We start from the raw sequence: 47227 nt of genomic DNA on the forward strand, positions 1-47227 counted from the left end.
CCTGGATGAGATCAACCACGGGTTCGACCTCATGCACCAAGGCAAATCCATCAGAGCCGTCGTCGAGTTCTAGGGGGAGCATGGAAATACTATCGGAAAACCGAAGCTTCGGCGGCAGCCAGAAAGTCTTCAAGCATCCTTCAAATACATGTGGGTGCGAAATGACCTTTGCCGCGTATCTTCCGCCGCAGGCAGAAGACGGGCCGGTACCTGTTCTGTGGTATCTTTCAGGTCTGACCTGCACTCATGAAAATGCCATGGTCAAGGGTGGTTTTCAGGAACATGCCGCGCGCCATGGGCTTGCGGTGATTTTCCCGGATACCTCCCCGCGTGGTGACAATGTAAGCGATGATGAAGCTTATGATTTGGGACAGGGGGCAGGTTTTTACGTTAACGCGACCCGCGATCCGTGGAAGCCGCATTTTCGGATGTACGACTATATCGTGAATGAACTTCGCAGCCTGGTGATCGAAAATCTGCCGGTTCAGGACCGACACGGTATCACGGGCCATTCGATGGGCGGGCATGGGGCGATGACCATCGCGATCCGCAACGCTGATCTGTTCCAATCTTTGTCCGCCTTTGCGCCGATCGCGCATCCGACCCAATCGGACTGGGGACGCAAGCAGCTTAGTGCCTATCTGGGGGATGACGAGTCGACCTGGGCCGAGCATGATGCAACGCTTTTGCTCGAAGAGCATGGCTGGAAAGGTGACCTCCTGGTGGATCAGGGGGCAAATGATCAATTCCTTGATCTTTTGAAACCGGAAGCGCTGGCAGACATGATGGCGCGCAGACGGCAGCCCGGACAGGTGCGCATGCAGAAGGGATACGACCACTCGTATTTTTTCGTAAACAGTTTTGCACGAGACCATGTGGAATGGCACTCTGCACGTCTGAACTGACGTAAATTGAGAAAGGTATATGATGTTGAATAAGGTACTTGCCGCAGGATGTCTGATCGCGCTTCCGATGATGGCCAGCGCGGATGGGCATATCACTGGCGACGCCGAAAAAGGTGAAAAGGTTTTTCGCAAGTGCAAGGCCTGCCATGCTGTTGGTGAAGGCGCTGAAAACAAGGTGGGACCGGCGCTGAATGGCGTTGTGGACCGTGCTATCGCATCGGGTGCCGACTTTAACTATTCGGATGTGCTGGTGGGTCTGGGGGCCGAGGGGAAAACCTGGACGCCTGAAGAACTGGCAGCGTTTCTTGAAAAGCCGCGCAACTATGCGAAAGGCACCAAGATGTCTTTTGCCGGTTTGCGCAAGGAAGACGACCGAATGAACGTAATCGCGTATCTGGCGACCTTCGCGGGTGAAGGATCGTAGACCAAGTTTTCCGACGGATCGGGAGGAGAGCCTGACCCCGGCGGGAAAGACCTGACGTAAAGCCCCGATGTGGGGCTGGATGTCACTACCGCGGCAATTCCGCCGCATACTAGGGAGGCACTTATAATGAAAAAGCTAATGCTTTTGACCTCCGGGATCGCCCTTTGCGCAGGGCTTGCCTACGCAAATGACGATCTCGTATCCCAGATGGCCGACTCAAAACAATGGGCGATCCAGACGGGTGATTACAAAAACCAGCGCTACTCTGAGCTCAATCAGATCAATGCGGAAAACGTGGGCGACCTGCAGGTGGCCTGGACATTTTCCACAGGCGTTCTGCGCGGCCATGAAGGGTCACCGCTGGTCGTCAATGATGTGATGTACGTGCATACGCCGTTTCCAAATATTGTCTACGCGCTTGATCTGAAGAACGAAGGCAAGATCATCTGGAAGTACGAGCCAAAGCAGGACCCGGATGTTATCCCGGTCATGTGCTGTGACACGGTAAACCGTGGTGTCGCTTATGCGGAAGGCAAGATCTTCCTGCATCAGGCTGATACGAAAATCGTGGCGCTGGACGCGGCTTCCGGAGATGTGATCTGGGAAGCCCAGAACGGCGATGCGGCGATCGGCGAGACCAATACAGCGACGGTTCTGCCGGTCAAGGACAAGATCATTGTCGGTATCTCTGGTGGTGAATTTGGTGTCCGTGGATCCGTCACGGCCTACAACATCAACACCGGCGAGCGGGAATGGCGCGCCTATTCCATGGGTCCGGACAGCGATATCCTGGTGAATCCTGAAACGACCACTCATCTGGGCACACCCGTTGGCGAAAATTCCGGTACGAACACCTGGGAAGGTGATCAATGGATGATCGGTGGCGGCACCACATGGGGCTGGTATTCGGCAGACATGGAAGAAAACCTTGTCTACTACGGCACGGGCAACCCTTCCACATGGAACCCTGCCCAGCGTCCGGGTGACAACCGTTGGTCCATGACCATCATGGCGCGCGACATCGATACCGGTGAAGCCAAGTGGTTCTACCAGATGACCCCGCACGATGAGTGGGATTATGACGGCATCAATGAAATGATCCTCACGGAGCAGGAAATTGATGGAGAGCAGCGCAAGCTTCTCACGCACTTTGACCGCAACGGTCTGGGTTACACAATGGATCGTGTCACCGGCGAACTTCTGGTCGCTGAGAAATTTGACCCGGTCGTGAACTGGACCACTGGCGTGGACATGGATCCTGCGTCCGACACCTATGGTCGCCCGGCGGTTGTGGCTCAGTACTCCACAGAGCAGAACGGCGAAGACGTGAACTCCACCGGCATCTGCCCGGCGGCTCTTGGGACCAAGGACCAGCAGCCAGCGGCCTATTCGCCGAAAACGGAAATGTTCTACGTGCCGACAAACCACGTCTGCATGGACTATGAACCGTTCCGCGTGTCCTACACGGCCGGTCAGCCATATGTAGGGGCGACGCTTGCGATGTATCCTGCGCCTGACAGCCACGGTGGTATGGGTAACTTCATTGCCTGGGATAACGTCGCTGGTGAAATCAAGTGGTCGATCCCAGAGAAGTTCTCTGTTTGGTCAGGCGCACTTGCAACTGCTGGCGATGTCGTCTTCTACGGCACGCTCGAAGGCCATCTGAAAGCCGTGCACTCCGAGACGGGTGAAGAGCTTTACCGCTTCAAGACACCATCCGGTATCATCGGTAACGTGATGACCTACGAATCCGACGGCAAACAGTATGTTGGCATCCTGTCGGGTGTTGGCGGCTGGGCTGGCATCGGCCTTGCGGCTGGTCTGACCAACCCCAACGACGGTCTGGGCGCTGTGGGCGGTTACGCTGCACTTAGCGACTATACGGCACTGGGCGGTCAACTGACCGTATTCGCTCTGCCAAACTGATCGGCGGTTGCTTTGAACACTGAGCGGCGCGGCCTGTTTTGGTCGCGCCGATCCAACAATGAACGGGTGAGATTGATGAAAACGACAGGAAGCATTATTGCTGCGTGCCTATGCGTGGGAATGCCCCTTCTGGCAACGGCGGATGAGGTGGACAACCTGACAGCCGCCTATTCCGAAGATGGCAAATACTATACCGAAGACGATGTGCCGACCTACAGCGTGGACGAAGACGGCACCGTCGACTGGCCAACATATTCCGGGTTCCGCAGATACCATTCGGAGTGCCATGTGTGCCATGGACCCGAAGGCGAAGGATCGACCTATGCCCCGGCCCTCAAGGTTTCGGCCATTGACATGGATTACTATGATTTCGTGGATGTTGTGACCAACGGTCGCAAGCGCGTAGGGGCTGCTGAAAACTCGGTGATGCCCGGTTTTGGCGAGAACCCCAATGTGATGTGTTATCTTGATGACATATATGTCTATCTCAAAGCGCGCGGTGCGGATGTGGTGCCACGGGGCCGTCCGGGCAAGAAACAGCCCAAGAACGAAATCATTCGCGAGGATGAAAATGCCTGTCTGGGCACATAAAACACGGCGCTACCTTGCGGCGTTACTCCTGAGTTTCTCCCTTGCGGGGTCTGTTGGGGCGCAAACCTCTGACCTGGTGTCAAACAGTGCTTTGCGTGTCTGTGCAGACCCCGCCAACTTTCCGATGTCGTCCGAAGACGAGACCGGTTTTGAGAACAAGCTGGCAGAATTCATTGGATCCAAACTGGAGCTTCCGGTCGAATACACGTGGTATCCGATGGCGACGGGGTTCATTCGGAACACGCTGAAAGCCAAGAAGTGCGATCTGGTCATTGGGTATGCCCAAGGCCATGAACTGGTTTTGAACACCAATCACTATTTTACATCCGTCTACACGTTGATCGTCCCTAAGGAGGGTGATCTGGCCGCTGCTCAATCCCTTTCGGACCCTGTGCTGAAAGGCAAGCGCATCGGGATCATCGCAGGAACGCCGCCCTCGGCGCATCTGGCGCGCAATGGTCTGATTGCGCGGGCGAAGGCGTATAATCTGGTTGTCGATCGCCGACATGAAAGCCCTGCCGTTGATATGCTTGACGATCTTGCTGCGGGTGACATTGATGCGGCCATTCTGTGGGGACCATTGGGGGCGCCGCTGGTGAAAACTGACTATCCTGATCTGAAGGTGGTGCCGCTGATCCGGGAAGAGCTTCCGCCCCGGCTGTTTTTCCGCATCACCATGGGGGTGCGGCAGGGAGAGAAGGTCTGGCAGCGCAAGCTGAACTCCCTGATCCGGCGCAATCAGGATGACATCAATGCGCTTCTGTCGGACGCAGGGGTGCCCCTTGCCAGCGATTTGGGTACCGAAATGCTGGAGATTTCTAATTGATCCGTCTTCTCGCAGCGGCGTTTGTGCTGCTGCCATTGAGCGTTCCTGCCCAGACGGTGCCGGAACCTGAAGAATACCGCATGGACCATTACCGCGATCCCGTGCCGGGGTCGTTGACCGGTGGGACGGTGATTGGACCAGAAGAGGCCCACGAACTATGGGTTGCAGGGACAGCCGGGTTTATCGACGTCTTGCCGCAACCTCCCAAACCAGCCAATCTGCCGGAAGGCACCATCTGGCGCGATAAACCGAGACATACCATTCCGGGAGCGATCTGGTTGCCCAACGTTGGCTACGGGGCGATTGCCGATGTGACCGCTGCCTATTTTCGCGAGGGGCTGGAAAAAGCGACGGGAGACGATATTGACCACCCGCTTGTTATCTTCTGTCTTGAAGATTGCTGGATGAGCTGGAACGCGGCCAAACGCGCGATTGAATGGGGATATACGTCGGTTTACTGGCTGCCCGAAGGCACTGATGGCTGGCAGCTCTGGGATTATCCGCTTGAGAAAGTCGAACCGGAAGCCGGACAGCCACAAGCCGGAAACTGAATTGCCGTTAAACCCGGTTGATCAGAACTCAGAACCCGGGAAGGGTCTTGTGTTTGGTCGCGACTGTACCGCTGGTATCGGTCATGGTGACATCCACGGTTTGTGTGCGACGTGGTACCGACAGACCCACGCGCGGATTTTCAGAGAGCGAGATTGAGCCTGTCATCTCCACAAAACCCGCACCATCCAGATCAATGTCCACGGTTTCGACATAGCGCATTGGAATGAAGAGCAGCGAAATCTGGTCCATCTGCATGCCGGAATGCGATGGATGCGAGATATCCAGGTCCATCCGGTTCAGACGTGAGGCCAAAGAGGTCAGTTTGCCGCTTGCAATGCCCGGTGTTACGTCAGCCACCTGAATATCCATTTGGCCCAGAGAGGCCAGCGCCAGTTCAGGATCGGTACCGGGGGGGGCCGCGCAGGCCCCCTGGCCGGATGTTTTCACCATTGCTTCGGAGACAAAGACGCGGCCATCGGTTGTTTCTGCCACCACATGCATCGGCGTCGGGCCGTTGATGCGCATTGTAATATCGAAGTAGAAACTAGGCTGTGGCCGGTCGAGCGCAAAGACGGCGGAGACAGGCATCGGATTTTCATCCAGTACCACCGTAACCTTGGCCACATTCGTGCCCGCTGGTGCAATGATCTGGGCGGCCAGATCGGTGCGCGCGTCCTCGTAGGTGCGATAGGGGGCATCGATTGCGATCACGTTTTGCCCGCTGAGCAGCGCACGTTCACCATAAAGCTGCGTTTTGATCGAGTCCCAGGCTTCTCCGGTGGCTAGTGCCGGCGAGGCACCAGCACAGGCAAAAGCGGCTGCCAGCAGGATGTGTCTCATGGTTCTCCTCCCAGAACAAACTCCCCGAAGGCGCGGGGGCCATCACAGGTTTCCAGAGTCTTTAACACAGAATGGCTCTCTGCGTCGACTATCGTCAAACTGTTGTCGAACCAGTTTGCCACGATGATTTGACGACCGTCAGAACTGGTATCAATGCCTTCGGGATAATCGCCCGTGTCGATTGTGTCGATCACAACCAAAGTCTTAAGATCAACTACGCTAAGAGTGTTTTCATATTGATTGGTGACAAAGGCGCGTTCATTTGCGAAGGCGATCCCGTAGGGACGTTCGCCGACGGGGACAGTCGCAATCACCTTACTGTCGCCGGGGTCGATGACTGACAGGTCGTTGCTCCCGACGTTGCCGACAAACAGCCGGCCGTCGGGGGCAAAACGCAGGCCAAACGGGCGGATACCAACAGGGACGGTGTGCAAAAGCTCAAGGGTTTCGGCGTCAAAAACGGCGACCTGATCCTCATCTCGCTCTGCGGCGGCGATGAAGTTTCCGTCGTCGGAGACAGCGAGACCGGCGGGGGCGGCACCGACGGTGAGTTCGCCTTGCAGGGCAAGAGTATCGGCTGCCAGTATCCAGATACGGGCGTTGTACCAATCCGAGACGAACAGGCGTTGCCGCGTAGCATCCAGCGCAACACCGATCGGTCCGCCATCAAGTTCAGTCATGGCAAGAACATCGCCGGTATTTGTCGCAAATCGGCGCAGGGTCTTGCTGTCGGGTGAAACCGTATAGGCGGATCCTTTGGTGAGCGCGATACCTGCAGGTTTACCCGGTACGGACCACTCCCTGACGGTCGCCCCCGAGGATAGATCATGCACAAAAAGCGCGTCGCCGTTCTGGCAAGTTACATAAGCCAGATCGCCAGCTGCGGCAGACCCGACAGCCAGCGAAAGGCCCAGAGCCAGTTTACGAACCCGGCGCACCAAGCTTTTCGACCAACGCGTCCAGACCGGCCTGATAGACGCCGGTGACCGCAGCAATCGCCGCGTCGTCATTCAACTCGGGCGGCGGATCGTTGTTTGGATAACCCCGGTAGAACGCACCGCGCCATTCGATCACCGCGCCGCCGCCGTCCCGGGGTTTGACTGTCAGATGCGACGAATAGTTGGTGACGGGCAGGACTTCTACCTTCACATCCGTGATCCGGTAGGAATAGCTCATATTGTCGGGGCTGTATTTGTAGAGGATTTCGGAAATCGTCGGCCCGTCAGCACCGCCCAGTGTCAAGACACGGGTGGCGTCGATGTCATTTCCATTCTCGCCCGTCGAAGAGAAAACAGCGGGGTGCCAGGACATGTCCTGAAAATTGCCCACGACCTCCCAGACCTCCGCAGGGTCCGCAGCAACCTCAGTCGTCAACGTGACCTTCTGCCGGGTGGGTCCATGTGCCAGGGCCAGCGCGGGTATTAACCCGATTGCCAGCCCTGTCAGTAAAAGTGAACGTCTTTTCATTTTTTCTCCCTTACAAAGAAACGGTTTTTCAGGATGTACCGCATGCCGCGATACCAGCTCTCGTCATTGTTGCCGCGAATCTCGACCACGCCACCTTTGACCAATTCGCCCGTGTCAGCGGCGCGCAATTGCAGGTTCATCGACAGGATCAGGTTGGAGGTCTTCTGCACTTCTCCTACCAGCGCAAAATCGGCCCCGAGCTTCGTCGCAATCCGGGTGTCGCACCCGTAGCATTTGGCCAGGTTCACATAGCGATCAATATCCTTGCGCACTGGGTCCAGTTCGAGCAGGACATAACCTTCTTGCTCAAACCGGTCCGCGACGATTTTTTCAACCGCTGCGAGGCGCTCAAGCTCCGCTGGATCCTGCCCGAGCTCGGTTGTTTGCAAAGATGTGTCCAACAAGGTCAGACCAAAAAATGCGACTTTCTCCTGTGCCTTACAGATAGCGGGCGCAAAGAGAAATATAAGCAAAAACAGGCGCATGGGTCCATTCTTAAAAAATAAGAATCGCGGTTCATCGTGTGGGTGTTAGGCTGCTCACCACAACCCGGCCAAAAGTATCGGTTCTATTTCCGAGCTTGACCGAGGATAAGATTTCGATCTGCAGTATAGCAGACGGGGGAGGATAAAGTGCCGAAATTTTCCGCGCTGCTGATGGCGGTGATCGCATTGGGTTCATTTGCTGGCTCTGCCTTCGCAATTGACGTCAAAGCGGCGGTTCTGCGCGTGGATTACCCTGTGTTGCTGCCCATCAGCCGGTATGATTTGCGACCGGATGATCTTGGGTTTGCGGGCGCAGCGCTTGCGGATGAAGACAACGGCACAACTGGCAGTTTTCTGGGTCATACTTACGAAACGGTGACACGGGCTGTGACGCCGGAAGACGCAGAGATGGCTTTGGGCGCCTTACTGGATCAGGGTATTCGCCTGATTGTGGTCCAGTCGAACGGGGATGATCTGGCCCGGTTAACGGATCAGGCGGCGGCGGCTGGCGCGCTGGTTTTCAACGCATCTGCGCCGGATATTGCCCTACGCGATGACCAATGTCGCGCGAACCTGCTGCATATCGCGCCCAGCAATGCGATGAATGCGGATGCGGTGGCGCAGTTCGCCGTCTGGAAAAAATGGGATGAGTGGTTCCTGATTTCCGGGTCCAATCCGGAAGATGTGGCGCTTGCCGAGGCTTTTCGGAAATCGGCGCGAAAATTTGGTGCCAAAATCACCGAAGACCGCGTTTTCGAGGATACGGGCGGGTCACGCCGAACCGATTCCGGTCATGTCCTGGTGCAGCGCCAATTGCCGATGTTCACGCAACAGGCGGACGATCATGATGTGGTGATTGCGGCGGACGGCACGGATTTTTTTGCGCGTTATCTGAGTTATCATCTCTGGACACCGCGCCCGGTCATGGGGTCGGGAGGCCTTGTGCCGACCACTTTCCATGGGGCGCATGAGGCTTGGGGGGCCACGCAGTATCAGACGCGTTTCGAAGAATTGACGGGCCGCTATGCAAAACCCGAAGATTATAACGTCTGGTTGGCACTGCGGGTGATCGGCGAGGCCGTGACACGTGCAAACACTGCAGAGCCGGACGGCGTGCGTGACTATGCCGTCTCTGATGCGTTTGAACTGGCCGCTTTCAAAGGCACCAAGGTGACATTTCGCAACTGGAATGGCCAATTGCGGCAACCAATCCTGCTCCATGACGGCAAGATCACGGTCAGTGTGAGCCCGCAGGAGGGGTTCCTGCATCAGACATCCTTGCTGGACACGATGGGGCTGGACCGCCCGGAATCCAGATGCACAGCGTTTAACTGAAGGAACAGCCATGAAATCTCTGTTGATGACAACGATGATCGGAGCGCTTTGCGCCGGGCCTGTTTTTGCGGGCAAGGCGTTCATCTCCAATGAGCGCGGCAACACGATCACTGTCGTGGACACGGACACCTGGGAAGTGGAGACGGAGTTTTTCGCGGGCAACCGCCCGCGGGGCATTACCGCAAGTCCGGATGGCAGCAAGATCTATGTCTGTGCGTCGGATGACAATCTGGTTCGCGTATTTGATGCGGTAACCTATGAAGAACTGCCAAGCCTGCCCTCTGGTCCTGATCCGGAACTCTTCATTCTGGAGCCATCGGGCAAGCGGCTCTACATCGCAAATGAGGATGACAATCTGGTCACGGTGACGGACACGGAAACCCGCACCGTTCTGGCCGAAGTGCCGGTGGGTGTGGAGCCCGAAGGCATGGGCATGAGCCCGGATGCGAAATTCGTGGTCAACACCTCCGAAACCACCAATATGGCGCATTTCATCTCCACCGAGGACTACAAGATCAAACATAACATCCTGGTGGATCAGCGCCCGCGTTATGCGCAGTACACGGCCGATGGGAAACGGTTGTTTGTGACGTCGGAAATTGGCGGAACGGTCACGGCGATGGACATCGCAGAGGACGGCACGCCGGAAGTCATCGGCAAGATCAGCTTTGAAGTGGCCGGTGTGCAGCCTGAGTGGTTGCAGCCCGTGGGGGCCAAGGTCACATCCGATGGCACGCGCCTGTTCGTAGCTCTTGGCCCGGCGAACCGGGTTGCTGTCGTTGATGCACAAAGCCTTGAAGTACTTGACTATATTCTGGTTGGGCAACGTGTCTGGCAACTCGATTTCACACCGGACGAGAAATACTTGCTGACGACCAACGGCAATTCCAATGACATCACGGTGATTGATGTCGCCAAGGAAAAGGCCATCCGCTCGATACAGGTGGGCCAACAGCCCTGGGGTGTGGTGACGATTGACTGAATTAGGGAGACGAAACAGATGAAAAAACTGATGTGTGCCGTCGTTGCAGGGGTTCTGGCCATGCCGGTCGGTGCCGCACCGTTGTGCGATGATCTGGGATTTGCCGGTCTGCTGGCCAAATGCAACCGCGGTGAGACCATCAAGCTGACGCTGGCGTCGGGTCAGGCGTTGGGCGAGGATGTTCAGTTGCAATCCGGGGCTTATTATAAGCTTGAGGTGACCGCAGATGGCTCGGCTGAACTTGCCATTGAAGGACCGGGTTTCTTCCGGGCGATCTGGATGAATGAAATCGTCATCAACAAGATCGAGATCCGACCCATGGCAATTGATTCAATCGAATTCGACAAGGCGGGGACAGCTGAACTGTCGTTCATCGCCATCAAACCGGGCAGGCATGTCATTCGCATTCCGGGATCAACCGGTGATGCGCAGTCCATTACCGTTTCTATCCAATAAACAAAGAGGTAAGTATCATGAAAACCTTCGTTCTTGTTGTCGCATCCACAGTCTTGGCCCTGCCTGCCTTTGCGGACGGGCATGTCGATGCCGAAACGGCTGCAAAAATTGAAGCCTATCTGGCGTCGGTCGAATGTCAGATGGACACCGATGACATAGAGGTCGAGGACGATGGCTATGATCTGGACGATGTGATCTGCAAAGGTGGGGATCAGTTCGACATCAAACTGGACAAGGATCTCAATGAAGTGAGCCGTCGCGCGGAATAACGCGCAGGTGCTCGGAAGGGATGACAGATGCGCATTTTGATCCGTCTTTTGGTTTTGGTTCTTGCATCCCTTGCACCTGCCACCGCATCGGATTTGCCGGTGCTTCGCGTTGCGGTGTTGAAAATCGGAACGGTGAATTGGGAGCTTGCGACGATCAAGGCCAATGGGTTTGACACCAAGCACGGGTTTGAGCTGGAAATAAGCCCCTATGCCGATAACGGTGCCACGCGCATTGCGGTCGAAGGGGGTGAGGCCGACATGGCGGTTGCCGACTGGATATGGGTGGCGCGTCAACGGGCAGCGGGCAAGGGATATGTGTTTATCCCCTATTCCAAAGCGGTGGGTGGCCTGGTCGTCCCGCAGACAAGCACGGCCGAGGATATTTCCGATCTGGCCGGGGGCAAAATCGGGATCGCGGGCGGCCCGCTCGACAAATCCTGGCTGATCCTGAGAGCCTACGCCCAGCAGGAATACGGCATGGATCTGAAGGCCGAGACCGAACAGGTCTTTGGAGCGCCACCGCTGATCTTTAAGTCTGCGCGCGGCGATGAATACGCCGGTGCGATCAATTTCTGGCACTTTCTGGCCAAGATGAAAGCCGCTGGCATGAAGGAGCTAGTTTCTGTCGAGCGGGCAGGCCAGGCGCTGGGTCTGGATACAAACACGCCCCTGCTGGGGTATTACGTGAAGGAAACGTTGCTCGCCCAATACCCTGATCTTGCTCAGTCCTTTTACAACGCTAGCCGCGAGGCCAAGGACTTTCTGTCAAATTCGGATGCTGCTTGGGAAGATGTCAGACCGCAAATGAACGCAAAAACTGACGCGCAGTTTGAGCAGCTCAAATCCGACTGGATTGCCGGCATTCCCGCGCGCGGTGGCGTGGACAGGGAAGCGGCGGGCAGGATGTTCGCTCTTATGGCCAAACTGGGAGGCGCTGATCTGGTTGGTGAGGCGACCACGCTCCCGGATGGTCTTTTCGCGGAATTAAAGTAGCCAGAAGAGGCCATGGACAGCCCGCGCCTCACACCATTTTTATCCATGGCCAGTTTGATCGGCCTCTGGATCGTGGCAGCGCTGCTGACGGATGATGCTCAGATTTTGCCAACGCCCTGGGATTTGCTACCCCGGTTCGGAGCCGAAATGTCATCCGGTGAGCTGTTCGAACATTTGGGGGCGACGCTGCTGCGCGTGCTTTGGGCCTTTGCGCTGGCCATGACACTGGGCACGGGTCTGGGGCTGATCATGGGACGATCAGAGCGGATCAATCGTTGGCTGGATCCGTGGCTGGTTGTTTTTCTCAACCTGCCGGCACTGGTCCTTATCGTCCTGTGTTATCTCTGGATTGGGCTGACCGAGGCGGCGGCGATCATCGCTGTGACGCTCAACAAGGTGCCCAATGTCGCCACCGTGGTGCGCGAAGGGGGGCGGGCGTTGAACACGAACCTTGACGCATTGGCTCAGGTGTACCGGTTGGGGTGGCGCACCCGTTTGCAGCATATCATTCTGCCGCAACTTGCGCCTTTCATAGCCGCTGCCGCGCGCAGCGGCGTGGCCGTTATCTGGAAAATCGTGCTGGTCGTGGAGTTCCTCGGGCGCTCTTCCGGGATCGGTTTTCAGATACACCTCTATTTTCAGCTTTTCGATGTGGCCATGGTGCTGGTTTACGCGTTTTCCTTTATCTGTGTGATGTTGCTGGCGGAATGGTTTTTGTTGCAGCCTTGGGAAAGGCGCGTGACGCGCTGGCGAAAAGCGTGATCACTGTTTCCATTGACAGCAAGCGGTTCGGCGCATCGCCTGTACTTGGCGCATTGGCGTTCTCAATCGCTGCTGGCGAAACCGTGGCACTTGTCGGTCCGTCCGGCGTCGGTAAAACCACTCTGCTGCGCATCATCGCCGGAATCGATTCCGATTTTGAAGGTCAGATAGTAAGACCGCAAACGATGGCGATTGTCTTTCAGGAACCGACCCTGCTGCCCTGGCGCAGTGTTCTGGCAAACCTCACGCTGATCCATAAAGGCCTCACGCACTCCGAAGCGGTACATATGCTAGACGATGTCGGGCTGTCGGGCAAAGAGCAGCTTTTCCCCGGCCAGCTATCCCTAGGTCAACAAAGACGTCTCTCGCTTGCGCGTGCTTTCGCAGGACGTCCAGAGCTATTGATCATGGATGAACCATTTGTGTCTTTGGACCGGGAGACCGCAGAAACCATGCTGACGCTGACGGAAAACCTTATTGCGAGGCACCGCCCGGCCACGCTTTTTGTGACCCATTCATCAGATGAGGCGAACCGCCTGGCAAACAGAACCCTGGTGATGAAACCTCTGCCTACAGGCGCTGTATTGACCCCGTCCGATGCTTGATAGTACGCCGGAGACGGCCCTAATCTACTGTTTCAGCGAGTTTTTTGGGTTGGCTGCGATAAACGAGTGGTGCGTCGGTTTGAGCGGCATGGGTATTGGCCTGCGCCTGTAGGGCTCCGTGATGCGGAGACTTGACGCAAACAGGGTCGGTCGCTGATGCATCCCCCAGAATTGCCATGGCCTGACAACGACACCCTCCAAAATCGAGCGTTTTGCGTTCGCAAGTTTTGCAGGGATCAGCCATCCACTCGGTGCCACGATAGGCATTGAATGCAGCCCCTTCGTACCAGATTTCAGCGAGAGGTTTGTCCTGCACGCGTTCGAATTCAAGATGGGTAATGGTTTGTGCGGCGTGACACGGCAGGACCAAACCATCTGGCGCAACATTCAAGCCAGAGGTCCCCCATCCCCCCATGCATTTTTTCGGATAGTCATCGTGATAGTCGGCGGGCACATAGTCAACGACCAAGGTTCCTTTGAGCGCCTTGCGGGCCTCGACGACAATCCTTGTGGCCTCGGCCGCCTGTTCACGGGTTGGCATGAAGGCATCGCGGTTTTTCAACGCCCAGCCATGGAACTGAACCGTCGCGACTTCGATGCGTCTGGCCCCCATTTCCACCGCCATTTCCAGCGCGCGCGGCAACTGATGCAGGTTTCGCCGATGCAAAACCGCATTCAGGGTCAGCGGAAATCCAATCTTCCCGATCCATTCCGCAACTTGCATCTTGCGTTGGAAGCCCCCTTTGTAGCCGCCAATCTCGTCTGCCATTTCCGGGTTTGTTCCCTGGAGCGACAATTGCACATGGTCGAGCCCGGCGGCATCCAGTGCGGCAAGCCGCTTTTCAGTAAGACCAATCCCCGAGGTGATCAGGTTGGTGTAGAGCCCCGCGTCGCGCGCCGCTTTGACAAGCGTTTCCAGATCACGGCGAGATGCGGGTTCGCCGCCTGAAAGGTGCAACTGCAACACACCAAGCTCGGCCGCTTCGCGAAACACGCGCGCCCATGTTTCGGTGTCTAGTTCCTGATCGAGACGTGCCATTTCCACTGGATTGGAGCAATAGGGGCAAGACAGCGGACAACGGTGCGTCAATTCGGCCAGCATGGCGATGGGGGGCGGAGCCGTCATGCCTTCACGTCCAGAAACCGGCGATTGCGCAGCGCATCGAGAAACCCCGCGCTGTCTTGTGCAATTTGATCGACCGGCGCATTGAACTTTTCCGCCAGCAACTGGGTTATATCACCAAAGCTTCGGGTACCATCGACCACGTTCAGGATCGCATGGCCGATCCCGTCCAATGTAACCGCGCGTTCCGGTGCCAATAGCACCCATGTGTCGCGCACAGCGTCGAAGTGCAAGCGCACGCCGCGAGGTAATGCGGGAACATCTCCGTTTTCCATCACGATGCCCTCCTCAAGGTCACGCCGGTACCGGGGTGCCAGGCGCCCGGGGGGATACGCGCAGGTTCGACATAGGCACCCCAAAGGGCGTCCAGCTGTGACCAGAGCACATCGGTCTTGAAGATGAGAGCGGCGGCAGCGGCATCCTGTTTCTCAGCCGAATCCGCATGATCAAGAACCCAGGCGAGACCAAAGGCAACGTCTTTGGGGGCCTCCTTGAGACGGTTTTTGAAATAGGAGAGCGAGCTGTCATCCGCGAAATCGTAATTTTTCAAGAGCCCCTGAATGCGGTTGGCATGTATCTTGGGGGCGAAAAGCTCGGTGAGGGAGGCCGCGACCGCTTCCAGAAGAGATTTTTCGCGTACGAACCGGACGTAAGCGTCGACCGCAAATTTCGTGCCGGGCAGCACACCTTTGCACGAGGCCACATAATCGGGATCCAGCCCGACCGCTTCTGCGAGGCGCAACCATCGTCGAATGCCGCCTTCGTTGCCCTCGGTTCCGTCGTGATCTTCGATCCGGCTGCGCCACTGACGACGCAGGGCGGGATCTTCCACGCGGGACATGAACGCCGCGTCCTTCATCGGAATGGAATGCTGGTAGTAGTAGCGGTTGATCACCCAGGCCCGCACCTGATCCGGCGTGCATGCTCCGCCATGCAAACGGTCGTGGAAGGGGTGCAGATCATGATAACGTTCTGCCCCGATCTGTCTCAGCCTGTGTTCAAATGCATCGCGGTCCTGGGTCATGTGGTGATCTCCATTCCGTCTTGTCCGATGATCCACCCGGCTGCTTCGGCTTGCGCTTTTTCGGCTGACCCCGGTCGCAGCACCGGATTGGTGTTATTCATATGAACGTAGATTTTGCGCGCAATGTCCATGCCGACGAAAGCCTCAATCGACCCATCCGGACCACTCATTGACATATGCCCCATACGTTTCCCGGTCTTTTTGCCCAATCCTGCAAGCACCATCTCATCATCTTGCCAGAGGGTTCCGTCGAAAAAGACCATATCAGCGCCCTCAAGCCGACCGCGCAAATCGTCGTTCAACACCGCGCAGCCGGGGATATAGTAGGCTTGCGTTTGCCCCGCCTGCAATGCGACGCCAACGGTCTGATCTCCGAGCAGGTCGGTCTGCACGGTTTCTCCTTCCAGATAGAGCGGCACCTTGCCCGGTACCGCGAAAAGCGTGGCCGTCAAATCCGCCGCAAGCTCGAACGGCGTATCCAACGCGATGGTGCTGCGTTTCACAACATCCGCATTCAGGGCATCGAACATGGGATTGTCTGACAAAACGTCGTGAATGCCTGCTGTCGCAAAAAGGGTGAACGGCTGCATTTCGCGGAGTGTGAGCAATCCGGCGACGTGATCAATATCGCCATTGGTAACCAGAACGGATGCCAAGGGAAGTTCGCGCAAATCTGTAGGGTGCAGTGCGGGCGTGTCGGCGAGTTGCAGGCGAATGTCCGGCGAAGCGTTCAGAATTGCCCATGAACGACCGTTCGCGCTGACGGCCAGCGATGATTGCGTCTGCGAGGGAATAAGCCCGCTACGGGCAAGATTGCAGTTCTCACAACCGCAATTCCATTGGGGCAGGCCACCACCGGCGGCAGCCCCAAGAATTTGAGCGCGGAAAGACATTTGCACCCTCCGCGCGCAAGAATTTTAGAGCAGGTCTTCGCGCTCGTCTTCGCGGTCAGGGCCATACATGTTGATTTCCATACCGCATTCGATTTCACGGATGACAGGTTTTGTCCAAGCCATAGTTGTCTCCTTTCAGCTGAGGCAGTCTTGCCTTGCAGCAAAGATTGCCAGAGCTGTGCACCCGGCGCGACTCTTATTTTTTAAGAAATGCCTAGACTTTGGTCTGTATCACTCGTCTCGCAATTCCGGAATTTGCCCGTTCAGACAAAACCCTTCATTTCTTAACGTTTTGATTTCAAATCCAAAATCATACTGGTTCAGCTTCTTTCGTAAGTACCCGATGTAGACATCGACCACATTTTCGTTACCGGACCCTTCGACCGCCCAGAGCGCGTCAAATATCGTTTTTCGCGCCAGGGGTGTCTCTGGGTGTTGCACAAGGAGCGCCAACAGTGAAAATTCGCGGTCGGTCAGAGCGATGGATTTTTCGTCAAGTTGCAAGGTCTTCGTTTTTGTCGACATATGCGCGGGAGGCGGATTTTGTGCCAGCGCCCGATGCTCCTGAACCCGCAGGCGGGCTACAAGCTCATCAAAGTGGAAGGGTTTGACGATGTAGTCATCCGCGCCCGCCTCTAAACCTGCCGCGCGGTGTTCAACGTCTGACAATGCGGATAACATCACAATTGGCATTTTGACCCCGGCGGCACGGGCTTTGCGCACAAGATCAATGCCACTATCCGCGCCCAGCATGACGTCCACAATGGCGCCCGCGTATTCTTCCGTGCTCAGATAGTGTAGCGCCCGATCAGCCCGGTTCTCGGTTTGCGCGTCATATCCGTTGAGGGCAAGGCCGCGAGCCAGCGCGGAGGTAATTTGCGGATCGTCGTCAATAATCAAAAGGCGCGGGTTCATGGGCTTATGACTCCACCAATCTTGGCAGACATACACGGACTTCTGTGCCCGGTGCTTCTGCCAGAGCGCATCTGCGGGGGACGGGGCTGATCACCGAAATCTGTCCCTTATGCTCCTCGACAACCCAACGGGCGAGGGCGAGCCCGACGCCAAATCCTTGTGTTGTCCCGGGATGCGCCCCTTGGCTGAAGCGGTCAAAGAGCCCGGCCTGCTCATCCGGTTCTATGCCCGGCCCATTGTCGATCACGCTGATCGCCAGATGATCCGCCTCTTGTTCGCCAGCCAGTTTGATCTTTCGTCCAAGTCGCGCATGGCGGATCGCATTGCGGATCAAACTCACCAGCACCTGCCTGATCCAGTTCTGATCACAATTCAGCGTGGATTTCGGGCAGCGCGATACTTCCAACTCCATGCCAGCATTGTCGATCTCTGCCTCGATTTCCGCGACGACGCCGTCGATCAATTGCCTAAATTCGATCTCTTGCAGATCAAGCTTTAGTTGCCCGCTGTCCGATTGCGCGATCCGCAAAAGATCATCGATGCGTCGGTTCAGCCGCGCAGCGCGAGTTTCAATGGTGTCAAAGGCCGTTGCCGCTTCGGGCGAGGCCTTGCGCCCGATCTGAGCTTCCATGAGAATGACCGTCAATGGCGTGCGTAGCTCATGACTGACATCTGCAAAGAGGCGGCGACGGTTTTCGTCGATCTCTTCCAGCTTTGCGTTGGCCGCGCGCAAATCCCGGGTTTGGCTTTCTATGGTCTGTGTCAGTTGAGCCCACTCCTGTTGGAGGCGCGTTTGCCGATCGGACAACGCGGCGGCCATGTTGTTGGTTTCCTCTGCCAGCCGCCCGATTTCATCCATGCGGGTCACCGGTAACTTCACAGTAAAGTCTTCTTTACGTATCCGGTTTGCGGCGGCGCGCAGCTGATCAAGCCGGGCAAACTGAGGCCGCACAAGGCCGAAATAGAAGCCGGCAACCAGAAAAACCGCCAACCCTGCGATGACCAGTGCCAGAAGCACCAATTTTTTTCGCAGGTCTTCAATGCCGGTCAGGATGCCATTTCGAAACAGGATTTCGGTGTTTACAGCCTGGCTGAGCAAAGGGTCAAAACTGGCTGCGAAACTGTCGATGTAGGCTCTGAGGGAGGCCGCGTCATCAGATTCCGCCCGCAACCCATCGACCGTGTTGGCAAGCATTGCCTGCATGCGCGCAAGACCAAGTGACTGGGTGCCATAGCGTGATTGAGCATCCAACCCCAAAGAGCGCGCAGCGGCAACGGCAGCTTCAGTATCTTCATGTAAGACTTTAAAAGTGTCAGACAGTTGATTGGTTATAGAAGAAATTCTATCCCGGCGCACCTCCGTAGGTTGATTTGTTTGAACCATTTCGGTCGAAACAACAAGGAACGTCGCAGCTTGTTGGGATAACGTGGCATATCGTGCCATGCGGTTTTCCGACGCCAGCGCCGTATCCAACCGGTCCGCCACCGCGTTCAGACCGAGATAGAGTATAAGCGCTGTCATAAACGTCCCTGCGCCGAGAACGGCAGCGCCCGCGCCAAGACGTGTTTTCAACGACAAGGAGGGGGATGCTGGAGGCGTCATGACCCGGCTCCGGCAGGTCGCGCATAGCGGATCGTTAATCTGAGGTTTACCGACTTTAGTCTATGTTTGAGCCGCAAACGTTCAAAAACAGGCAAAACAGGACGGGCAGAACCATGATCGAGCTTCTTTTTATTGCATGCATGACGACAGCACCTGATGAATGTCAGGAACGCAGTCTCATGTTTACCGATGTCACCCCCATGCAATGCATGATGGGTGCGCAACCCGAGTTGGCGAAATGGGTAACGAGCCACCCGAACCAGCAGATAAAGAGCTGGCGCTGCAAAGCGATTTCCTTTGCGGAGAGAGACGCCTAAACGGGTCATCACGTTTTCCGCTGCATGAGGCCGCGCGCGGGGTCATAGCCCCACATGGCCGCGAGGCCAAAGAAAATCGTCCAGCCAAGAACCCACCCCAACGCGGGCAGGTTCAGCTGGAGATAGAGCGAAAAGCGGATGAATTCGACCACGTGCGTGAAAGGGTTGACCGCACAAATATCGCGCAATAGCGGTGAGCTTTCTGCCATCTTCCAAAGCGGATAGAGGGCCGATGACATGAAAAACATCGGGAAGATGACAAAGTTCATCACACCGGCGAAGTTTTCTAGCTGCCGGATGAAACTCGACATGACAAGCCCAAGTGCGCCCAGCATCATCCCGCCAAAGATCAGGCTTGGCAGAACGGTGCCGTACCCCCAGGGCGGCATGGTGATCTCGAACAGGGCGGCAATCGCGAGAAACGTGTAGACCTGCAGGATTGAAATTGCGGTGGAGCCAAACAAGCGGCAAAAGAGCAGCCACCAGCGAGGAAACGGGCTGGTAAGCAGCAGCCGCATTGATCCCATTTCACGATCATAGACAAGGCTCAACGAGCTTTGCATCCCATTGAAAAGCAACACCATGGCGCAAAGGCCCGGCACGATATAGGTCTCGTAGGTGATGTAGGTTTGATAGGGCGGGATGATCGACAAACCCAGAGCTGCGCGAAATCCGGCGGCGAAAATCAACAGCCAGACGAGGGGGCGGACAAGGGCCGCGAGAAACCTTTCTCGCTGATGAACGAAGCGCAGGAATTCGCGGCCGACAATCGCACGGGCGACACCCCAGAACCCGGTCATGCTGCCTTCTCCGTTTGTGAGAGAAACCAGTCCTTAAGAGGGGTGTCGCCCCTGATTTCCCCGCAAGGGCCGGTAGCCAGAATCTCGCCCTGATGCAGCACAAGAAGTTGGTCATTGTCTCGCACTTCATCGGTCAGGTGCGTGGTCCAGAGCACACAAAGGCCCTGATCCGCCAGATGATGGACATGCTCTGTGATTGCCGCGCGCGCAGCGGCGTCCAGACCAACAGTGGGCTCGTCGAGCAGCAGCACTTCGGGGTCGTGCAGGAGGGCGCGCGCCAATTCCATCCGCCGACGGTGGCCGCCATTTAGTGCGCCTGCTTTTTCATCAGCTCGCTCGCGCATCTCAAGGCGATCAAGTGCCTTGTCTATGCGACCGGGTACCTCTGTTCTTGCCAATCCGTGGAGAGCGGCAAAGTAGGACAGGTTTTGCCGAACCGACAGGCTGAGATCAACGGTTGGCTGCTGGAAAACCACGCCGAGTTTACCCAAGGCCTTGCGCGGGCTGATGCGCAGGTCCTCGCCCGCGATCGAGATTTCGCCTCTTGGCGGGACCAGCAGCCGGGTCAGCAAGGCAACCAAAGTCGATTTACCAGCGCCATTTGGGCCCAACAACGCGCAGAATGTCCCCGGTGCGATGTCCATCGATACATTATTCAGCGCCAGTTTGGCGCCATAGTTGAAGCTTAGCCCCGTTACGGACAATCCACCCGCCATACATGCGTCCTTTGAAAAGCCTTGCCGCGAGGTTGCCTGCAAACGACGCCAGCGACAAGCGGCAGCATGCTGGCCTCATCCTAAAGTCTTAGGATATGAAGGGCCACGCTCACGAAGTTTTCATTGCGCGAAAGTGGCGCGATGGCGTAGCGTCGGGCGACTTCGCAGGACTGATCAGATGCTTTATGCAAGACGTGATATGCTGATGTCCGGCAGTGCGACTCTCATTGGTTTGGGTTTGCCTTTGCCGTCACTGGGGCAGGAAATAGACGCGCAGGACGCGATCCACGCTTTTGCAAATGGCGCTGATATTGTGCCGGGCGAGGTTACGCTGATGCTGCCCGACGTGGCCGAGGATGGTTTCAAAGTCCCGATTGAAGTTGCGGCCGAAGGGGCAGAGGCGTTGCTGATCATCGCGCCGAAAAATCCCGTTCCACCTTTGGCTATGGTGCAGTTCGGTACTCTGGCGGCAGACCGTCGCTTCTCAACCCGCGTTCGTCTGGCCCGCAGCCAGGAGATCATGGCGCTGGCACGCATGCCCGGCGGTGCCATCCTTCGGGCGTCGCGTCAGGTTGAGGTCATCGTTGGCGGGTGCGGTGCGTGATGGAATGAAGGAATAACCATGGCCAACGGGGTCAAATCTCGCGTGAAACTGCCCGCGACCGCGAAGGTGGGGGAGGTGATCACGATCAAGACGCTGATCACCCATCAAATGGAGAGCGGCCAGAGGGTGGATGCTCTTGGGCAAACCATTCCCCGGTCGATCATTCACCGTTTCACATGCAGTTTTGAGGGTGAAACAGTTGTCGATGTTGAAACGGGACCCGGCATTTCAAACAATCCATTCTTTGAATTTTCGGTGTGCGTACCAAGATCTGGTGTCTTTTCTTTCGCTTGGCATGACGACGATGGGTCCATCTACACGGCCAGCAGGGAAATTGCGGTGACATGATGTTTTTCGCGGCTTCGGGCCGTGCGGCCCATCTGGCGCTTGCGACCATTGTCTGTGTTGCGGGAACGGCGTCTGGGCAAAACGATCCGGAAGACGACGTTGACGCTGGGGATGTGGAATATGGCGCGTATCTGGCGACGGAATGTGTGGCTTGCCATACACAAAATTCAGGGGCTACCGAGATTCCATCAATTACCGGGCGGAGGCCTGAAGATTTCATCGGTTTGCTTGAGGAATACCGATCAGGCACGCGCGTCAACCCGGTCATGCAGACCATAACGGCGCGCCTTGGCCGCGAGGAGATGAGGGCGCTGGCCGCATATTTCAAGGGCGCTGATTGAGGCACCCATCGGGGAGGGAACAGATGACACTGAGCAGACGGAAATTAATCGGCGCAGGTGCTGCGGCACTTGCGGCCCCGCATGTTCTGGCTGACGGGCATGGGAAACCCAGGGTTGTCGTGATCGGCGGCGGCGCCGGAGGGGCCACCGCAGCGCGCTATATCGCGCAAGACAGCAAAGGTGCCGTTGACGTCACATTGGTTGAACCTTCGCGCGTCTACTTCAGTTGTTTCTTTTCCAACCTTTATCTCGGCGGTTTCAAGGAAATTGAAGATATCGGCCACAGCTACGGGTCATTGGCTGCCCGGCACGGCATCAATGTGATCCACGACTGGGCGATAGATGTGAACCCGGACACCAGAGCTGTCACTCTCGCGGGGGGAGCCATACTGCCCTATGATAAACTCATCCTCAGCCCTGGCATTGATTACGTGGATGGCGCGGTGCCAGGATGGGATATTTCTGCGCAAAACCGGATGCCTCATGCCTACAAGGCCGGGTCGCAGACCGAGCTCCTGCGGGCTCAGGTCATGGCAATGCCTCCGGGCGGGACCTTTGCAATGGTTGCGCCTCCCAATCCATATCGTTGTCCACCGGGACCCTATGAACGGGTGTCGATGGTGGCGCATGTGCTGAAATCCCATAATCCCACGGCCAAGATCATCGTGGCCGACCCCAAACCCAAATTCTCGAAGATGGCACTCTTCGAGGAAGGCTGGGCGGTGCACTACCCCGGAATGATCGACTGGATCGGCGAAGATTTCGGCGGCGGTACGGTTTCAGTTGATCCCGAAAACATGGAGCTGACGATCGACGGTGAAACTACGTCGGTGGACGTTTGCAATGTCATTCCAGCGATGAAGGCGGGCCGAATTGCCGAGATGGCAGGCGCGACGGAAGGCAACTGGGCACCCGTCAATGCAGCGGACATGTCTTCCAAGTCCAACGCTGACATTTATGTTCTGGGGGATGCCAGCCAACAGGGCGATATGCCGAAGTCCGGGTTCTCGGCAAACTCGCAAGCGAAGGTGTGCGCAAATGCCGTGCGTGGTGCCTTGACCGGATCAAAGGTTTTCCCGGCGCGTTACACAAACACCTGCTGGTCTTTGATTGCCGAAAATGACGGCGTCAAGGTGGGCGCGACCTATGAAGCAACGCCTGAGAAGATCGCGCGCGTTGACGGTTTCATCTCGCAACCGGGCGAGACGGCCGATTTGCGCAGGCAGACCTATGAAGAATCTGAGGCCTGGTACAGCAGTATTACGCAAGACATGTTCAGCTGAGATGAGCGCGGAACCAGGTCGTGACGCTTGCGTGAAGGGATGTTCCCGAAAGGTTGCGTTTCGGATGTTTTACATGCCGGATACCAATTAAGATCAAGACTTTAAGCCGTTCCACGGTAGGTGCATGCGCCCGCACCGATTTAGCGATTTGTTAACCAAAGATCAAATGACGTAGCTGGATGAGGGTGCTAGGGTACCACCATAAGGAGAACCCAATGGCTCGAATTTTGTCGTCCGAACGCGGTGTGCAGCCCTCAGATGCTGCAAGTGCCAAGAGCGCTTCGGCCGCCGAACCGCGCGACTGGACCAGAGAGCCTTCGGCGAATTCCGCATTGGCGACCTTGCAGCAGAGAGCAGATCAAAGTGCTGTTGTGAGTCAGTTGGCCCAATGGTCAGGCAGAGAAGCTATTCAGAAAAAACCACAGGAGGATGCGGGCGGCGGCAGCGGTCTGCCGGATCAGCTGCGTGGCGGGATCGAGGCTTTGTCGGGCGTGGATATGAGCGGTGTTCAGGTGCACTACAATTCCGCTGAACCCACCAAAGTTGGTGCCCATGCCTACGCGCAGGGCAGCGCAATTCATCTTGGCCCCGGGCAGGAAAAACACTTGCCCCATGAAGCCTGGCACGTTGTTCAGCAGGCGCAGGGTCGCGTCAAGCCGACCCGGCAACTCAAGGCGACGGGTGTGCAGATCAATGATGACGCAGGCCTCGAAAAAGAAGCGGATGAAATGGGCGCCAAGGCGATGTCTGCGCCTGCACAGGCCAAGGCAATTTCCGGGCGCGCGGGCATGATGGGCAGTGCCGCATCCTCAGGCACCGCTTATCAACGACGCGCGCATGAAACGACCTTTTGGTCGCCCACACGCGGCTTATTCCAGTTGTTGTCTGCCGGACGTGGAAAGCAACCCTTTGCCGGACAGCAGTTACCTGTTCAACGGGCGCTGGACGGCATGGGCATCAGTTCAATGTCAAATGCGGCCTACGCCAACTGGCAGACCACCTTGCAGTGCAAACAGGCACCCCATGGGGCGGTCTCGATCGGAGACCGCACGTTGGTGACGCAATACAAGGCTGCGGGCGATATCCTGCAGCTCTTTCAGTGGCCCAAGTTGTCGAGCAAGACACTTGACCGGGTCAAAGGCGGTCTTGTCGCATTGGAAGGTGCGTTGACATTTGGCGTGGCTCTTGCGGCAGGTGTGTTGTCAGGTGGTGTGGGGGCAGTTCCGGCGATCATGGGGATGATCGTTGGTGGCGTCAAATTCGCGCGTGGCGTTTTGATGGCCATCGAAGTCAAACCTGAGAACAAGGGAACCAAGGCGAAAGTCGTCGATGTGCTACGGGGTCTGGAAGCGGCGGGTGCGCTGGTTGGGGCCGCCCATATAGAGGGCTTCAAACAGCTGCCGCTGATTGTCTTTGGTATCGCCAAGTCGTTGCGGTCATTGGCGACCTTCCTCGCGAATTGCATGGGAGAGGAAACGAATTGGCCGCTGTTGCGCAAAGGGCTGATGATGTTCGCCACTGCGGCCCATGCGGTTGAAGCCTTTGCCCTGATGATCTCGGGCATGGATGCAAGCTCACTGTCAGAGTTCCTGGGCGCTGGCGCGAGCGCTGTGGTTGGTGGGTCGAAAGCTTTCCGGACGGGCATTCAGGCCGGGGAGGCCGCTGATGCCCCCAGCTCCAAAGCGCCCAACAATCAGGCTGATGCCCAGCCTGAGGCGGTGGTTGTGCCAACGCCGGAAACATTGGGGCCGTCAACTGAATCGACCGCCGAGCCCACGGGGACAGACTGAGAAAAATGCCACTGGACCACGTGCAGCGCCTGGCCGGATGTTCTCTCCATGACGGCCCGGAAAAGGCTTGCCCCTGCGTAAATTTCTACCATAGGGTGAGATTGATTTTGAGGCATTGCCACTGCGCATGGCCTGTCGGAAAGGGAATTGCGTGAACGATCTGGCCCATCTGGGACGCCTTCTGATGGCGTCGTTTCTCGCAGTTTTCACCATATTGGTATCCTCAGCCGGCGCTTGCGAAGCGCCTGATGGGGACCATGATCTTGTGGTCGCGATCCGCTCCGCAGAACCCTTCACATTCTCGGGCCCGGATGGCCTGCCACGTGGCTTTGCCGTAGACCTTTGGCATTCTGTCTCGACTGACATAGATCGAACGACCGCCTTCGTCGTTTGTGGCAGTATCGATGAGCAGGAAGCTGGTCTGCGCGGCGGCACGATCGATGTCGTGATTTCACCGCTGACGATCACGGCAGACCGGATGCGGCGCTATGATTTCAGCCAGCAGTATTTATCATCAGGGCTGACGCTTGCTGTTGCGCAATCGGGTGCCATTGATTTCGAGGTGGCGATCGAAACGATTGTCGATACTATTTTTCAACCCACCGTCGCCCGCGCCATCATATTGTTTTTACTTCTTAATCTTATCACGGCTTTCCTGCTTCGGGCGTTGATGCGCAGCGTGCCAGCGGGGCTGAACGAAGGGGAGACCGCAGGACCCATTCGGACCTGGTTGGCCTATTCGCTTGAGGCCGTCGCGCGGACTTCGGGTCTGAAGGGGTTCGGTGACAGCTTCGCGACATTGATGGGCAAGATATTCGAAATGGTGATGGCTGTTGTTGGCACGGCGCTTTCCGCAATGATCCTCGGCGTGATTACATCTGCTTTTGTCGGGGCCATCGGTGAGAGTCCTCCGGTTGCCTCTCATGCGCTGCCAACGATGAAAATCGCGACGTTGCGGTGCTCGACCGCTCAGGAATTTCTGCGTGAGCAATATGTTGATGCCTCAGATAGGATGGATGCGACAAATGAAAAAAAAGCCCTTCTCGATAAGCGCTCAGATTGGCTTGAATGCAACGCGTCAGACGACCATTCAAAGAGCATCTTTACCATGGACGATGACGGGATGGCGGGCGGCGTGGTTCTGACGCGGAGCTGGGATCAGGCCGTAGAACAGCTCTATACGGGTCAGGTTGATGCGGTGCTGGGCGATTGGATCGCGCTGTCCTATCTGTCCCGGCGGTCGCCCTATGATGGTAACGTCACCGTTCAGGGGAGTGTCTACCGCAATGAACCCTATGGCTGGGCCATTTCGCGTGCCAATGAGAGTGATTATCTAAGGCGGGCAATAGATAGTGCGTTGATCGTCCGGATGCGTGACACTGAATGGCGCAAGCGGATTGAAAACACGCTGGGATCGGGGGCGATTGCGCCGAACTGATGGGACACCACCGCGAAATTCCTAAACCGGAGCCACCTGATCTGACGACCCGGTCGTATCTGCTCTATTTCCGATCCGGGCACTATGATCGCCGGTATCCCAACCCGAACATCTCGACGTGGCGCAGGATGCTGGAGTTGCTGCCCGAGCAGGGACATGTGGTGGATTTTGGATGTGGAAACGGCCGGTATCTGCTGCGCCTCAAAGATCATGTGGGTCAGGCAGCCGGGTTTGACATCAATCCTGTAGCGCTGGAAATGCTCTCCGCAAGAGCCAAAGAGTTGGCTTGGCCCGAGCTGTCGGTATTGGGGCCAGACCCGGCCGATCTTGGAACCTACACGGAAACACACGGGCAGGCTGATCTTGTCCTGTGCCTCTTTGGTGTTCTGGCGCATATCGAGGCTCGATCGGATCGGATCATCGCTTTGCGCCAGATGCGTCGCCTGCTGAAACCAAACGAAGGACGCCTGCTCATTTCGGTGCCAAACAAGGCCCGACGGTTCCTTGCAGAACAGCGCGTGGCTGGCGCCAATGCAGCGGGTTTGATCCGCTATACGCGGGATATGAACGGCACCAAGGTCACGCTGCCCTATCAGCTGTTTGATCCGGCACGTTTGACAGCGGAACTGGCAGAGGCAGGTTTTCAGATCGCGAAAATCCGGGCGGAGAGTGTCCTGCCGGAAAGCCTGCTGACAACATATGCGCCGCTGCGCTGGCTTGACAGTCTTTTGACCCGGATGTGCCCGGCGTCGCTGGGATACGGTTTGATCGCTGTGGCTGTGCCATGATCCGACTGCTGGTGTGCTTTTTCCTGTGCGTTTTCTGCCTGTTCTCACCGGCTTTGGCGCAGCGCGACAGATCCGCTGTGGTGCTGCCGGAACAACCGGACGGGCGACTTGCGCATATTCTGCGGCGCGGGACCCTGATCGTGGGGGTCAAGACAGACTACCCCCCGTGGGGCACGCTCGATGCTCAGGGTAACATCATCGGTCTTGAGCCGGATCTGGCGCGGGCATTGGCAGATCGCATGGGCGTGGGATTGGAGCTTGTTGCTGTCACAGCGTCAAACCGGCTGTCGCGCGTCAATCAAGGTGTGGTCGATGTCGTCATTGCGACCATGGGCGACACGGTAACGCGGCGCGCTCAGGCAGGCTTGCTGGAGCCTAGCTATTACTCAAGCGGTGTGGTGGCCTATGGTCCGATCAATCGCGACTATCAGACTTGGGAAGAACTGCGCGACCTGCCTGTATGCATGACCCAGGGCTCTTACTACAACCGTACGCTTGAAGAGACCTATGGTGTAGACGGAAAGTATTTTCCTGCCAACCGGGAGGCCAAGATGGCGCTTTCCTTCGGACGCTGCGTGGGCTGGGCGTTTGATGATACGGCGTTGGTGCAAAGGGTTCTGGCCAATCCTGAAACCAACTACAGCGTTATGGAGGATCGCATCCTTGTCACACCCTGGGCCATCGCCGTGGCCAGCGCAGAGCGTGACACCAGTTGGGGCCGATTTGTCTCCGCCATGATCGGGGAATGGCATGCGACCGGGTATATCCTGGACTTGGAGCGGAAATGGAACATCGGGGAAAGCGCCTACCTTCAGCTATTGAATGCGGCGTGGGCCCAAACCGGACCTGACGGAAAACCGTCGTTTTGCGATGCCAGTCAAGGCACCCTGCCTGCCGAATGTCTGGGCGCACCGCCTTTTCCGCAGATCGCAGAAAAAGAACCACCTCCGGCTTGGATGGATACCCTGCGCAGCAAAACAGGCGTGGATCTGAGGGTATTTCATGATGCTTACAGCCGCGGGCGCCTGATCCGTGGCCTTGGCCTGACACTTGCGCTTTCCGCTGTCGCGATTGTTGGTGCGCTGGCTGTCGGGTTGAGTTTGGGGGTGATGGATGCGGCCCTGAACAGGCGTGGATTTTGGGGCCAGCTGTTGTTGTTGCCTCAGAAGGTTCTGGTGACGATTGCGCGGATGACGCCTCCTATTTTGCAAATGTACATCGTCTTTTTCGGACTGGGGGGTGTGCTGGCGCAATCCTCGCTCATCACGCCGGGTGCCTTCGCTACAGCGGCCGTCATCCTGTCGCTCTACGCGGGGTCAACAAACACCGTCTTGATGTCGCATGCCTTGGCGCAGGAGCGCGGGATACATCCTGAAAAAAATGTCTGGACGCTGGTGCCCGGGGCTTTCATACGGGCGTTTGACGGGTTGGTCGCTGCTTGCGTCAATATTGTGAAAGCGGCGGGCATGGCCAGTGCTATCGCGCTGACCGAACTGGTCTCGACAGTCAATCTGATTGTATCCGAAGGAGGGGATGTCAGCACGTTCATGAACGGGTTGTTGATCTTTTATTTTCTGCTGATGCTGGGCGTCTTGTGGCTTTTCCGTCGCGCAAAACGCTGGATCATCGGAGACCCCCAATGATCGAAATTCTCTACCAGCAAACCGGATATTTTGCCCGAGGGTTCGCCACCAACCTGCTGATTTCGATTCTGTCGATGGGCTTTGGCACGATCCTCGGTGCGGCATTGGGTTGGGTACGGGCAAGGCGAGTCACGGCGCTTGGTCCGTTGTCGCATTTCGGAACCAATGTTTGTCGCAACGTGCCCAGTTTCGTGTTGCTGTTTTACATGGCATCCATGATCCCCAGTGAAGTCGAAGTCGGCGGGGCAATCATGACGGTACCGCTATGGATCAAGGCCACGCTGGCGCTGACATTTCCGGTGATCGGTTTCACGTCCGATCAATCCAAAGGCTACTTCGAACAAAGGCGTGCAGGCGTCACCGGGGCCGGTGAAATATTTACCATTGCCTGGCTGCAATATTTCCTGATCATCATCATGGCTTCTGCCACGGCATCGGTCATCGGGGCGGATGAAATTGTCGGTCGCGCCAACATTGTCATTTCTCAAAACGAAAGCGCGCAGTTTTTGTTGGTCACCTATCTCTATGTTTCTCTTTGGTTTTTAGTGACAGGTTTGATTTTTTCCACAATCGTGAAGATTCTTGCAAAGGCGCGTTAACTTTCCGTTAGGGAAAGTAAGCTTGCTTTTCTTCAACTCCCGGTTACGGTGAAACATACCTATGGTTGAAATTAACCATACTGACCCGACAATTTCTAATCCAGTGGTGGACTTAAGTACCCAATGATCGATCAGGCGCTCCAACTTGTACGTGATCGGTTGAACGATCACCTCAGGACACATTTTTCGGTGCCAGAAGACTTGGTTAGCTTGTCGCCACTGACGGACGCGGAAGGCAAGCTTGCTCAGGCCGCGCGCAACCGTCTTGTGATCTTCCTGACCAACATCGCACATGACGCGGTTCCGCGGTCGCGGCGTGATGGCATTGCCGGGCAATTGAGCCAAGCGCCGCCGCTGCATATGGACGTCTATTTCATGGTGGCCTCCGGGCATGACGCAGATCTTTACGGCGAAGGGCTGAAACTTATCTCGGCTGCCTTGATGTTCTTTCAATCCAAGCCGGTGTTTACGCCCTTGACCACGCCCGAGATGCCGCTGGGGTTGTCGCAGCTGACCGTGGAGGTCAGCAATCTCAAGACCGAGGAGATCGCACAGGTCTGGGCAAATCTCGGGGGGCGCTACACGCCGTCGATCATGTTCAAGATGCGTTCGATCTTGATCGACGCAGGCGCAATCACCAGCGTCGTACCATTGATCACGGCACCCTCTCAGCGCACTGAGCCGGAATCAGTCTGATGGGTTACTCCGAAATACTGCGCCTCACGCTGAACCATGCCTACTTTGGGAACGATGTCCCGCCGTTGAGTGTGTCGCCAAGTGATCCACGCGCTTTCGACCTTGCGGGATGCCTGTTGCGTCAGCGCGGTGCAGTGACCCTCATTCTGCTGGATGACGATCTTGAAGAACGCCCGACGCATGTCGCCTTGACGCTGTCCGCGCAGACCCCACAGGTGATCGAGGTGACCAGAGATGCAGTGTGGGGTGCCGCCGTCCCCTTAACGGTTTCTTTGCAGGCTGATACGGTTCGGTTGAGCGATGCTCCGGCTCCGCCAGCGTCGGAGAATGCGCGCTGTTTTGAAACCTCTTTGGCACATCTGGAAATTGAGATTCCCACAACTGGCCGGCGCGATGTCACTTTCTCCCTGGAGGCGATTGATGCGCTTTGGGCCTATCATCTTACCGGGGCAGACGGCCTGGAGGGGCTGGAAATCATCGACAGCGCCGGCGACGTCACTTTCGAAGACCTCGGTTTGCGCGCATTGCCGGATGGCCGTCCGGTGCGGGTCATCAGATCAACGCAGGCGCTGGCGGCGCGGGCCAGGCCGGATCAGCGGTTTGCCCTGCAAAAGACCGGTCCTTTTGGACCTGAAACACTGATCGCGGTGCTGCCCGCTGCGCGGTCCCCATTCAAACCCATAACGGAAGCTGACGCGTCCATGCGTCTGCAATCCGATATTTTCGTCACGCTTTGGTAAAGGAGAGCTGAAAATGGCTATGAAGACCCCCGGTGTATATATTGTCGAAAAGAGTGCGTTTCCCAATTCGGTCGTTCAGGTGGCCACTGCGGTTCCGGCCTTTATCGGCTATACCCAGACAGCAATAAACGGAAACGTTTCGCTGGCGGGAACACCGTGGCGGATCACATCCATGTCTGAATTCCACAGCTATTTTGGGGGTGCACCAGAGCCGGTTTTCGAGATCAAGCCCTTTGCCGAATTTGACGGGGTCTCACCGCTCTCTGCGGATGGCGCTGACAAGAAACCGACCATGCCCCGCGCGATCTTCACCACAGTAGGCCCGCGCGGACCGGAGAAATTCGAGCTTGTCCAGAAAAATACGGCCTTCGCGCTCTACGGGGCGATGCGGCTCTTTTTCCAGAACGGCGGCGGGGCCTGCTATGTAACCTCCATCGGCTCCTATGACGACGAGATCGACGCCGACGCGATGCTGGCGGCGATCGCCCGGCTGAAAAAAGAGCCCGAACCAACGATGGTGGTCATTCCGGAAACCACACGTCTGGTGCGGCAGAATGCGGTCAAGGTCCAGCAGGCGATGCTGAAGCATTGCGGCAACGACATGAAAAACCGTTTTGCGCTGCTGGACATGTCGGGCGGGTATCTGCCGCAGGCTGATCCGCTGGGCAATCCGGTCGCAACCTTCCGGAATGACATCGGGATCAACAACCTTGATTTTGGCGCGACCTATTACCCTTGGCTCGACAGTTCGATCTACCAGTCGCGCGATTTTACGTTTGAAAACATCGACCCCGGCAGCCGGAAGACCCTGATTGGTCTGATGCGTCGGTCGGTGGGCAAATCCGATGATCTGCGCCAGGAGATCGAGCGGATTTCTGCGCCGACGGTTATGGGCGATTTCACCTTGTCGGTCCCCAAAGGCGGGACCATTCCGCTGACCACAACGGACATCACCGCCACGGACGATGAAAGTGACGCCACGGGGCTGACCTATACCGTTGAAGGTGACGAAGAAACGATGGCGGGCAAGCTGGTCAAAACCGGCACGACCGATGCTGTTGCCACATTTACCCAGGCGCAACTGGAAGCGGGTGAGGTCAGCTTCATCCATGATGCCGCTAAGGGAAGTGTTGGCCAGTTTGATCTGGTCATCAGCGATGAAAACGAGATTGCCACTGATGCGCTGACCATTGGGGTCGAGGTTGTCGGCGGATTGCTGGATGCGCCCGCCGTGGCCGCCGGAACATCGGTGGTTGTCGATGTGCCCGCCGATCATCCGGATGGCGACAAGGCAACTGTCAAACTGGTCGATGCAGACAGCGAGGGTGGCAAGGCCAAGGCCGAAGAAGGCGTCGGGTCGTGGAAGGTCGGCGCGGGTGGCAAGGTCACCTTCGCCCCTGATCCTGCCTTCGTGGGGCCGGAAGCCTCGGTGAGCTATACAATCGAAGTGGCTGGCGTTGTTCAGCCGCCACAACAGATTCGCATCCTGATGAACGACAGTCAGGACGGCGTTGAGGCGGGCGGGCCATCGGCGACCACCATCGACAAGACATTGCGTGCGGTTGTGCCGCTTTATACCGAGGTGATGAATGAGATCACCGGCTACATGAACTCCATGCCACCCTCTGCGGCAATGGCGGGCATCTACACGATGGTGGACAACAGCCGCGGTGTCTGGAAGGCACCGGCGAATGTCTCGCTGAATTCCGTTGTGGCGCCCATGGTCAATATCAGCCATGAGGAGCAGGAAAACCTCAACGTCTCCACCACTGGCAAATCCATCAACGCGATCCGGCCGTTTGTGGGCGAGGGCACGCTGGTCTGGGGTGCGCGCACGCTGGACGGTAACAGCCTTGATTGGCGCTACATCAACGTGCGCCGGACCATGATCATGATCGAGGAATCGATCCGTCTGGCGTCCAAGGCTTATGTATTTGAGCCCAACACCGCGCAGACCTGGGTGACCATGCGGTCCATGATCGAAAACTTCCTGACGTCGATCTGGAAACAGGGCGGTCTGGCGGGCGCTGTGCCGACGGATGCGTTCTCCGTGCATGTCGGTCTGGGCGAGACCATGACCCCGGTGGATATTCTGGAAGGGATTTTGCGGATAACCGTGCTCGTGGCCGTGACGCGGCCCGCGGAATTCATCGAGATCACCTTCCAGCAGCAAATGCAGAAATCATAAGTTAGAGAGGATATTCAGACATGGCAGACGACGGTTCCGCACAAACGCAGGCCATTTGGCCGCTTCCCAAGTTTCATTTTCAGGTCAAGTGGGATGATACAGAGCTGGCCTTTCAGGAGGTCTCCGGCCTCGACATCGAAACCCAGCCCATCGAGTACCGGGCAGGCAACAACCCGGTATTCTCGACGATCAAGATGCCGGGCATGATCAAGACCGGCAATATCACCATGAAGAAGGGTGTTTTCGCCAAGGATAACGCGATCTGGGATTGGTTCGCGGAGATCAAGATGAACACGATCACGCGCAAGGCGCTGACGATTTCGCTGCTCGATGAGGGTCAGAACCCAACCATGGTCTGGAAGGTGCAAAACGCCTTCCCGGTCAAGGTCACGGGGACGGACCTCAAGGCCGAGGGCAATGAGGTCGCGGTCGAAAGCATCGAGATCGCGCATGAAGGTTTTGTCATCGAGAACGCATAATCCCACATGAGCGACTTTGATCTGCCCGTCGCCTTCCATTTTTCGGTGAGTTTCACCGGATCCGGGCCTTCCATCTCTGACGCTGCCTTTCAGGAAGTGTCAGGGCTGGAATCCTCCATCGAAGTGGAACCGGTCGTGGAAGGGGGCGAGAACCGTTTTGTCCACCAACTGCCCAAACCCGCCAAGCGCAACAACATCGTGCTCAAACGGGGGTTGACTGAGTCGTCCAGCGATCTGGTCAAGTGGTGCAAGAACACCTTGGAGGGGGATTTTGCCAAGAAGATCGAGCCCAAAAACTTGGTGATCTCCTTGCTGGACGAAGAAGGATCGCCGGTCGCTTCGTGGTCGGTGGGCAATGCCTATCCGGTCAAATGGTCGATGAGCGGGTTTGATGCAATGAAAAACGAGCTGGCCATCGAAACCATCGAATTGGCCGCCACAACACTGAAAAGGGACACATGATGGCGATTGAAATCGGATCGCTTGTGGTCAAGGGCCACTTTGGCCCCAAGCCGCGCAATGCGGATGCGGAGCGCAGTGACATGGCGCGGCAACTCGCTGAGCTGCGCCGGGACATTCTGGAGGACGTGCGCGAGTTGATCGCAGACACCAGCCCAAGGATGCAGGACCGCTAAGCCATGGCCAAGCTGAAGATCATCCGCTGCAAGATTCAGAACGGGCAGATCAAGGAGCAAAAAGGGGCTGGCAACACCTTTGAAGCCACGATCAATCCGCAGGATTACTCCCATACCTTTGGCCTGAAGTATTCGGGCACGGGGGAGGGCAGCAGTACGGCGGGCGCTTTGGGTAAATCCGCGCCGGTGGCCAAATTTGCCAGCTCTGAGCCGGAAAAGCTCAATTTCAGTATCGTTCTGGACGGGACCGGCGTTGTGGCGGATGCCGCAAACGTTACGGTTGCCGAACAGATCGATAAGTTGCGATCAATTGCCTACGACTATGACGGCGATGAGCATGAGCCCACGCCAGTCAAAGTGCTTTGGGGAAAGGGGCTGAAGGCGTTTTACGGTCGCCTGACATCGCTGAGCGTCGACTACAATCTCTTTCACCCCGATGGGTCGGCCCTGCGGGCCAAGATCAAGCTGGATTTCGTAGAGGCGAAGACCGATGCGGAGGAAGCACGGGAAGCCAAACGCAAATCCCCCGACATGACCCATGTGGTGAGGGTACAGCAAGGCGACACCCTGCCGCTGCTGTGCCAGCGGGTCTACAAGGATGTCACGAAGTACCTTGAGATCGCCCGGATCAATGAACTTGACAGTTTTCGGGACCTCGAGCCCAACACGCTTTTGCGCTTTCCACCGATGCGATGAGGAGCGCTGATGGCCGCTAGTCCAATTGATAATGCCGATGGGCCGCTTGCAATCACCGTCAAGGTGGACGGCTCCGCCATTGCGGATGAATACCAGATCGCGAGCGTGAACGTTGATCTGGGCGTGGGCCGCATTCCCGAAGCGCAACTGGTGCTGACGACCGGATCGATCGCAGAGAATGAATTCCCGGCCTCCGATGGCGACGATTTCAAGATCGGCAAAGATATTGCCATTGCCGCAGCTTACGGGAGCGGGAGTGATCAGGAGCTTTTCAAGGGGCTGATCGTCTCCGTCCGGATGCGCATCATGCGAGGGGCTCCGAAGCTTGAAATCGGCTGTATCGATAAGGCGGCAAAGCTCACGCACACAAGGAAATCTGCGCAATACGCGCAGAAGAAGGACAGTGACGTGATGAGTGAGATCATCTCGGATGCCGGGCTGACAGCCGACGTCACGGCGACAACAGATATTGCGCGGGATATTGTGCGATATGCCTGTACGGATTGGGGATATCTGCGCAGCATCGCGGATCGCTCCGGGCATATTCTGACGATTGCAGACGGTACTGTCACCTCAGCCCCACCCGATGACAGCGCCTCGGCGGTTCTGACAGTGACTCTTGGCATGGACATGATCAGTTTCGATTCAACCGTTGGCGCGCAATCGTCACTGAATGCCGCCAAGGCTACGGCGTGGGATTCCAGCGCTGTGGACGTGGTGTCTGAAACAGGCACCGATCCGGCAGCGGGGCAATGGGGTACCTACAAGCCAAGTGATTTGGCAAAAGTGCTCGGGTCACGCGAACATGCGATTTCAACCGCCACTGAAATCCCCTCCGCCGATCTCAAGACCGCAGCAGATGCCCGAACGATGCGCACGGCGCACGCGGCCATTCAGGGAAACTGTGTGTTTCAGGGGTCTGGTCTGGCGGTTCCCGGTGCCACGATTGAACTTAAGGGCCTGGGCGACAGATTTGGCGGTACGGCTCTGATCGGTGGTGTCAAACAGCGCATCGACGAGGGCGGATGGACAACGGAGGTTCTGCTTGGTCTGCCGGACACGTGGAATGTGGATTCTGGTGTCTTTGCCGGAGAAAGTGCCGCCAGCCTCGCGTCGCCAATCCATGGGCTTCAGGTCGGCAAGGTGATGCAACTTGATGAAGACCCGGACAGCAAGCTGCGTATCAAGGTGTCGCTGCCTCTTGTGGCTGATCCGGCACCGGAGGTCTGGGCGCGTTATGCGCAGCCCTATGCCTCGAATACGGCCGGCATCCAGTTCATGCCCGAAATTGATGATGAGGTGTTGGTGGGGTTTCTGAATGCTGATCCCAATGCGCCGATTGTTCTGGGGTCGCTGCACAACGGCACCAACGCACAGGTCAACACGCCGACGGCTGACAACTACATCAAGGGTATCTACACCAAAGAGGCGATGAAACTGGAGTTTGATGAAGAAAAGAAGATCATCACGCTTGAAACGCCCGGGGGTCACAAATTGACCATGGATGACGATGCCAAAACCGTCACGCTGGAAGATTTGACAGGCAATAAACTGGAGATGGCCGAAAGCGGGATCACCATGAGCAGCCCCGGCGATATCTCTCTGTCTGCAGATGGTGCCATCGACATCGCCGCCACGGGGGACGCCAGCGTCAGCGGCATGAACGTCAATGCAGAAGCGCAAACGGGGTTGACTGCAAAAGGGTCTGCCTCTGCCGAAATCAGCTCTGGCGGTCAGACGACCGTCAAGGGCTCTATCGTGATGATCAACTAGGAGAACGGACCGCATGCCCCCCGCTGCCAGAATTACAGATATGCAAACCTGCCCGATGGTGACAGGTATTGTCCCCCACGTCGGGGGGCCGATCATCGGGCCCGGTGAAGCTACTGTGCTGATTGGCAGCATGCCTGCGGCAATCGTGGGGGATAACTGCACTTGCGTCGGTCCACCGGCGACCATCGTGAAAGGGTCGGCAACCGTGATGATCGGCGGCAAGCCCGCGGCGCGGATGGGGGATACCACATCCCACGGCGGCAGTATTGTGGCCGGTCTGCCAACTGTGATGATCGGGGGATAGATGGCCGACGCTGATCCTTCTTTTCTCGGGCGTGGCTGGGCGTTTCCGCCCTCCTTTGACGAGGGTACCGGGCAGGCCAGAATGGTGCAGGCCGAAGAGGACATTGCCGAAAGCCTGCGCATCCTGATGGAGACGCGACCCGGTGAGCGGGTGATGCACCCCACCTATGGCTGCCGATTGCACGATCTGGTTTTTGAACCGATGGACGGTGAGACCGAGGCAGAAATCGAAGTGGCGATTTCGCGGGCGATTTTGTTCTTCGAGCCGCGGATCAAGTTGGGTACGATCCTGGTGGACATCAGAGACGCGCTTGAAGGGCATCTTAGCATCACGTTGAACTATACCGTGGTGGAGACCAATGAGCGGAACAATATGGTTTTCCCCTTCTACATCACCGAGGGCACGCTGATTTCTCAAACCCCGGTTCCTGCCGCATGACCGGCTGGGGTAGATATGTTGTTGTGCCGCTCGTGACCGGCACGCTGGTCGCATGCGGTGCCGTTGAGGCCGTGCAGACCAGCAAGACATTCGAACTCTTGGGTCTGGCGCCGGATGAGCCTTGTGTTGTGACGAAACGAGAAGGGCGCAGGCTCGCAGGGTCCTATCTGCGTCAGGTCGCGGCGTCCGAGGGCAGCGACGTGTTCTTCGTGACGGGCAAGACATCGCGCAAGGGTCTGCCGCGCAACCTGAATTTCAGCGATCTCACCGTGCGCCGCATTCGTCCAACGGATGACGGCCCGCTGGAAGGTTCGCGACGGTCGGTGGCAAAACCGATTGAGGGTCTTGGCGTCGATGGGCAACTCCCGGCAGCCTACACGATGTCGTATCGGGCCGAGCGGATTGACTATGAGGGGCCGGTTGTCGTGGGCCCGAGCCCCACAGGCTTCGAGATCCCCACAAGCGGTCGCATCGTCTACTCGGGAGATGTGCAGTTGACGCTGGCGACCTCACCCGGCGATGGCGCGACCTCTTTCAAGACGGAGATGGCAAAATTTACCGCGATTATCGGTTACGGCTCTCAGCAGGCCAGCTTCAAAATCGATACCTCCGGCACAGACCTTCCCTTTGCAGGCGTGCAGTGGTCACGTCTGGGCATTTGTGGCACGCGGGTCACCAGTTCTGGCATGGGGCAAGTGCTTTTTGTTCAGCCGGATGGTGGGCGGCAGGTCCCGTTTCAAAGCGGTCGGGATCAAACGCCGATTCGCGCGTTACTAGAATCATCACAGTTTGCCCGTGAAGATCGACCGGGCCCACCGGATAGTTTTGGCGGTACATTCATTGTTGCCGGCGATACCGGAACGCTGACGGGGGTCTTCATTGCGATACAACCAGAAATAGAAGGAAATCCAGAACCGCTATAGCCTGCCGCAAGGTGTTTGCCTTGCGTTCGTGAAGAGGCCGGATATTCTTTGCTGGCCTCAATGAGTACTCAAATGGTTGCGTTGATTAGTGTTTTGTGGCCCGGGGTGGCCGTGTTTTTAAAACCTGCCAGAGGTGTGGAAAGCTGCCGTGCATCGAAAATGGGACGATATCCTTGTGACGCCAGGATCGCTTTGCAGCGATCGATTGCCGGCTGCTCTTGCGCGGGATCGTAAAGATTTGCGTCCTGACAGTCTCGCGGAAGCCTTTTGCAATGCGGGCCGGAGATTGCACGCAGAAGATGCACAGCGACATCGTCGAAAACGGGTGGACGGTCCTTGGGTGCGGCTTTTCGCGTCGGAACCCGCCTTCGTTTATTCAGAGCTGATTTCGTTCAATGTGCGACACGCGGCCTTTGAGTTCGACCGGGCAATGGAAACGGACCCCCAATCGGCTTCCAAGTTGATCTCGCAGCTGTCCCGTCGACTCAAAGACTGGATCGAGCGCTTGCCCAATGGCCATTCGTCACCATTCTCCAAGCAGGTTCAGCAGCTCAATGCCGAAGCCGATCTGATACCAAGTCTGGCCAAGCTGACGCGAACAGGGCCTGCGGGAATGTTCCGGGTTGTGCAAAGTATCACGCCCGTCATCAGCCGCCCTCGGGGAGACGCCTTGCAGCAGGCGCGCGCCTTGGTGACAGCCTATCGGTCAACGCACGCACTGTTGCGCAATGCGGTGGAGACCTTGCGCCCCCATGCAATTGCGGCATTTGAAAAACGCATCACTTCCGGAGATATGGATCCGGCTCTTGGTCTTCTTGTCGCCGAGCTGCGGACCGCCCTGCATGTGGATGCCGTCCTTAACGAAGTGACAGACCGTTTCGTCCGTTTCTATTACGAAGATGTTGTCGGACAGAGCCCTGCCACAGCCTCGCCCGAACGTGTGCTGCTGCATCTTGCATCGGGCAAACAGTCGATGTTCCTGCCGGAGGGAACGAAACTGACTGCGCGCAAGACGGACAACTCGGTTCAGAGTTTTGCGACGGAAGCACCGGTGCATGTGAGCTCTTCTCAAGTGCAATCGATGGCCACGCTTACCTTTGAGACGCACCCGCAAATTTCATTCAATGCCGAGCTTGGCGGTATCACCGGAATGCAGGTCACTCGACTGGGCACGGGGGCACCGGGGGCATCTGAACAGGTGGAAGGTGCTGAGCCGGGCCTTTTTTCCGGGGGCACGCAAGTTGCGGGCCAGATGGGCCTGGACATCACGTCGCCGATGTTGGCCCTCGCGCAAGGGACCCGGCGCATTACCATGTCTTTGATGTTTCAGCGGGCTGCGGGTTTGGCAGCACTTGCTGCACCACTGGTCAAAACACGCCCGCGAAATTCGCAAAGTGACGTTCCTGAATCCGAGTTGCTCGCCGCGCTGCAGTCAGATCCGGATTTGGTCCAGATTTTCATCCCGGGCAAACTGGAAGCTGGCGCTCGCACGATCGCCAGCAAAGTCGAGGAACTGGCCGCTGAGCGGGCTGAAAGCCCGGGTCTTGTCATTATATACGAATATCTGGCGAGCAAGATTGAGAGCGCGGCTCAGCTGCGTGTGCTTCTGGGCCGGATTGTGACGCTGTGTCTGATTGAACGCGTTCCTTTCCCGACAGGCGCTTTTCGCAGCATCCTGAGCAACAAGATCGAAGCTTTCGAAAAAGAGATGTCCGGCGAAGTCCGCACCAACGTGAAATCGCTCGATACGCCGCGATCCATGATCCTCGACGTTTTTGCACCCGGTGTGGATGGGGCCGTCAGTCTGACCCCTGAAGATATGTTCCAGAAATTGCTGGGGGATGCATTCGACGTCACAATCAGCACCCCAGACGGCCCGATCGCTGCCTCCGTTACACAAATTCTACCCTCTCCCAAAGCCGGTCACGCAGGGATTACGATTGCATTGGCGCTCGCGCCTGGCATGCCCGCAATTGCCGCGCCCGAAGGAGCGAAATCGCCTACCTTGTCGCTGCGCAATGCTGCCAACCCGCGCATCTGCCCGATTTCATTTTTCGAACGCTACACATTGGAATCTGTCGATTTCGAAGTTGAAGTGAGTGGCATGCGCAAGCTGCATGCGTGGTCCGATGATGGGCCTGTTGTGACCGACCAGACCTTCTTTCCTTTTGGCGCGCGGCCGCAGGATGGCGCGACTTTTCTGGTCGCAAGTCCTGAGCTGGCACAAAAACCGGTTGTTCACGTCGACATCGACATGACTTGGGCGGAACTGCCGGATCGTCTGGGTGGGTTTGAAGCGCATTATGCAAATTACGCGGGCAAACCTGATGTGCCTGAACCGATGTTGGGCGTAACCTATCTGAGCGGAGATGGCTGGAAACCTGTTACCGATGATCCGCTGCCCCTGTTCGAAACGCTGCCGGTAACCGGGGAACTGACACCCGAACGGACATTTGGCGGCAGGATCAAGGGTCATTCGGTGAGGGCCACCGGTCGCATGACGCCGGAAATGTTCAGTTCCCGCCAGAGCCTTCGGGCAGGTGCGGTGCGTTTGACCCTTTCCGGCACAGCGGGTGGGTTTCATGCCGATCAATATCCGATGGCCTTGGTCGAAGCGATGCGCCCGCGTCCGCTTTCGTTCAGGGAACGGAGAATCCCTCCCGCACCATTCGTGCCAAAAATCGACGAATTTTCCCTGTCCTACACCGCGCGGTCGTCGATCGAGGTTAATGCCCCCGATGCAGCAAATCCGGGTGAGAGGATCGTGCAGTTCGGTCCCTTTGGTCAGGTCGAAGTATTCCCTAACCGGATGCTGCGCGAGATCGGGCTTTTCCCGCCACGTCTGGGCTACGGACATCTTTTCATCCAATTGGCGGGCGATCAGGCGACGGGACCGGTGCCACTTTTGTTCGACATGGCGGAAAGTGGTCATTTGCGACTGGTACCGCGGCCCAATCCGGTCAAATGGTACTATCTCGCGGCGCACGGCTGGCGTGAGCTTTCTGATACAGCAATTTCTTCGGATTCCACCGCAGGGTTGATGCGTTCCGGGCTGGTCATGGTCGACCTGCCGGAGGATGCCATCAATCACTCGCCGGAAATGCCGGAAGGGGGTGTTTGGATTGCCGCCGTTGCGACCGAACCTGATCTGGACGGTTTCCCGGCGCTTTCCGACCTGAAAACAAACGGCGTCTGGGCGCAATGCACGGATGGGACGTATCATGAGATGGAACGGAACCGCGTCTGGACTTTTAATCCGGCCCAGCCCGGTATTGCGGCCATTACCGAAGTGCCGACACCCGCAGATGTACGCCCGCCCGAGCACCGCGACGCCTTTGTTGCACGGGTTGGCGAACGGCTCCGGCATCGCAAACGAGCGGTGACGCCCTGGGACATTGAGCGTCTGGTTCTGGACGCTTTCCCGGAGGTCTGGATGGCCAAATGCCTTGCCGGGATGAGCCGAATGTCACCTGATCCTGCTCCGGGCAAAGCCACGCTTGTGGTGGTCCGTCAGCCACCGAGCGAACCCTCGGCGCAGATGTTCGACGTCAGTACCCTGCAACGCATCCGCGACTATATTGACGACCTCGCCCCGGAGTTTGCCGAGATCGAGGCCGTCAACCCAACCTTCGACCGTTTGCATGTCAGGGCGAAACTGGCCTTCGACCCTTATCGTGATGACGGGGCTATGGCGCAACGCCTGCAACGGGACCTGCGCCGCTATCTCTCCGTCTGGACGGCGCCGGAGACGCTTGGGCGTTTTGGCTGGTCACTCAATCTCAAGATGCTCAATGCGCACATCAATGATCTGGAATATGTCCGCGGCGTGACCGATTTTTCGGTGCTGCATCTGTCTTCCGATGACCAGGGGTCACATGTCCTGCTTGATTCCGCCCAGGATGACTGGCGCGGGAAAATAGGGACAGTCGTGCGGGGCTCGCGCCCCTGGAGCCTGCCGCTGTCGGCGGCAGAACATGCGCTGACCGTGGTGGACGCCACACAAAAAGAAGCACCGATCCAAAGTGGAATCAGCCGACTGTCTGTCGGCGGCACGTTGATTGTCGGTCAGAGGATACCGTCGTGACAAAACAAGATCGCACCACTCTGAAATCCTTCTTTCGTGACGGTGCATTGCCGACCGCCAAGGAATACCGGGACTTGATCGACAGCAGTGTAAATCAGGTCGAAGACGGGTTTTCCAAGACCCCGGGGGATGGTCTGCAGCTGAACTCTGTCGGTACCTCTTTGCGTGTCATGAGCCTTTACAAGGGTCTGGGTGCCCCCAATCCGTCCTGGGTCATGGAGCACGGCAAGTCCGAAGGCGCATTGCATCTGCGGCCCGAGCAGGGGCTGTTGCCGCCAAGCGGCGCTGCACCTGAGGGTAGCTCCAAAAAGGCACTTGGCATGTGTTTCACGCCGGACGGGCGCGCCGGGATCAATACGGACGCCCCGGACTGGCGTTTGGATGTGGATGGTGTGGCCAAGATGGATGGGCGGATCGGCGTAAGCTCGCCAGATATCCCGCATGTCCCGGCAGATGGAAAATGGCATGATATCACGGCCGATATCACCGGGTGTCAGGCCTTTGAAGTGATGGCTGGCGTCGGGGGTACGCCGCGCACAGGTCGGTATTCTATGCTGCATGCCATTGCAATGAATGCTTTTCATCCGCGCAATCCCATTCTGAACTGGCTGTTCAAGCGGCGCAGCATCAAGGCACAGACAGCGGTCTACGGCAGCTACGCAGATCGGTTGAAATTGCGTTGGGTTGCGGGGGAGGGACGGCATTTCTTCAAGCTGCAAATCCGCTCCAACGCCCGTTTTGGCAAAGACACGGTGATCCGCTACTCGCTGACCCGCCTGTGGTTTGACGCAACAATGAGCGGATCGCGGGGCGAAGGTGATCGCGACGAGGGATTGTTGTGAGCACGCCAGCGCAAACAGATTTTGAGAACCTGCGCGCGCGCGCTGTGCACTATGCGCAGCAGGCCTCCGGCAACATCTGGACCGACTTCAATCTGCACGATCCGGGCGTGACCCTGCTTGAACAGACCTGTTTTGCACTCAGCGAACTGGGCTACCAAGCCAGACATCCGATCCGTGACATCCTTACAGCTGACGATGGGACGCTGCACTATCCTGATCTGGCGTTATACGATCCGCGGCTGGTGCTACCGGGTGATCCCGTTACGGACCTTGATCTGACATCTTTCCTGTCTGATCTGCCGGGCGTGTCGCGGGCATGGGTGCGCCCGGGGTTTCGTACAGGGCTTTACAACGCCGTGGTCATTCCAGCGGATCAGAAGGACCTTGATGAAACCGCGCTACGCGATCAGGTCGCAGGAATATTTGCCGAGAAACGACCTCTGGCCACCGATCTGGACACAATCACCATCGCGCGGCATCGCGATACGGTGCTGAGCTGCACCTTGCACGTGACGGCCACCGCAAACCCCGAACGGGTCGCAGCGCGGTTCTACTATCATGTTGCCGCTATTTTGCGCGGGCGTCCGTATCAGGCCGCCAGTACCCACGCCGCCACACGGGAAGACGTCTACAACACGCCGGAGCTTTTCTACCGCCCGCCAGCAGAAACCACCGATACCCTGCCGGAAATTGATGCGCACCTCTCTCGCCTTCGCGCGATCCCGGGTATCGTGGATATTGGCGAACTGGCTTTCCGGGAGCTTCCTGCGGAGGATGCGGGTGCACCTCTGGATCCGACCTTTCCAGCCCTGGTTTTGCCGCATGCCGCCGATGAAATCGAGGTTGAACTTTGGATCGGCGATAATCGTCTGACACTGGATCACAACCGCATTCATGAGGAATACATTCGCGTCGCGGCTGAGAATATATCGCGGGCGCATCATCATCTTGCCGATGCGGATTGGTCGGTGTTGACGGACGGTCGCCGCCGTAATTTCAGCCGCTCCCATGTCGATGAAATGCTGCCTGCAATCTATCGGATTTACGGTTCAACAACGCGTCAGAATACCAGTATTCGCGGCGCGCAAAGACCAGATGGGCGTCTTGACTCACAGATGAGCCAGTATCGCACGGCCATAGATGGGCAATTGCAAGCCATGAGCGATGCCCTGGCCGCCGTGCCGAAGCTCTTTGACGCAGATACCGATCAGGGATCGAAGGACCCGGCGCTGCATGCGCAGCGACTAGAGATCCTTGATTTGCTTTTGGCCATTCATGGCGAGACGCTGCCAGCAATCCGCCACACAGGATTGCACTGCTATCGAAGCATTGCGTCGCGTCAGGACTTCGAGCTTTTCTGGCGATTGCACTATCTGCGCGCATTGCCTGCCCTGAACGCGGCCCGTGGCACCGGGCCAATGGCCGCGCAGCCGGGCGGTTTCATGGCGCGGCTGGGTCTTCTAGCCGATATTTCCGTGCAGACCGAAAGACCTGCGACGAAAATGATGTCCGACTTGGGATGGTGCCTCGATGCAACGGCAACAGAGGTTCCGCCTGATTTTCCGCGACGTGATTTGTTGATGCCGGTCAATCCTTTCGAGATGCTGGTGCCGCGTAATGATGATGTGGAGCATTTGGATGAGGCTGCGTTTCGCGCGACCGCATGGTGGGGTCCCGATGGTGTTCTGACACCTGAAACTTTCCAACGTGCGGCAAATGCGGACGCTTTCGCAATCACGCCCGTCAGCGGTGGTCGCTGGCAGGTGATATTCGACAGCGGGCATGCTGACGCGGTGTATGCGGTGAAAACCACAGAGGACAAATCGGAGGCCATTGCCTTCGTGAACGAGCTGCGTGCCACCTGGCACGCGCTGCATGAACAGTCGGAATGTGCTTATCTTGTCGAGGACATTCTTTTGCGGTCGTCGGATGATGATTTTGCGTCAAACAGGTGCACATTGGTTCTGACGGGGTGGACAGCGCGGACCACGCTTGACAGCTATCGAACCTATGTCTCTGAATTAGTGCAGCAATTGGCACCGTCGCACGTCGTGATCGACCTGCTCTGGCTCGATTTCCCGCAGATGGTGACCTTTGAAAACCTGCGTGTAGCTGTGGCACAGTCGGACGCTCCTGTTTGCAGTAACCTGAAGGCGTTCCTGCGGGATCTCAGGCAGGTGACATGATCGCGCACCCGGCTTCATATGAGGATTTGGCGTCACCAGAGCGGCACGTCATTGGTGAATTTGTCACCGCTTTCTCGGTCATCGGCGAAGAGAGCCCATTGGGATCGCCTGAACGCCTTGCACAGCTTGTGAAAACAGAGCTGCTACCGGCGCTATCGGAGGTCTTGGAGGCAGACGCCTATATCGGATATGCCGCCGAGATCGAAATGCTGAAACTGGACCTGGGACATTGGTCAGCAACGCCGGATTGGGCGGAGGTGCGGAGCGTGTTCCGCGCGCAACTCATTGCGGCCATTGCACCCTATCTGAGGAAAATTTCGTTTGGAGCGATCCAGAACCTGCCAATTGAAGATCAGCCGGATGGCCGCCAAATTGAGCGGGGACCGGAGCGTGCTGATCAGGTTGGCTTGAATGCAATCCTGACCCCTTCCAAGCGTCACCCGGTGCCACGTTTGTCAGGGGCAAATGACGCTGACCGGAGCAATCGAATGGTGCGTCTGGCAGCATTTCGGCGTCTTCGAGCAAACACGCAGAGTGATGTGCTCACCATGTTGCGCGACACATATCGCGGCGCGCCTGATTTGATCGAGGCGGCTTTGAAAGCCCTACCATATGGTAACCATCGCGAAAATCTGGCGGGCCTGGTTTCTGGTAACGGGACCAATCCCGTTTTGTCAGGCGAGATTACGCGTCTCAAGGAAGCAATGATCGCCTCCTTTCTGGCATCTGGCCACTCGCGAAAGGAAGCGGCAGGCCACGCGTCCAGCTTGATTGCGCGGGTATTGTTGCACCCGGCGAGCGCTGCTTTGAAGCCCGATGCATCATCTTGGCACCAAGCATCGCCATCACCCGACGGACCCAAACCAGAAGCGGTGCGTCAAAGGGTGACAGCTATCGGGACAATGACTTCACAGGGGGATCCGTCTGTTGGGGATGCAGTTGTCGCGGGGACAGAAGAAGACGCAAAGCAAGAACCTGTTGAGCTGGGAAATGCGGATGCGCCAATCTCCGGGTGGTCGTTTTCAGAGGCGGGCGTAGATCAACTGCGTCAGGAGTGGCAACAGTTTCCGTCCCGGGTACTGGCAAAATTCGAAACGATGCCGATACCTGAATTGGTGTCGATAGCGACATCTCTTGCCCCGCACGGAAACTCCGATTTCGAGAAGACAATCGAAACACTTGCGACAGAAGCTGCCCGCCCGTGTGATGCATTGTTATATGTCTTGCGATCACAGTTGAGCGGCAGCCCGATCGACATGGAACTGGCCCTTCAGGCCGGCGGTCACCCAGGCAGGACCGAAACCGGTCCCACTGATCACCGGGATGGTAGTGATGATCTATCCATCGCAGGACAAACATCAAACCCCTATCAGGCCAATGATCCTGGCGTGGCGTCTGAACCTGAGCGCGATCCGTCACCAATATCCAAGGCCCGTAGTTGGCTGGACGTGCTCGCCGCTTTCGGATCGGTGCAAAAGAGCGAGGTAAGGCTTGCACATGACCTGATGCTCAGATCGTCTTCACAGACTGACCAGACTGACCAGACTGACCAGACTGACCAGACTGACCAGACTGACCAGACTGACCAGACTGACCAGAC

51 protein-coding genes are annotated in these 47227 nt (G+C 57.2%); 38 read left to right on the plus strand and 13 right to left on the minus strand.

Features of this window, described 5'->3' with window-relative positions; genetic code table 11:
* Positions 1-80 precede the first annotated feature (80 nt).
* From fghA to Q0802_RS22200, 6 genes are all read left to right on the plus strand, one after another.
* On the plus strand, positions 81-905 hold the full coding sequence (fghA, locus tag Q0802_RS22175; RefSeq protein ID WP_298922083.1) for an S-formylglutathione hydrolase: 825 nt from the start codon (positions 81-83) through the stop codon (positions 903-905).
* Positions 906-927: 22 nt separating this feature from the next.
* Positions 928-1329, plus strand: a complete 402-nt coding sequence (locus Q0802_RS22180) for a cytochrome c family protein (RefSeq protein WP_298922141.1) — start codon at positions 928-930, stop codon at positions 1327-1329.
* Positions 1330-1455: 126 nt separating this feature from the next.
* A complete protein-coding gene (locus tag Q0802_RS22185) occupies positions 1456-3255 on the plus strand; it encodes a methanol/ethanol family PQQ-dependent dehydrogenase (RefSeq protein ID WP_298922084.1) in 1800 nt (599 codons plus the stop codon).
* A gap of 75 nt (positions 3256-3330) precedes the next feature.
* Positions 3331-3846 (plus strand): c-type cytochrome, methanol metabolism-related, encoded by a 516-nt coding sequence (locus Q0802_RS22190; RefSeq protein ID WP_298922085.1) that lies wholly within the window; start codon positions 3331-3333, stop codon positions 3844-3846.
* A complete protein-coding gene (locus Q0802_RS22195) occupies positions 3827-4672 on the plus strand; it encodes a substrate-binding domain-containing protein (RefSeq protein WP_298922086.1) in 846 nt (281 codons plus the stop codon). The genes Q0802_RS22190 and Q0802_RS22195 overlap by 20 nt, the downstream gene beginning before the upstream one ends.
* Positions 4669-5223, plus strand: coding sequence for a PQQ-dependent catabolism-associated CXXCW motif protein (locus Q0802_RS22200; protein ID WP_298922087.1), 555 nt, complete (start codon positions 4669-4671; stop codon positions 5221-5223). The genes Q0802_RS22195 and Q0802_RS22200 overlap by 4 nt, the downstream gene beginning before the upstream one ends.
* Before the next feature lie 28 nt (positions 5224-5251).
* Here the strand turns inward: Q0802_RS22200 and Q0802_RS22205 are convergent, their stop codons facing one another.
* The 4 genes from Q0802_RS22205 to Q0802_RS22220 are packed head-to-tail and all read right to left on the minus strand — an operon-like array spanning position 5252 to position 8016.
* Positions 5252-6064, minus strand: coding sequence for a quinoprotein dehydrogenase-associated SoxYZ-like carrier (locus Q0802_RS22205; RefSeq protein WP_298922088.1), 813 nt, complete (start codon positions 6062-6064; stop codon positions 5252-5254).
* Complete coding sequence (locus Q0802_RS22210; RefSeq protein ID WP_298922089.1) at positions 6061-7002, minus strand: beta-propeller fold lactonase family protein; 942 nt, start codon at positions 7000-7002, stop codon at positions 6061-6063. Before Q0802_RS22210 ends, Q0802_RS22205 begins: the two co-directional genes overlap by 4 nt.
* The gene (locus Q0802_RS22215) at positions 6986-7531 is read right to left on the minus strand and encodes an SRPBCC family protein (RefSeq protein WP_298922090.1); all 546 of its coding nucleotides are present in this window, start codon (positions 7529-7531) and stop codon (positions 6986-6988) included. Before Q0802_RS22215 ends, Q0802_RS22210 begins: the two co-directional genes overlap by 17 nt.
* Positions 7528-8016, minus strand: coding sequence for a DUF3280 domain-containing protein (locus Q0802_RS22220; protein ID WP_298922091.1), 489 nt, complete (start codon positions 8014-8016; stop codon positions 7528-7530). The genes Q0802_RS22215 and Q0802_RS22220 overlap by 4 nt, the downstream gene beginning before the upstream one ends.
* A 171-nt stretch (positions 8017-8187) precedes the next feature.
* On the opposite strand from Q0802_RS22220, the gene Q0802_RS22225 reads away from it, so the two are divergent.
* The 7 genes from Q0802_RS22225 to Q0802_RS22255 are packed head-to-tail and all read left to right on the plus strand — an operon-like array spanning position 8188 to position 13418.
* A complete protein-coding gene (locus tag Q0802_RS22225; RefSeq protein WP_298922142.1) occupies positions 8188-9351 on the plus strand; it encodes an ABC transporter substrate-binding protein in 1164 nt (387 codons plus the stop codon).
* A 10-nt stretch (positions 9352-9361) separates the two neighbouring features.
* Positions 9362-10333: a YVTN family beta-propeller repeat protein gene (locus Q0802_RS22230; RefSeq protein WP_298922093.1), complete on the plus strand. Its 972-nt coding sequence runs from the start codon at positions 9362-9364 to the stop codon at positions 10331-10333.
* Between the two features lie 18 nt (positions 10334-10351).
* On the plus strand, positions 10352-10789 hold the full coding sequence (locus Q0802_RS22235; protein WP_298922094.1) for a hypothetical protein: 438 nt from the start codon (positions 10352-10354) through the stop codon (positions 10787-10789).
* Positions 10790-10806: 17 nt separating this feature from the next.
* Positions 10807-11058 carry a PepSY domain-containing protein gene (locus tag Q0802_RS22240; protein WP_298922095.1) on the plus strand — a complete coding sequence of 84 codons (252 nt, stop codon included), beginning with the start codon at positions 10807-10809 and terminating at the stop codon, positions 11056-11058.
* A 27-nt stretch (positions 11059-11085) separates the two neighbouring features.
* Positions 11086-12051, plus strand: a complete 966-nt coding sequence (locus Q0802_RS22245; protein ID WP_298922097.1) for an ABC transporter substrate-binding protein — start codon at positions 11086-11088, stop codon at positions 12049-12051.
* A 12-nt stretch (positions 12052-12063) separates the two neighbouring features.
* Positions 12064-12813: an ABC transporter permease gene (locus Q0802_RS22250; protein ID WP_298922098.1), complete on the plus strand. Its 750-nt coding sequence runs from the start codon at positions 12064-12066 to the stop codon at positions 12811-12813.
* Positions 12810-13418 (plus strand): ABC transporter ATP-binding protein, encoded by a 609-nt coding sequence (locus Q0802_RS22255; RefSeq protein ID WP_298922099.1) that lies wholly within the window; start codon positions 12810-12812, stop codon positions 13416-13418. Before Q0802_RS22250 ends, Q0802_RS22255 begins: the two co-directional genes overlap by 4 nt.
* A gap of 19 nt (positions 13419-13437) precedes the next feature.
* On the opposite strand, the gene pqqE is transcribed toward Q0802_RS22255, so the two are convergent.
* The 7 genes from pqqE to Q0802_RS22290 form a co-directional block, all read right to left on the minus strand.
* Positions 13438-14544, minus strand: a complete 1107-nt coding sequence (gene pqqE / locus Q0802_RS22260; RefSeq protein ID WP_298922100.1) for a pyrroloquinoline quinone biosynthesis protein PqqE — start codon at positions 14542-14544, stop codon at positions 13438-13440.
* Positions 14541-14816, minus strand: a complete 276-nt coding sequence (pqqD, locus tag Q0802_RS22265; RefSeq protein WP_298922143.1) for a pyrroloquinoline quinone biosynthesis peptide chaperone PqqD — start codon at positions 14814-14816, stop codon at positions 14541-14543. Before pqqD ends, pqqE begins: the two co-directional genes overlap by 4 nt.
* Positions 14816-15565, minus strand: a complete 750-nt coding sequence (gene pqqC, locus Q0802_RS22270) for a pyrroloquinoline-quinone synthase PqqC (protein WP_298922102.1) — start codon at positions 15563-15565, stop codon at positions 14816-14818. Before pqqC ends, pqqD begins: the two co-directional genes overlap by 1 nt.
* Entirely contained in the window at positions 15562-16458 is an 897-nt protein-coding gene (pqqB, locus tag Q0802_RS22275; protein ID WP_298922103.1) for a pyrroloquinoline quinone biosynthesis protein PqqB, read from the minus strand. Before pqqB ends, pqqC begins: the two co-directional genes overlap by 4 nt.
* Before the next feature lie 24 nt (positions 16459-16482).
* Positions 16483-16581, minus strand: coding sequence for a pyrroloquinoline quinone precursor peptide PqqA (gene pqqA, locus Q0802_RS22280; protein WP_298922104.1), 99 nt, complete (start codon positions 16579-16581; stop codon positions 16483-16485).
* Between the two features lie 108 nt (positions 16582-16689).
* Positions 16690-17373 (minus strand): response regulator transcription factor, encoded by a 684-nt coding sequence (locus tag Q0802_RS22285; protein WP_298922105.1) that lies wholly within the window; start codon positions 17371-17373, stop codon positions 16690-16692.
* Between the two features lie 4 nt (positions 17374-17377).
* Positions 17378-18976: a HAMP domain-containing sensor histidine kinase gene (locus tag Q0802_RS22290; RefSeq protein ID WP_298922106.1), complete on the minus strand. Its 1599-nt coding sequence runs from the start codon at positions 18974-18976 to the stop codon at positions 17378-17380.
* Between the two features lie 113 nt (positions 18977-19089).
* Between Q0802_RS22290 and Q0802_RS22295 the strand changes: the two genes are divergently transcribed.
* On the plus strand, positions 19090-19293 hold the full coding sequence (locus tag Q0802_RS22295; protein ID WP_298922107.1) for a hypothetical protein: 204 nt from the start codon (positions 19090-19092) through the stop codon (positions 19291-19293).
* 8 nt (positions 19294-19301) lie between these two features.
* Here the strand turns inward: Q0802_RS22295 and Q0802_RS22300 are convergent, their stop codons facing one another.
* Complete coding sequence (locus Q0802_RS22300; RefSeq protein ID WP_298922108.1) at positions 19302-20093, minus strand: ABC transporter permease; 792 nt, start codon at positions 20091-20093, stop codon at positions 19302-19304.
* Complete coding sequence (locus Q0802_RS22305; protein WP_298922110.1) at positions 20090-20809, minus strand: ABC transporter ATP-binding protein; 720 nt, start codon at positions 20807-20809, stop codon at positions 20090-20092. Before Q0802_RS22305 ends, Q0802_RS22300 begins: the two co-directional genes overlap by 4 nt.
* Positions 20810-20987: 178 nt before the next feature.
* Here Q0802_RS22305 and Q0802_RS22310 point away from each other — a divergent pair, with 178 nt between their 5' ends.
* From Q0802_RS22310 to Q0802_RS22425, 24 genes are all read left to right on the plus strand, one after another.
* The gene (locus Q0802_RS22310) at positions 20988-21413 is read left to right on the plus strand and encodes a thiosulfate oxidation carrier protein SoxY (RefSeq protein ID WP_298922112.1); all 426 of its coding nucleotides are present in this window, start codon (positions 20988-20990) and stop codon (positions 21411-21413) included.
* Positions 21414-21431: 18 nt separating this feature from the next.
* Positions 21432-21761: a thiosulfate oxidation carrier complex protein SoxZ gene (gene soxZ / locus Q0802_RS22315; protein ID WP_298922113.1), complete on the plus strand. Its 330-nt coding sequence runs from the start codon at positions 21432-21434 to the stop codon at positions 21759-21761.
* Entirely contained in the window at positions 21758-22102 is a 345-nt protein-coding gene (locus Q0802_RS22320; RefSeq protein WP_298922114.1) for a hypothetical protein, read from the plus strand. Before soxZ ends, Q0802_RS22320 begins: the two co-directional genes overlap by 4 nt.
* Positions 22103-22125: 23 nt before the next feature.
* Positions 22126-23385 carry an NAD(P)/FAD-dependent oxidoreductase gene (locus Q0802_RS22325; RefSeq protein WP_298922115.1) on the plus strand — a complete coding sequence of 420 codons (1260 nt, stop codon included), beginning with the start codon at positions 22126-22128 and terminating at the stop codon, positions 23383-23385.
* Between the two features lie 215 nt (positions 23386-23600).
* A complete protein-coding gene (locus tag Q0802_RS22330; RefSeq protein WP_298922116.1) occupies positions 23601-25175 on the plus strand; it encodes a DUF4157 domain-containing protein in 1575 nt (524 codons plus the stop codon).
* Between the two features lie 151 nt (positions 25176-25326).
* On the plus strand, positions 25327-26613 hold the full coding sequence (locus tag Q0802_RS22335) for a transporter substrate-binding domain-containing protein (RefSeq protein WP_298922117.1): 1287 nt from the start codon (positions 25327-25329) through the stop codon (positions 26611-26613).
* Complete coding sequence (locus Q0802_RS22340; protein WP_298922118.1) at positions 26613-27401, plus strand: class I SAM-dependent methyltransferase; 789 nt, start codon at positions 26613-26615, stop codon at positions 27399-27401. Before Q0802_RS22335 ends, Q0802_RS22340 begins: the two co-directional genes overlap by 1 nt.
* Entirely contained in the window at positions 27398-29044 is a 1647-nt protein-coding gene (locus Q0802_RS22345) for a transporter substrate-binding domain-containing protein (RefSeq protein ID WP_298922119.1), read from the plus strand. Before Q0802_RS22340 ends, Q0802_RS22345 begins: the two co-directional genes overlap by 4 nt.
* Entirely contained in the window at positions 29041-29643 is a 603-nt protein-coding gene (locus Q0802_RS22350) for a hypothetical protein (RefSeq protein WP_298922120.1), read from the plus strand. The genes Q0802_RS22345 and Q0802_RS22350 overlap by 4 nt, the downstream gene beginning before the upstream one ends.
* A gap of 123 nt (positions 29644-29766) precedes the next feature.
* On the plus strand, positions 29767-30339 hold the full coding sequence (locus Q0802_RS22355) for a DUF4255 domain-containing protein (protein WP_298922121.1): 573 nt from the start codon (positions 29767-29769) through the stop codon (positions 30337-30339).
* Complete coding sequence (locus Q0802_RS22360; protein WP_298922122.1) at positions 30339-31079, plus strand: hypothetical protein; 741 nt, start codon at positions 30339-30341, stop codon at positions 31077-31079. Before Q0802_RS22355 ends, Q0802_RS22360 begins: the two co-directional genes overlap by 1 nt.
* Before the next feature lie 13 nt (positions 31080-31092).
* Positions 31093-33267 carry a cadherin-like domain-containing protein gene (locus Q0802_RS22365; protein ID WP_298922123.1) on the plus strand — a complete coding sequence of 725 codons (2175 nt, stop codon included), beginning with the start codon at positions 31093-31095 and terminating at the stop codon, positions 33265-33267.
* Positions 33268-33287: 20 nt separating this feature from the next.
* Positions 33288-33746, plus strand: coding sequence for a phage tail protein (locus Q0802_RS22370; RefSeq protein ID WP_298922124.1), 459 nt, complete (start codon positions 33288-33290; stop codon positions 33744-33746).
* Positions 33747-33752: 6 nt separating this feature from the next.
* Entirely contained in the window at positions 33753-34208 is a 456-nt protein-coding gene (locus tag Q0802_RS22375) for a phage tail protein (RefSeq protein ID WP_298922125.1), read from the plus strand.
* Positions 34208-34381 carry a hypothetical protein gene (locus Q0802_RS22380; protein ID WP_298922126.1) on the plus strand — a complete coding sequence of 58 codons (174 nt, stop codon included), beginning with the start codon at positions 34208-34210 and terminating at the stop codon, positions 34379-34381. Before Q0802_RS22375 ends, Q0802_RS22380 begins: the two co-directional genes overlap by 1 nt.
* 3 nt (positions 34382-34384) lie before the next feature.
* Positions 34385-35077, plus strand: a complete 693-nt coding sequence (locus tag Q0802_RS22385; RefSeq protein WP_298922127.1) for a peptidoglycan-binding protein — start codon at positions 34385-34387, stop codon at positions 35075-35077.
* Between the two features lie 9 nt (positions 35078-35086).
* Entirely contained in the window at positions 35087-36850 is a 1764-nt protein-coding gene (locus Q0802_RS22390) for a phage baseplate assembly protein V (protein ID WP_298922128.1), read from the plus strand.
* Between the two features lie 13 nt (positions 36851-36863).
* Complete coding sequence (locus Q0802_RS22395; RefSeq protein WP_298922129.1) at positions 36864-37154, plus strand: PAAR domain-containing protein; 291 nt, start codon at positions 36864-36866, stop codon at positions 37152-37154.
* Positions 37155-37592 carry a GPW/gp25 family protein gene (locus tag Q0802_RS22400; protein ID WP_298922130.1) on the plus strand — a complete coding sequence of 146 codons (438 nt, stop codon included), beginning with the start codon at positions 37155-37157 and terminating at the stop codon, positions 37590-37592.
* Positions 37589-38515: a hypothetical protein gene (locus tag Q0802_RS22405; RefSeq protein WP_298922131.1), complete on the plus strand. Its 927-nt coding sequence runs from the start codon at positions 37589-37591 to the stop codon at positions 38513-38515. The genes Q0802_RS22400 and Q0802_RS22405 overlap by 4 nt, the downstream gene beginning before the upstream one ends.
* Positions 38516-38663: 148 nt before the next feature.
* A complete protein-coding gene (locus Q0802_RS22410) occupies positions 38664-42599 on the plus strand; it encodes a hypothetical protein (RefSeq protein WP_298922132.1) in 3936 nt (1311 codons plus the stop codon).
* Complete coding sequence (locus Q0802_RS22415; protein WP_298922134.1) at positions 42596-43441, plus strand: hypothetical protein; 846 nt, start codon at positions 42596-42598, stop codon at positions 43439-43441. The genes Q0802_RS22410 and Q0802_RS22415 overlap by 4 nt, the downstream gene beginning before the upstream one ends.
* Positions 43438-45627 carry a hypothetical protein gene (locus Q0802_RS22420; RefSeq protein ID WP_298922136.1) on the plus strand — a complete coding sequence of 730 codons (2190 nt, stop codon included), beginning with the start codon at positions 43438-43440 and terminating at the stop codon, positions 45625-45627. Before Q0802_RS22415 ends, Q0802_RS22420 begins: the two co-directional genes overlap by 4 nt.
* Positions 45624-47227: hypothetical protein (locus tag Q0802_RS22425; RefSeq protein WP_298922139.1), on the plus strand; the 1604-nt coding region annotated here is incomplete at its 3' end. The genes Q0802_RS22420 and Q0802_RS22425, both read left to right, overlap by 4 nt.

This window comes from uncultured Roseobacter sp. (assembly GCF_947495275.1).
In the GTDB taxonomy this organism is placed as follows: domain Bacteria; phylum Pseudomonadota; class Alphaproteobacteria; order Rhodobacterales; family Rhodobacteraceae; genus Roseobacter.

What these genes read in the sequence shown, in the direction of transcription:
- fghA (WP_298922083.1), top strand. Translation starts at nt 81, where the DNA reads ATGGAAATACTATCGGAAAACCGAAGCTTCGGCGGCAGCCAGAAAGTC.
- Q0802_RS22180 (WP_298922141.1), top strand. Translation starts at nt 928, where the DNA reads ATGTTGAATAAGGTACTTGCCGCAGGATGTCTGATCGCGCTTCCGATG.
- Q0802_RS22185 (WP_298922084.1), top strand. Translation starts at nt 1,456, where the DNA reads ATGAAAAAGCTAATGCTTTTGACCTCCGGGATCGCCCTTTGCGCAGGG.
- Q0802_RS22190 (WP_298922085.1), top strand. Translation starts at nt 3,331, where the DNA reads ATGAAAACGACAGGAAGCATTATTGCTGCGTGCCTATGCGTGGGAATG.
- Q0802_RS22195 (WP_298922086.1), top strand. Translation starts at nt 3,827, where the DNA reads ATGCCTGTCTGGGCACATAAAACACGGCGCTACCTTGCGGCGTTACTC.
- Q0802_RS22205 (WP_298922088.1), bottom strand. Translation starts at nt 6,064, where the DNA reads ATGAGACACATCCTGCTGGCAGCCGCTTTTGCCTGTGCTGGTGCCTCG.
- Q0802_RS22215 (WP_298922090.1), bottom strand. Translation starts at nt 7,531, where the DNA reads ATGAAAAGACGTTCACTTTTACTGACAGGGCTGGCAATCGGGTTAATA.
- Q0802_RS22220 (WP_298922091.1), bottom strand. Translation starts at nt 8,016, where the DNA reads ATGCGCCTGTTTTTGCTTATATTTCTCTTTGCGCCCGCTATCTGTAAG.
- Q0802_RS22225 (WP_298922142.1), top strand. Translation starts at nt 8,188, where the DNA reads ATGGCGGTGATCGCATTGGGTTCATTTGCTGGCTCTGCCTTCGCAATT.
- Q0802_RS22230 (WP_298922093.1), top strand. Translation starts at nt 9,362, where the DNA reads ATGAAATCTCTGTTGATGACAACGATGATCGGAGCGCTTTGCGCCGGG.
- Q0802_RS22235 (WP_298922094.1), top strand. Translation starts at nt 10,352, where the DNA reads ATGAAAAAACTGATGTGTGCCGTCGTTGCAGGGGTTCTGGCCATGCCG.
- Q0802_RS22240 (WP_298922095.1), top strand. Translation starts at nt 10,807, where the DNA reads ATGAAAACCTTCGTTCTTGTTGTCGCATCCACAGTCTTGGCCCTGCCT.
- Q0802_RS22245 (WP_298922097.1), top strand. Translation starts at nt 11,086, where the DNA reads ATGCGCATTTTGATCCGTCTTTTGGTTTTGGTTCTTGCATCCCTTGCA.
- Q0802_RS22250 (WP_298922098.1), top strand. Translation starts at nt 12,064, where the DNA reads ATGGACAGCCCGCGCCTCACACCATTTTTATCCATGGCCAGTTTGATC.
- pqqE (WP_298922100.1), bottom strand. Translation starts at nt 14,544, where the DNA reads ATGACGGCTCCGCCCCCCATCGCCATGCTGGCCGAATTGACGCACCGT.
- pqqD (WP_298922143.1), bottom strand. Translation starts at nt 14,816, where the DNA reads ATGGAAAACGGAGATGTTCCCGCATTACCTCGCGGCGTGCGCTTGCAC.
- pqqC (WP_298922102.1), bottom strand. Translation starts at nt 15,565, where the DNA reads ATGACCCAGGACCGCGATGCATTTGAACACAGGCTGAGACAGATCGGG.
- pqqB (WP_298922103.1), bottom strand. Translation starts at nt 16,458, where the DNA reads ATGTCTTTCCGCGCTCAAATTCTTGGGGCTGCCGCCGGTGGTGGCCTG.
- pqqA (WP_298922104.1), bottom strand. Translation starts at nt 16,581, where the DNA reads ATGGCTTGGACAAAACCTGTCATCCGTGAAATCGAATGCGGTATGGAA.
- Q0802_RS22285 (WP_298922105.1), bottom strand. Translation starts at nt 17,373, where the DNA reads ATGAACCCGCGCCTTTTGATTATTGACGACGATCCGCAAATTACCTCC.
- Q0802_RS22290 (WP_298922106.1), bottom strand. Translation starts at nt 18,976, where the DNA reads ATGACGCCTCCAGCATCCCCCTCCTTGTCGTTGAAAACACGTCTTGGC.
- Q0802_RS22295 (WP_298922107.1), top strand. Translation starts at nt 19,090, where the DNA reads ATGATCGAGCTTCTTTTTATTGCATGCATGACGACAGCACCTGATGAA.
- Q0802_RS22300 (WP_298922108.1), bottom strand. Translation starts at nt 20,093, where the DNA reads ATGACCGGGTTCTGGGGTGTCGCCCGTGCGATTGTCGGCCGCGAATTC.
- Q0802_RS22305 (WP_298922110.1), bottom strand. Translation starts at nt 20,809, where the DNA reads ATGGCGGGTGGATTGTCCGTAACGGGGCTAAGCTTCAACTATGGCGCC.
- Q0802_RS22310 (WP_298922112.1), top strand. Translation starts at nt 20,988, where the DNA reads ATGCTTTATGCAAGACGTGATATGCTGATGTCCGGCAGTGCGACTCTC.
- soxZ (WP_298922113.1), top strand. Translation starts at nt 21,432, where the DNA reads ATGGCCAACGGGGTCAAATCTCGCGTGAAACTGCCCGCGACCGCGAAG.
- Q0802_RS22320 (WP_298922114.1), top strand. Translation starts at nt 21,758, where the DNA reads ATGATGTTTTTCGCGGCTTCGGGCCGTGCGGCCCATCTGGCGCTTGCG.
- Q0802_RS22325 (WP_298922115.1), top strand. Translation starts at nt 22,126, where the DNA reads ATGACACTGAGCAGACGGAAATTAATCGGCGCAGGTGCTGCGGCACTT.
- Q0802_RS22330 (WP_298922116.1), top strand. Translation starts at nt 23,601, where the DNA reads ATGGCTCGAATTTTGTCGTCCGAACGCGGTGTGCAGCCCTCAGATGCT.
- Q0802_RS22340 (WP_298922118.1), top strand. Translation starts at nt 26,613, where the DNA reads ATGGGACACCACCGCGAAATTCCTAAACCGGAGCCACCTGATCTGACG.
- Q0802_RS22345 (WP_298922119.1), top strand. Translation starts at nt 27,398, where the DNA reads ATGATCCGACTGCTGGTGTGCTTTTTCCTGTGCGTTTTCTGCCTGTTC.
- Q0802_RS22350 (WP_298922120.1), top strand. Translation starts at nt 29,041, where the DNA reads ATGATCGAAATTCTCTACCAGCAAACCGGATATTTTGCCCGAGGGTTC.
- Q0802_RS22355 (WP_298922121.1), top strand. Translation starts at nt 29,767, where the DNA reads ATGATCGATCAGGCGCTCCAACTTGTACGTGATCGGTTGAACGATCAC.
- Q0802_RS22360 (WP_298922122.1), top strand. Translation starts at nt 30,339, where the DNA reads ATGGGTTACTCCGAAATACTGCGCCTCACGCTGAACCATGCCTACTTT.
- Q0802_RS22365 (WP_298922123.1), top strand. Translation starts at nt 31,093, where the DNA reads ATGGCTATGAAGACCCCCGGTGTATATATTGTCGAAAAGAGTGCGTTT.
- Q0802_RS22370 (WP_298922124.1), top strand. Translation starts at nt 33,288, where the DNA reads ATGGCAGACGACGGTTCCGCACAAACGCAGGCCATTTGGCCGCTTCCC.
- Q0802_RS22375 (WP_298922125.1), top strand. Translation starts at nt 33,753, where the DNA reads ATGAGCGACTTTGATCTGCCCGTCGCCTTCCATTTTTCGGTGAGTTTC.
- Q0802_RS22380 (WP_298922126.1), top strand. Translation starts at nt 34,208, where the DNA reads ATGGCGATTGAAATCGGATCGCTTGTGGTCAAGGGCCACTTTGGCCCC.
- Q0802_RS22385 (WP_298922127.1), top strand. Translation starts at nt 34,385, where the DNA reads ATGGCCAAGCTGAAGATCATCCGCTGCAAGATTCAGAACGGGCAGATC.
- Q0802_RS22390 (WP_298922128.1), top strand. Translation starts at nt 35,087, where the DNA reads ATGGCCGCTAGTCCAATTGATAATGCCGATGGGCCGCTTGCAATCACC.
- Q0802_RS22395 (WP_298922129.1), top strand. Translation starts at nt 36,864, where the DNA reads ATGCCCCCCGCTGCCAGAATTACAGATATGCAAACCTGCCCGATGGTG.
- Q0802_RS22400 (WP_298922130.1), top strand. Translation starts at nt 37,155, where the DNA reads ATGGCCGACGCTGATCCTTCTTTTCTCGGGCGTGGCTGGGCGTTTCCG.
- Q0802_RS22405 (WP_298922131.1), top strand. Translation starts at nt 37,589, where the DNA reads ATGACCGGCTGGGGTAGATATGTTGTTGTGCCGCTCGTGACCGGCACG.